52 protein-coding genes and 1 tRNA gene (1 of these 53 cut by a window edge) are annotated in these 55,140 nt (G+C 70.6%); 30 read left to right on the top strand and 23 right to left on the bottom strand.

What is annotated here, in order from left to right; genetic code table 11:
* From DFR41_RS11785 to DFR41_RS11770, 4 genes are all read right to left on the bottom strand, one after another.
* Positions 1-355, bottom strand: partial view of a hypothetical protein gene (locus DFR41_RS11785; protein WP_017761760.1) — the 5' portion only. It extends 32 nt beyond the left edge of the window; the window shows 355 of its 387 coding nt (coding positions 1-355); the start codon lies at positions 353-355; its stop codon lies off the left edge, out of view.
* 29 nt (positions 356-384) lie between these two features.
* On the bottom strand, positions 385-762 hold the full coding sequence (locus tag DFR41_RS11780) for a hypothetical protein (protein ID WP_017761761.1): 378 nt from the start codon (positions 760-762) through the stop codon (positions 385-387).
* 75 nt (positions 763-837) lie between these two features.
* Entirely contained in the window at positions 838-1,002 is a 165-nt protein-coding gene (locus tag DFR41_RS11775) for a DUF1328 domain-containing protein (RefSeq protein ID WP_017761762.1), read from the bottom strand.
* Positions 1,003-1,199: 197 nt separating this feature from the next.
* On the bottom strand, positions 1,200-2,552 hold the full coding sequence (locus tag DFR41_RS11770) for a CHASE3 domain-containing protein (RefSeq protein ID WP_017761763.1): 1,353 nt from the start codon (positions 2,550-2,552) through the stop codon (positions 1,200-1,202).
* 101 nt (positions 2,553-2,653) lie between these two features.
* Here DFR41_RS11770 and DFR41_RS11765 point away from each other — a divergent pair, with 101 nt between their 5' ends.
* Positions 2,654-3,286, top strand: a complete 633-nt coding sequence (locus DFR41_RS11765; RefSeq protein ID WP_017761764.1) for a response regulator — start codon at positions 2,654-2,656, stop codon at positions 3,284-3,286.
* 86 nt (positions 3,287-3,372) lie between these two features.
* Here the strand turns inward: DFR41_RS11765 and DFR41_RS11760 are convergent, their stop codons facing one another.
* On the bottom strand, positions 3,373-3,765 hold the full coding sequence (locus DFR41_RS11760) for a response regulator (RefSeq protein WP_017761765.1): 393 nt from the start codon (positions 3,763-3,765) through the stop codon (positions 3,373-3,375).
* Positions 3,766-4,096: 331 nt separating this feature from the next.
* On the opposite strand from DFR41_RS11760, the gene DFR41_RS27680 reads away from it, so the two are divergent.
* Positions 4,097-4,267, top strand: a complete 171-nt coding sequence (locus DFR41_RS27680; RefSeq protein WP_155946965.1) for a hypothetical protein — start codon at positions 4,097-4,099, stop codon at positions 4,265-4,267.
* An 18-nt stretch (positions 4,268-4,285) separates the two neighbouring features.
* Positions 4,286-6,334: an AsmA family protein gene (locus tag DFR41_RS11755; protein WP_114802826.1), complete on the top strand. Its 2,049-nt coding sequence runs from the start codon at positions 4,286-4,288 to the stop codon at positions 6,332-6,334.
* A 4-nt stretch (positions 6,335-6,338) separates the two neighbouring features.
* Here DFR41_RS11755 and DFR41_RS11750 read toward each other — a convergent pair whose 3' ends face one another.
* From DFR41_RS11750 to gpmA, 3 genes are all read right to left on the bottom strand, one after another.
* Positions 6,339-7,100, bottom strand: a complete 762-nt coding sequence (locus tag DFR41_RS11750) for a HesA/MoeB/ThiF family protein (RefSeq protein WP_114802825.1) — start codon at positions 7,098-7,100, stop codon at positions 6,339-6,341.
* Between the two features lie 94 nt (positions 7,101-7,194).
* A complete protein-coding gene (locus DFR41_RS11745; RefSeq protein ID WP_114802824.1) occupies positions 7,195-8,637 on the bottom strand; it encodes a S41 family peptidase in 1,443 nt (480 codons plus the stop codon).
* A gap of 109 nt (positions 8,638-8,746) precedes the next feature.
* Positions 8,747-9,490, bottom strand: coding sequence for a 2,3-diphosphoglycerate-dependent phosphoglycerate mutase (gpmA, locus tag DFR41_RS11740; protein ID WP_017761770.1), 744 nt, complete (start codon positions 9,488-9,490; stop codon positions 8,747-8,749).
* 72 nt (positions 9,491-9,562) lie between these two features.
* Here gpmA and DFR41_RS11735 point away from each other — a divergent pair, with 72 nt between their 5' ends.
* The 4 genes from DFR41_RS11735 (at position 9,563) to DFR41_RS11720 (ending at position 11,885) form a co-directional block, all read left to right on the top strand.
* Positions 9,563-9,982, top strand: a complete 420-nt coding sequence (locus DFR41_RS11735) for a rhodanese-like domain-containing protein (RefSeq protein ID WP_017761771.1) — start codon at positions 9,563-9,565, stop codon at positions 9,980-9,982.
* A gap of 45 nt (positions 9,983-10,027) precedes the next feature.
* On the top strand, positions 10,028-10,288 hold the full coding sequence (gene grxC / locus DFR41_RS11730; RefSeq protein ID WP_017761772.1) for a glutaredoxin 3: 261 nt from the start codon (positions 10,028-10,030) through the stop codon (positions 10,286-10,288).
* Between the two features lie 103 nt (positions 10,289-10,391).
* Positions 10,392-10,856, top strand: a complete 465-nt coding sequence (gene secB, locus DFR41_RS11725) for a protein-export chaperone SecB (RefSeq protein ID WP_017761773.1) — start codon at positions 10,392-10,394, stop codon at positions 10,854-10,856.
* A gap of 33 nt (positions 10,857-10,889) precedes the next feature.
* Positions 10,890-11,885, top strand: a complete 996-nt coding sequence (locus tag DFR41_RS11720) for an NAD(P)H-dependent glycerol-3-phosphate dehydrogenase (RefSeq protein ID WP_114802823.1) — start codon at positions 10,890-10,892, stop codon at positions 11,883-11,885.
* 59 nt (positions 11,886-11,944) lie between these two features.
* On the opposite strand, the gene DFR41_RS11715 is transcribed toward DFR41_RS11720, so the two are convergent.
* Entirely contained in the window at positions 11,945-12,742 is a 798-nt protein-coding gene (locus tag DFR41_RS11715) for a segregation and condensation protein A (protein ID WP_052383546.1), read from the bottom strand.
* A gap of 62 nt (positions 12,743-12,804) precedes the next feature.
* A complete protein-coding gene (locus tag DFR41_RS11710; RefSeq protein ID WP_017762266.1) occupies positions 12,805-13,011 on the bottom strand; it encodes a DUF3460 family protein in 207 nt (68 codons plus the stop codon).
* Positions 13,012-13,077: 66 nt separating this feature from the next.
* On the opposite strand from DFR41_RS11710, the gene DFR41_RS11705 reads away from it, so the two are divergent.
* A complete protein-coding gene (locus DFR41_RS11705; RefSeq protein WP_114802822.1) occupies positions 13,078-13,575 on the top strand; it encodes an outer membrane protein assembly factor BamE in 498 nt (165 codons plus the stop codon).
* Between the two features lie 263 nt (positions 13,576-13,838).
* Here DFR41_RS11705 and DFR41_RS11700 read toward each other — a convergent pair whose 3' ends face one another.
* Genes DFR41_RS11700 through metG form a run of 3 tightly spaced genes read right to left on the bottom strand, consistent with a single transcriptional unit; the run spans position 13,839 to position 17,405 of the window.
* Positions 13,839-14,072: a hypothetical protein gene (locus DFR41_RS11700; RefSeq protein WP_114802821.1), complete on the bottom strand. Its 234-nt coding sequence runs from the start codon at positions 14,070-14,072 to the stop codon at positions 13,839-13,841.
* 30 nt (positions 14,073-14,102) lie between these two features.
* The gene (locus DFR41_RS11695) at positions 14,103-15,284 is read right to left on the bottom strand and encodes a hypothetical protein (protein WP_244917720.1); all 1,182 of its coding nucleotides are present in this window, start codon (positions 15,282-15,284) and stop codon (positions 14,103-14,105) included.
* Between the two features lie 48 nt (positions 15,285-15,332).
* Positions 15,333-17,405, bottom strand: a complete 2,073-nt coding sequence (gene metG, locus DFR41_RS11690; protein WP_114802820.1) for a methionine--tRNA ligase — start codon at positions 17,403-17,405, stop codon at positions 15,333-15,335.
* A 198-nt stretch (positions 17,406-17,603) separates the two neighbouring features.
* On the opposite strand from metG, the gene DFR41_RS11685 reads away from it, so the two are divergent.
* From DFR41_RS11685 to DFR41_RS11650, 8 genes are all read left to right on the top strand, one after another.
* Positions 17,604-18,581 carry an isocitrate/isopropylmalate dehydrogenase family protein gene (locus DFR41_RS11685; RefSeq protein ID WP_425326697.1) on the top strand — a complete coding sequence of 326 codons (978 nt, stop codon included), beginning with the start codon at positions 17,604-17,606 and terminating at the stop codon, positions 18,579-18,581.
* The gene (locus DFR41_RS11680; protein WP_114802818.1) at positions 18,578-19,261 is read left to right on the top strand and encodes a YceH family protein; all 684 of its coding nucleotides are present in this window, start codon (positions 18,578-18,580) and stop codon (positions 19,259-19,261) included. Before DFR41_RS11685 ends, DFR41_RS11680 begins: the two co-directional genes overlap by 4 nt.
* A gap of 127 nt (positions 19,262-19,388) precedes the next feature.
* Positions 19,389-19,787 carry a nuclear transport factor 2 family protein gene (locus DFR41_RS11675; protein WP_017758488.1) on the top strand — a complete coding sequence of 133 codons (399 nt, stop codon included), beginning with the start codon at positions 19,389-19,391 and terminating at the stop codon, positions 19,785-19,787.
* Positions 19,788-19,854: 67 nt separating this feature from the next.
* Positions 19,855-20,781, top strand: a complete 927-nt coding sequence (locus DFR41_RS11670) for a helix-turn-helix transcriptional regulator (RefSeq protein WP_017758487.1) — start codon at positions 19,855-19,857, stop codon at positions 20,779-20,781.
* Positions 20,782-20,933: 152 nt separating this feature from the next.
* Positions 20,934-21,923 carry a Bug family tripartite tricarboxylate transporter substrate binding protein gene (locus DFR41_RS11665; protein WP_114802817.1) on the top strand — a complete coding sequence of 330 codons (990 nt, stop codon included), beginning with the start codon at positions 20,934-20,936 and terminating at the stop codon, positions 21,921-21,923.
* 46 nt (positions 21,924-21,969) lie between these two features.
* Positions 21,970-24,006, top strand: a complete 2,037-nt coding sequence (locus tag DFR41_RS11660) for an acetoacetate--CoA ligase (RefSeq protein ID WP_114802816.1) — start codon at positions 21,970-21,972, stop codon at positions 24,004-24,006.
* A 161-nt stretch (positions 24,007-24,167) separates the two neighbouring features.
* A complete protein-coding gene (locus DFR41_RS11655) occupies positions 24,168-24,410 on the top strand; it encodes a hypothetical protein (RefSeq protein ID WP_017760988.1) in 243 nt (80 codons plus the stop codon).
* A 52-nt stretch (positions 24,411-24,462) separates the two neighbouring features.
* Positions 24,463-24,897: a CopD family protein gene (locus tag DFR41_RS11650; protein WP_114802815.1), complete on the top strand. Its 435-nt coding sequence runs from the start codon at positions 24,463-24,465 to the stop codon at positions 24,895-24,897.
* 74 nt (positions 24,898-24,971) lie between these two features.
* On the opposite strand, the gene DFR41_RS11645 is transcribed toward DFR41_RS11650, so the two are convergent.
* Positions 24,972-25,454, bottom strand: a complete 483-nt coding sequence (locus tag DFR41_RS11645; protein WP_043115451.1) for a DUF2231 domain-containing protein — start codon at positions 25,452-25,454, stop codon at positions 24,972-24,974.
* 9 nt (positions 25,455-25,463) lie between these two features.
* Between DFR41_RS11645 and coxB the strand changes: the two genes are divergently transcribed.
* The 13 genes from coxB (at position 25,464) to fdhD (ending at position 43,808) form a co-directional block, all read left to right on the top strand.
* Positions 25,464-26,270, top strand: coding sequence for a cytochrome c oxidase subunit II (gene coxB, locus DFR41_RS11640; RefSeq protein WP_211322576.1), 807 nt, complete (start codon positions 25,464-25,466; stop codon positions 26,268-26,270).
* Positions 26,267-28,819, top strand: a complete 2,553-nt coding sequence (gene ctaD / locus DFR41_RS11635; RefSeq protein WP_114802814.1) for a cytochrome c oxidase subunit I — start codon at positions 26,267-26,269, stop codon at positions 28,817-28,819. The genes coxB and ctaD overlap by 4 nt, the downstream gene beginning before the upstream one ends.
* 158 nt (positions 28,820-28,977) lie before the next feature.
* A complete protein-coding gene (locus DFR41_RS11630) occupies positions 28,978-29,442 on the top strand; it encodes a hypothetical protein (RefSeq protein WP_114802813.1) in 465 nt (154 codons plus the stop codon).
* A gap of 22 nt (positions 29,443-29,464) precedes the next feature.
* On the top strand, positions 29,465-30,277 hold the full coding sequence (locus DFR41_RS11625; protein WP_170159356.1) for a cytochrome c oxidase assembly protein: 813 nt from the start codon (positions 29,465-29,467) through the stop codon (positions 30,275-30,277).
* A 75-nt stretch (positions 30,278-30,352) separates the two neighbouring features.
* Entirely contained in the window at positions 30,353-31,444 is a 1,092-nt protein-coding gene (apbC, locus tag DFR41_RS11620) for an iron-sulfur cluster carrier protein ApbC (RefSeq protein ID WP_017758786.1), read from the top strand.
* Between the two features lie 126 nt (positions 31,445-31,570).
* A complete protein-coding gene (locus DFR41_RS11615) occupies positions 31,571-32,521 on the top strand; it encodes a LysR family transcriptional regulator (RefSeq protein WP_114802811.1) in 951 nt (316 codons plus the stop codon).
* 1,339 nt (positions 32,522-33,860) lie between these two features.
* Entirely contained in the window at positions 33,861-34,460 is a 600-nt protein-coding gene (locus tag DFR41_RS11610; protein ID WP_114802810.1) for a formate dehydrogenase subunit gamma, read from the top strand.
* A complete protein-coding gene (locus DFR41_RS11605) occupies positions 34,457-36,040 on the top strand; it encodes a formate dehydrogenase beta subunit (RefSeq protein ID WP_114802809.1) in 1,584 nt (527 codons plus the stop codon). The genes DFR41_RS11610 and DFR41_RS11605 overlap by 4 nt, the downstream gene beginning before the upstream one ends.
* Before the next feature lie 48 nt (positions 36,041-36,088).
* Positions 36,089-38,980 carry a formate dehydrogenase subunit alpha gene (fdhF, locus tag DFR41_RS11600; RefSeq protein ID WP_114802808.1) on the top strand — a complete coding sequence of 964 codons (2,892 nt, stop codon included), beginning with the start codon at positions 36,089-36,091 and terminating at the stop codon, positions 38,978-38,980.
* A complete protein-coding gene (locus tag DFR41_RS11595) occupies positions 38,970-39,212 on the top strand; it encodes a formate dehydrogenase subunit delta (protein WP_017757972.1) in 243 nt (80 codons plus the stop codon). Before fdhF ends, DFR41_RS11595 begins: the two co-directional genes overlap by 11 nt.
* A gap of 155 nt (positions 39,213-39,367) precedes the next feature.
* A complete protein-coding gene (locus DFR41_RS11590) occupies positions 39,368-41,272 on the top strand; it encodes a bifunctional sugar phosphate isomerase/epimerase/4-hydroxyphenylpyruvate dioxygenase family protein (protein ID WP_114802807.1) in 1,905 nt (634 codons plus the stop codon).
* A gap of 69 nt (positions 41,273-41,341) precedes the next feature.
* Positions 41,342-42,736 carry an MFS transporter gene (locus DFR41_RS11585; RefSeq protein WP_114802806.1) on the top strand — a complete coding sequence of 465 codons (1,395 nt, stop codon included), beginning with the start codon at positions 41,342-41,344 and terminating at the stop codon, positions 42,734-42,736.
* Between the two features lie 217 nt (positions 42,737-42,953).
* Positions 42,954-43,808 (top strand): formate dehydrogenase accessory sulfurtransferase FdhD, encoded by an 855-nt coding sequence (gene fdhD / locus DFR41_RS11580; RefSeq protein WP_114802805.1) that lies wholly within the window; start codon positions 42,954-42,956, stop codon positions 43,806-43,808.
* A gap of 87 nt (positions 43,809-43,895) precedes the next feature.
* On the opposite strand, the gene mnmH is transcribed toward fdhD, so the two are convergent.
* The 5 genes from mnmH to DFR41_RS11555 form a co-directional block, all read right to left on the bottom strand.
* On the bottom strand, positions 43,896-44,948 hold the full coding sequence (gene mnmH / locus DFR41_RS11575; protein WP_114802804.1) for a tRNA 2-selenouridine(34) synthase MnmH: 1,053 nt from the start codon (positions 44,946-44,948) through the stop codon (positions 43,896-43,898).
* Between the two features lie 92 nt (positions 44,949-45,040).
* Entirely contained in the window at positions 45,041-45,844 is an 804-nt protein-coding gene (gene phnE, locus DFR41_RS11570; RefSeq protein ID WP_114802803.1) for a phosphonate ABC transporter, permease protein PhnE, read from the bottom strand.
* A complete protein-coding gene (locus DFR41_RS11565; protein ID WP_114802802.1) occupies positions 45,841-46,713 on the bottom strand; it encodes a PhnE/PtxC family ABC transporter permease in 873 nt (290 codons plus the stop codon). The genes phnE and DFR41_RS11565 overlap by 4 nt, the downstream gene beginning before the upstream one ends.
* 106 nt (positions 46,714-46,819) lie before the next feature.
* Complete coding sequence (locus DFR41_RS11560; RefSeq protein ID WP_114802801.1) at positions 46,820-47,635, bottom strand: phosphonate ABC transporter ATP-binding protein; 816 nt, start codon at positions 47,633-47,635, stop codon at positions 46,820-46,822.
* Between the two features lie 20 nt (positions 47,636-47,655).
* The gene (locus tag DFR41_RS11555) at positions 47,656-48,522 is read right to left on the bottom strand and encodes a putative selenate ABC transporter substrate-binding protein (protein WP_114802800.1); all 867 of its coding nucleotides are present in this window, start codon (positions 48,520-48,522) and stop codon (positions 47,656-47,658) included.
* Positions 48,523-48,621: 99 nt separating this feature from the next.
* On the opposite strand from DFR41_RS11555, the gene selD reads away from it, so the two are divergent.
* A complete protein-coding gene (gene selD, locus DFR41_RS11550) occupies positions 48,622-49,692 on the top strand; it encodes a selenide, water dikinase SelD (protein WP_017759427.1) in 1,071 nt (356 codons plus the stop codon).
* A gap of 740 nt (positions 49,693-50,432) precedes the next feature.
* Here the strand turns inward: selD and DFR41_RS11545 are convergent.
* The 4 genes from DFR41_RS11545 to fdhE all read right to left on the bottom strand — a co-directional run bounded on the left by DFR41_RS11545 (position 50,433) and on the right by fdhE (position 55,050).
* Positions 50,433-50,525, bottom strand: a tRNA-Sec gene (locus DFR41_RS11545).
* 114 nt (positions 50,526-50,639) lie between these two features.
* The gene (gene selB, locus DFR41_RS11540; RefSeq protein WP_114802799.1) at positions 50,640-52,550 is read right to left on the bottom strand and encodes a selenocysteine-specific translation elongation factor; all 1,911 of its coding nucleotides are present in this window, start codon (positions 52,548-52,550) and stop codon (positions 50,640-50,642) included.
* A complete protein-coding gene (gene selA / locus DFR41_RS11535) occupies positions 52,547-53,995 on the bottom strand; it encodes an L-seryl-tRNA(Sec) selenium transferase (RefSeq protein ID WP_114802798.1) in 1,449 nt (482 codons plus the stop codon). Before selA ends, selB begins: the two co-directional genes overlap by 4 nt.
* The gene (gene fdhE, locus DFR41_RS11530) at positions 53,995-55,050 is read right to left on the bottom strand and encodes a formate dehydrogenase accessory protein FdhE (protein ID WP_114802797.1); all 1,056 of its coding nucleotides are present in this window, start codon (positions 55,048-55,050) and stop codon (positions 53,995-53,997) included. Before fdhE ends, selA begins: the two co-directional genes overlap by 1 nt.
* Positions 55,051-55,140: the final 90 nt, after the last annotated feature.

Below are 55,140 nucleotides of genomic sequence, written 5' to 3'. Positions count from 1 at the left end.
CGTGGAGTACCTGAATGTCTTCGGCCGCCTGGTTCTTCAGTCCGGCGAAGAGGGGCAGTTGAGGCGGCCTCAACGCGAGTGCGATGCCCACGAGCATCAGCACCAGCGCCACGCCGGGCACGATCAGCAGCACCCACTCGAAGCGCCCGTGGAGCACGCCCAGCATCACAGCCACGCCACCCCACCCCAGCGTGAACAAGGCGCCGAGCAGGGCGATCGCGCCGCCAATGGCACGCGTCACCACCGACCGGCCGGCCTCCGCCACCTCGACCTTGGCCAAGGCGACGTAATTCAGGAGATGGCGCCCGACCAGCGCAGGATGTCGCAGGGCTGCGGAAATGACAGGATGGAGCATGTGCGGTGGTCGGTACGCCCGGGCGTCGATCAGTAGTCGTCGCCGCTGCGGCGGCTGGCAAGCACGATGAGTGCGGTGATTGCGGCACCCGCCGCCGCCGCAATCAGCACGGAGCGGACGGGCTGGTCGGCGATATAGCGGGTCGTCACCGTGGCGGCCTCGCCGAAGCGTTCCTGGGCGCGGCTGGTGGTCTTCGATGCGGCTTCCAGGCCGCGCTGGACCGCCTGCTGAACGCGCGACGCGATCTGTTCCACCGTCGGCTCCACCTCGCCGCGCAGCTGCCGCACCTTCTGGCCGGTCGCATCGACGGCGTTCTTGGCGTAGGTGCGCGTGCTCTCGGCCGCATCCTGGGCGGCGCCGCGCAGTTCGTCGGCAAGTTGGGAGGGGGTCTTGGCGGTCGAGTTCATGGAGAAGTCCTTGTGGATGGGATGGGAAAGAAGTCAGCCCGCCGGCCGTGGCCGGCGTGCAAAGATGCTAGCGCCTCAACGCCGGCGCAACAGACCCGCGATGAAGCTGGCAATCGTCAGGATGGCGAAGATCACGAACAGGAGCTTCGCAATGCCCACGGCGCCGGCAGCGATGCCGCCGAAGCCGAACAGCGCGGCCACCAGCGCGATGACGAGGAAGACGACGGTGTAGTGCAGCATGGCAGGCTCCTTTCATGCTTGTGCCCACCGGTACCCTGGAGCGGGACCGCAGGTGAAGGCACCTTGTGTTTGCCGATGGCAAGAGCTTAAGGAGCAGGCCCGCCCCGGACCTGTCAGCAGCAGGGTCCGGGGGGCGTAGGAAAGCGGCGAATCGGGCTGCCCGTAGGGCTGGATGCGCCCTTGCGGCGGGCGCCGCCCTACTGCTTGGGCATCACGGCATGCAGACGCGTGCCATGCCCCGGACTGCTGTCCACCGACAGCTTGCCGCCTGCGGCCTGCACGCGATGGCGCATGCCGGCCAGGCCGTGGCTCGCACGTGCGGCCTGCTGCTGCAGGTCGAAGCCCCGGCCGTTGTCGCTGACTTCCACCTCGACATGGTTCTCATAGTCCTTGAGGACGATGGTGGCCTCCTGGGCCTGGGCGTACTTGCCGATGTTGGTGAGGCCTTCCTGCACCATGCGGTAGATGGTGAGCTGGCGCGACTCGTCCAGTTCGACCGGCTCCAGCGCCATGTCGACCTGGATGCCCGAGCGCTCGGCGAATTCGCGGCCGAGGATCTCGAGCGAGGCCACCAGGCCGAGGTTCGACAGCGACGAGGGCCGCAGGTCCTCGATGATGCGCCGCTTGAGGGCGATGCCCGAATTCAGCAACTCGGTCAGGTGGGCCAGGCGCTGGGCGGCATCCGGCGAATCGCCCAGGCGCGACTTGAGCCGCGCCACATCGAGCTTGGCGGCCGTGAGCAGGGCGCCCAGTTCGTCGTGCAGTTCACGGGCCAGGTAGCCGCGCTCGGACTCCCGCACCTCCTGCAGGTGCGTCGCCAGTTCGGCCAGCGACGCCGTGCGGTCGCGCACCTCCAGTTCCAGCGAGTTGCGTTCCCGTTGCAGCGCCTGCTGCTGGCGGTCGTTGGCCTGTTGCAGTGCCGAGGTCTGGCGAAGATAGAGCACGAAGGCCAGCAGGGCCGCCAGGACGATCAGGCCGATGCCCACACGGGCCAGGCCCAGGGCCTGCGAGATCTGCAGTCGCCCTTCCTCGACCGACCGGGTGCTGAACGCCATGAGCGCATCGGCCTCCTGGCGGATGCCCTGCATTTCCTCCCGACCCACGTCCGTGCTGAGCACGAAGCGCGAGGCGTCGGCATTGCCGGTGCTGAGCATGCGCACGGTCAATTCCATTTCGGCCAGCTTGCGCGACAGGTGGTTGCCAAGTGCGGCCAGATGGCTGCGCTCCATGGGCTTGTCGGCATAGAGCATGCGCAGGCGGTCCATCTGCTTGGGCAGTTCGGCGACCGCGAGGTCATAGGGCTCCCGATAGCGGGGGTCGCCCGTGAGCATGAACCCGCGGGTGCCGGTCTCGGCGTCCAGCGTGTAGCGCAGCAGCAGGTGGATGGACAGCCGCGCCTCCTGCGCGCGGCCGATTTCCTCCAGCGCACGGGTCGACCGGTGATAACCCGATTCATTGAAGGCCACGAGCGCGAACGCCGCCAGGATGGCAAGGCTCAGACTCAAGGCTTTCTTCTTGTAAGCCAACAGCGACAGCTTGTGTTTCAGCATGCGTGAGGGGGAATCGGGCCGTCTATTTATTGAATAATGTTTGTCAACGAAAGCTGTGTTGGCGGTGGCAATAAGCCACTGCGACTCGACAAAGGCAACAAATGATCAAGATTGGCATTGTGGACGACCACGCGATCGTCCGGTCCGGACTGAAGCAGTTTTTCTCGGAGCACGTGGACCTGCGTGTGGTGGGGGAAGCCGCGACGGGCCGTGAGGCGATCGAGCTGGTGCGCACCACCGAGCTGGACGTACTGGTGATGGACCTGTCGATGCCAGGGCAGAGCGGCATCGATGCGCTGGCCATGATTCGGGCCAAGGCACCTGACGTGGGCATCCTGATCCTCAGCGGCTATCCGGAGGAGCACTATGCGATGAACCTCATCCGTCAGGGCGCGAGTGGCTACCTCAACAAGGACTGCGACCCGATGGAAATCGTCAACGCGATCCGCACCATCTCGCTGGGCCGTCGCTACATCACGCCCGCGGTGGCCGAACTGCTGGCCCGCCAACTCGACCGCAAGGACGACGCTGCGCCGCATGAGCAACTCTCCGAGCGCGAATTCCAGGTGTTCCTCAAGCTCGCCAAGGGCGAAACGGCCGGCGAAATCGCGAAGACGCTCTCGCTGTCGGTGAAGACGGTCAGCACCTACCGCACGCGCCTGATGGAGAAGATGAATCTTTCGTCCAACAGCGACCTCACCTATTACGCGCTCAAGAACAAGCTGATCGACTGATCGGCAGGGGCCGCGCCTGCAAGGCGCAGCCCTTGTTGCAGACCGCGCCGGGCTTGGCCTCGCGCGGTCTTTTCTTTTTGCGCGGCTCAGTGCGCGGTCGGTTGCTGGGATTGCCACAGGCAATAGTCGACCAGGGCATCGATCTCGTTGGATTTGTCGAAGACTGCGTCGACGCCCAACTGTGCACACCGGCGGCGGATGTCTGGCGTGGCGTAGTTGCTCAGCACCACCACCTTCTGCTGCGGCTTGCGTTCCCGGCAGGCGCTGAGCACACCCAGTCCGCTGCCTTCCTTGAGAAACAGGTCCACGATGGCCAGTTGCCAATCACCGCGATGGTCGCGCAGCCACTGGCGCGCGTCGGTCTCGGTCTCCGCGTAGCCCACTGCGCTCACCGGCGTGAGCTCTTCAAGCGTTCCCACCAGGTTCTCGCGGATGGTGACGTTGTCTTCGACGATGTAGGTGTGCAGTCTGCCGCTCATGATGGGTGAGACGCCGGCCGGGCCCGGGCCGCGCTTGCGGCAACAGGCAGGCAGTGGCGACCCGATGCTGGTACTGGATAGATCGTAGAAGCGCGTCCTGCCGACCCTGCAATCCCGGATGGCCTGTTGCTGTAGGAGCGTGCCGACGATGGCGCCGTAGGTGTCTGCGCACAGGGGGTGCGGCGACCGGCCGACCTGCGGTCGTGGCGCTGCGAATTAAGGTGTTGCCATTCGTTCAATCTGGTCGTGGGCGGTTGGCAAGGCCGTTGGGGCTCGCCGTCAACGCCCGCGCCTTGCAATCAACATGATGACGGCATCCGAGAGGTGGACCATGAAAGGCATTCTGGGTTTCCTGCTGGCGGGCGGTCTGGCCCTGCTTGCTGCATGGGTGGTCGTGCAGGGCGAACCGGGCTCGGCCGAGTTGCACCTGGTGAACGCCGTCACCGCCGATGCCCCGGGCGGGGTGGGCAAGGGCTGGTTGTCGTTCTTCGTCGGCCCTTGAGGCGGACGGCCGCATTCCATGCATCCATCCCCTGCCACAGCCCCCGCTGCCGCTGTACCACCTCGCGGCGGGCGATGGCTGCGGCGCATCCTGATCGCGCTCGCCATCCTGATCGTCGCGGTGGTGTTGATCGTCCTGTTCTTCCCATGGGATGTCCTGCGCGGTCCCATCAATCGCTACGTGAGCGAGAAGACTGGGCGGCGTTTCGAGATCACGCGGCACCTCGATGTGAAGCCGGGCCTGCGCACGGCGCGCATCACGCTCGATGGCATCGAGTTCGACAACCCCAAGTGGGCAAGGGACCCGCTCCTGGTCGGCGCCGACAAGGCCGAGATCGACATCCGCATCTGGCCGCTGCTGCGCAAGCAGGTGGACATTCCCCGGCTGATGTTGAGCGCCCCCCGGATCGGCCTGCAGATGGAAGAGGATGGGCGCAAGACCTGGGCCCTCGAGAAAGGCGACGATGGCGAAGCAGGCCGCGGCACCACGCCGCGGATCGGCGTGCTGCAGGTCGATGGCGGCCATCTCGATTTCCTGGCCAAGCATCTGGGCGTGGACATGCGCGTCGACTTCGCCTTCGATACCCAGAAGGGCGACATGCCCCTTTCCTACCAGATGAAGGGGCGCTACCAGTCCCAACCGCTGAGTGCCCAGGGTCGCACAGGCAATGTGCTGTTGCTCACGCAGGCCGGAGTGCCGCCCTTTCCTTTCGAGATCCACGCCACGGCCGGCGGAACGCGCCTGGACGCAACAGGCAGCATGGCCGCGCTCACCGAACTGGATGGCGTGGATGCCAAGGTTCGGCTGAAGGGCCGCAACCTGGGCGATCTCTACCGCCTGATCGGCGTGGCGCTGCCGGACACCTCGCCCTACCAGGTCGAAGGCCGCCTGCTCAAGACCGGCAAGACCTGGCAGGCGCAGCAGCTGGCGGGCAAGCTTGGGCTGTCGGACATCGGCGGCGAGCTGCAGTTCGAAAAAGGCGCTGCCCGTCCTAAGCTGAGCGGCAAGCTGGCCTCGAAGGTGATGGACATGGATGACCTCGGCCCGCTCATCGGTCTGCCGCCGACTGAGCGCTCGGCCAAGGCCGTCGAGGGCGTGGAGGCGCCCGCCACGCTGGAGAAGACCCGCCGCCGCGGCGCGGACGTGCGGGTGCTGCCGACCGCGCCCCTGGACTTCGAACGGCTTCGCGCCATGGACGCCGATGTGCGCTACACCGCGGAGCGCATCCGCAATGTGCGCGAGGTGCCGCTGCAGCGCGGCAGCGTGCAGGTGGCGCTCAAGGACGGCGTGCTGGAGCTCAAGCCGCTCGACTTGGGCGTGGCAGGCGGCAGCATCCAGGGTGCCGTGCGCATCGACGGTTCGCGCAACCCGGCCGACATCCGCATGGCGTTGGACGTGAAGGCGCTGCAGCTCAATCAGCTGATTCCCAAGGTCGAATCCACCAAGAGCAGCCTGGGTCGGCTGGATGGCCGCATCAACCTGGCGGGGCAGGGGACGTCCGTCGCCAACTGGCTCGGGGCGGCCTCCGGCGATGTGGCAGCCATGACGGGGCGCGGACAGTTCAGCAACCTCTTGCTGGAAATCGCCGGCCTCGACGGGGGCGAGGTGCTGGAATTCCTGCTTCGCGGCGACAAGAACGTGCGCATGCGCTGCGCGGCGCTGGCCTTCGATGTGAACAAGGGTGTCATGAACGGCCGTACGCTCATCTTCGACACCGACGACACGCTGTTCACCGCGACCGGACAGGCGAGCCTGAAGGACGAGACGCTGGACTTCGTCATCCGGCCGCAACCCAAGGACAAAAGCATCCTGAGCCTGCGCACCCCCCTGACGGTACGTGGGCATTTCGGTGACCCCCGCCCGGGCGTGGAAGCTGCACCGCTGGTCGCGCGCGGCGCTGCGGCCCTGGCACTCGGCGCCATCAACCCGCTGCTGGCGCTGGCGGCCACGGTGGAGACCGGGCCGGGCGAGGACGCCGATTGCGCCGGTGCGTTGGCGGAAGCACGCCGGCCCGAATCGAGCGAGGCGGCCCAGGCGGCGGAACGGGCCAAGGCCGTGCGCCGCTGAGCGTTCACCCCTGGCGGTGCATGCCTCCGCAGACGGGGCATTCAGGGTCGCGTCGCACCTGAAGCGTATCGAAGCGGCTCGCCCGGCCGTCGAACATCAGCAGCCGGCCCGTCAGCGTGCCGCCGATGCCGGCAACGAGCTTGAGGGCCTCGTGCGCCTGCAATGTGCCCAAGGTACCCACCACGGGGGAGAACACGCCCATCACCGCGCAGCGTGTCTCCTCGAACTCGGCGTCGGGCGGAAACAGGCAGGCATAGCAGGGACTGTCCGGCTGGCGCGCGTCATACACCGACAGCTGGCCGTCGAAGCGGATGGCCGCACCTGCCACCAGCGGCTTGCGATGGGCGACGCAGGCGGCATTGACGCGGTGACGGGTTTCGAAGTTGTCGCTGCAGTCCAGCACCACGTCGGCCTGTGGCACGAGTTGTTCGAGCAGCGGGCGATCCGCGCGGGCGCGGACCGTGCGGATGTCGATCCCGCGATTGAGCGCCCGCATGGCCTCGGCCGCCGACTCCACCTTCGGCATCCCGACGCGCGCGCTGCTGTGGGCAATCTGGCGCTGCAGGTTGGTCACATCGACGACGTCGTCATCCACCAGGGTGATCCGTCCCACGCCCGCCCCTGCCAGGTACAGCGCCACGGGCGAACCCAGCCCGCCAGCACCGATGACGAGGGTACGGGCGGCCGACACGCGCTCCTGCCCGTCGATGCCGAACTCCTCCAGCAGGATGTGGCGCGAATAGCGCAGAAGGTCTTGGTCGTCCATGGCTCGGCGGGGCGCAGGCGCTTCGACGGTCCCGACAAAGACATCGGCCTCCACGCGGGAGGCCGATGCGTTGCGGAAGCCGGGGCGCCGGGCCTCAGTTTTCCTTTTTCTCTTCCTTGTTTTCCACGATCACCTGCGTCTTGCTGGCGATCACAGGCTGGCCCTTGAGCTGGTTGATCGCCTGCATCAGCGGGAAGTCCTTGTCCGTGCCGAACTCGGGCGTGATCCGTGCCTGCGGCGACTTCTTGGTTTCCTCTTCAAGACGCTTGCGGGCTTCGTCGCGCTGCTTCTCCAGCTCGGGGTCCTTCTTCTCGGGGCCCTGGCCGCTGGAAAGGTGCTTCTCGAGGTCGGCCTCGCGCATGCGCAGCACGGCGAAGGGGCTGCCTTCGGCCGTGTCGTCCACCAGCACGTTGGGCACGATGCCGCGGGCCTGGATCGAGGTGCCGCTGGGCGTGTAGTAGCGCGCGGTGGTGATCTTGAGGCCGGTGTCCGGACCCAGCGGACGCACCGTCTGCACCGAGCCCTTGCCGAAGGTCTGGCTGCCCATCACCGTGGCACGCTTGTGGTCCTGCAGGGCGCCGGCCACGATCTCGCTGGCCGAGGCCGAGCCTTCGTTGACCAGCACCACCAGCGGCACGGTCTTGAGGCCGGCCGGCAGGTTGCGCAGCGGGTCGCTGCCCGAGCGGCGCTGGTAGTCGGCCGGAATCGCCTTGTAGACCTGCTTGCTCTCGGCCAGCTGGCCGTCGGTGGTCACCACCGTCGAGCCCTGCGGCAGGAAGGCGGCCGACACGGCCACCGCCGCGTCGAGCAAGCCGCCGGGGTCGTTGCGCAGGTCAAGTACCAGGCCCTTGAGGTTCGGGTCCTGCTTGTAGATCTCTTCGATCTTCTTGGCGAAGTCGTCGACGGTACGTTCCTGGAACTGCGACAGGCGGATCCAGGCGTAGCCGGGCTCCATCACCTTGCCGCGCACCGACTGCGTGCGGATCTCTTCGCGGGTGATCGTCACGGGGAAGGTGCGGCTTTCGTCCTTGCGGAAGATGGTCAGCAGCACCTTGGTGCCCGCCTCGCCGCGCATGCGCTTCACGGCCTCGCTCAGCGTCAGGCCCTTGACGGCGGTGTCGTCGATCTTGGTGATCAGGTCGCCCGGCTTGAGCCCGGCGCGGAAGGCCGGCGAGCCCTCGATGGGCGAGACGACCTTGACCAGGCCGTCTTCCTGCGAGATCTCGATGCCCACGCCCACGAAGCGGCCCGAGGTGCCCTCGCGGAATTCCTTGAAGGACTTCTTGTCGAAATACTGGGAGTGCGGATCAAGCCCGGCCACCATGCCGGAAATGGCGTCGGAGATGAGCTTCTTCTCGTCCACCGGCTCCACATAGTCGCTCTTGACCATGCCGAACACGGCGGCGAGTTGTTGCAGCTCTTCGAGTGGCAGGGGTGCCAGGGCCCCGCGCGCCATCGTCTGCAGCGAGACGGTGGTGAGCGCGCCGGCGACCGCGCCTGCGGCGACCCAGCCGGTGATCTTCAATTTCTGGCCCATGGGCAGCGTCCTTTCGGGAGACCCGATCCGTCGTTCACAAAATCGGCAATCAATATACGCGGACTTTGGAAGCGCAAATGGCCCCGCGGGTTCCGTCCGTATCCGTGAATCAGGCTTTGCCCTGGGAGGCGACCGCGGCGGCCGCCTTTTCGGCCGCTGCCGCGTCGCCCAGGTAGTAGTGGCGCAGGGGCTTGAGGTCGTCGTCCAGCTCGTACACCAGGGGAATGCCGTTGGGGATGTTCAGGCCCACGATGTCGCTGTCGGAGATGCCGTCCAGGTACTTCACCAGTGCGCGGATCGAGTTGCCGTGGGCCGCCACCACCAGCCGGCGGCCGGCGCGGATGGCCGGGGCCATCGACTCGTTCCAGAAGGGCAGCACGCGCGCGACGGTGTCCTTCAGGCATTCGGTCAGCGGCACCTGCTCGGGGTCGAGCCGGGCGTAGCGCAGGTCACCGCGCTCGCTGCGCGGGTCGGTCGGCTCCAGCGCCGGCGGGGGCGTGTCGTAGCTGCGGCGCCAGACCAGCACCTGCTCGTCGCCGTACTGCTTGGCCATGTCGGCCTTGTTCAGGCCCTGGAGCGCGCCATAGTGGCGCTCGTTCAGGCGCCAGGAATGCACCACCGGCAGCCAGGTGCGGTCGAGTTCGTCGAGCACATGCCACAGCGTACGGGTGGCCCGCTTGAGCACGCTGGTGTAGGCGACGTCGAAGTCGTAGCCCTGTTCCTTGAGCAGGCGGCCGGCCTGCTTGGCCTGCTCGATGCCGGTGTCGGTCAGGTCGACGTCGGTCCAGCCGGTGAAGCGGTTCTCGAGGTTCCAGGTCGATTCGCCATGGCGGATCAGCACCAGTTTATGCATGGGGTCCCTTACGTGTCGCCGGAGTAAAACCGCCATTCTAAAATTGCCGGTTTGCCATCTCGGAAGCTTCCCGTGAAATTCATCCTCGACAACTGGGCCCTGATCCTCCTCGCACTCGGCTCGGGCGGCATGCTGGCCTGGCCGGTGCTGCGCGGTGCGGGCCAGGGCTCGCTCAGCGCCCAGGGCGCGGTGCAGATCATCAACCGTCAGAAGGGCGTGCTGATCGACGTGCGCGAGCCCGAGGAATTCGCCGCCGGCCATGCCGTGGGCGCGCGCAACGTGCCGCTGGCCGAGCTCGAGCAGAAGCTGCCGGGCCTCGTCAAGAACAAGGCGCTGCCGGTGCTGCTGATGTGCGCCACCGGCGCCCGGGCCCAGCGCGCCGTGGCCGCGGCCAAGAAACTGGGCTACGAACAGGCCCAAGCCGTGGCCGGCGGGATGAAATCCTGGAACGAGGCTAACCTGCCCGTCGAGAAGGTGGCCGCCAAGGCCTGAACGCCTTCCGTCCCATCCTGTATTCACCTGCCCACGAGGAAATCCATGCAAGCCGTGAAGATGTACACCACTGCCGTCTGCCCCTACTGCATCCGTGCCAAGCAGGTGCTCAAGGCCAAGGGCGTGGACAGCATCCAGGAGATCCGGGTCGACGCCGACCCCGCGGCCCGCGACGAGATGATGCGCCTGACCCAGCGGCGCACGGTGCCCCAGATCTTCATCGGCGACACCCATGTCGGCGGCTGCGACGACTTGATCGCGCTCGATGGCCGGGGCGGCCTGGTGCCGCTGCTGCAGGGCGCCTGAGGCGCCGCCGGCCGGCCGGGCCGGTCATTGGCACAGGCCATAATCGAAGGCTTTCGCGCCCGCTGACCGCGGGCCTTTTTGTCCCGACACACCTCCAAGCACCATGGCCGACCAACAAGCCGCAGAACCCGTCTTCCAGATCCAGCGCGTCTACCTCAAGGACCTGTCGCTGGAGCAGCCCAATTCGCCGGCCATCCTGCTGGAGCAGACCCAGCCCACCGTCGACATCCAGCTGGGCGTCGAGGCGCAGAACGTCGCCGAAGGCATCTTCGAGGTGAGCGTCTCGGCCACCGTGCAGACCAAGATCGACGACCGCACCGTGTTCCTGGTCGAGGCCAAGCAGGCCGGCATCTTCGAGATCCGCAACCTGCCGGAAGACCAGATGGGTCCCATCCTGGGCATCGCCTGCCCGCAGATCGTCTACCCCTACCTGCGCGGCAACGTGGCCGACACCATCCAGCGCGGCGGCTTCCCGCCCGTGCACCTGGCCGAGATCAACTTCCAGGCCATGTACGAGCAGCAGCAGGCTCAGGCCGCCGGCCAGGGCCTGCCGGCCAACGCCCAGTAATTGCCGGCGACGGCAAACCGGGCAGGCGCCGCCATGCGCATCTGCGTGCTCGGCGCCGGCGCCTGGGGCACGGCGCTGGCCATCAGCGCCGCGGCCCACCCGGCCGGGCACCACGTGGTGCTCTGGGGCCGGGATGCCGCCCAGGTGGACGCAATGGCGCGCAGCCGCGCCAATCCCCGCTACCTGGCGGGCGTGACCTTCCCGACTTCCCTCCTCCTCCAGTCCGGCGACGCCCGGGAGGCCTGGCGCGATGCCGACCTCGTGGTGCTCGGCACGCCCATGGCTGCCCTGCGCGCGCAGCTTGCGGCGTTGGCTGAGGCCGGCTGCACCGCGCCGGTCGCCTGGCTGTGCAAGGGCGTGGAGCCGGCCAGCGGACTCTTTCCTCACGAGGTGCAGGCCGAGGTGGGGCCGCGCTTGCGCGCAGGCCTGCTGAGCGGCCCCAGCTTCGCGCTGGAGGTCGCCCAGGCGCAACCCACCGCCCTGGTGGCGGCGAGCGCCGATGCGGAGGTGCGGGAGCGCCTGGTCGCGGCCTTCCACGGGCCGGCATTGCGGGTTTATGGCAACGACGATGTCACGGGCGTGGAGGTCGGCGGGGCGGTCAAGAACGTGCTGGCCATCGCCACTGGCCTGGCCGACGGTCTGGCGCTGGGCCTCAACGCACGCGCGGCTCTCATCACCCGCGGCCTGACCGAAATGACCCGGCTGGGCATCGCGCTGGGCGGTCGTGCCGAGACGTTCATGGGCCTGTCGGGCCTGGGCGATCTGGTACTGACCGCCACGGGCCACCTCTCGCGCAACCGGCGCGTCGGCCTCCTGCTGGCCGAGGGGCAGACACTGGACGAGGCCGTGCGCTCGCTCGGCCATGTGGCCGAGGGCGTCAACTGCGCCCGGGCGGTGGTGCAGCGGGCACGGCAGCTAGAGGTGGAAATGCCCATCGCAGAGGCGGTTGTGGGCTTGCTGGACGGCCGGCTCAGGCCGGCGGACGCCGTCGCCGCCTTGATGGCGCGCGAACCGGCTCAGGAAATCTGACGGCACCCAGGCGCTGACGGCACCAAGGGGCGCCCCGCCCGTCGACAAGGCCGCCAGGCTCAACTCGGCGCGTACGCCAGCCGCACGTAGATCGGCGCGAAGGCCTCGGCCTGCGTGATCTCCACCAGCGTTTCCTTGCCCAGCTCCAGCAGCGCGATGAAAGTGACGACCAGCACCGGCACGCCGCGCGTGGCGTCGAACAGCGACTCGAATTCGACGAAACGCCTCCCCTGCAGCTGACGCAGCACGATGCTCATGTGCTCGCGCACCGACAGCTCCTCGCGGGAGATCTTGTGGTGCTGCACCAGCTTGGCCCGCTTCAGGATGTCGGCCCAGGCCTGGCGCAGATCGTCCAGGCTCACGTCCGGGAAGCGCGGCTTGAGCGACTGCTCGATGTAGACCTGCGCCTTCCAGAAATCCCGTCCGTAGGTGGGCAGCGCATTGATGGCGGCGGCCTGCATCTTGGCCTGCTCGTACTCCAGCAGGCGCCGCACCAGCTCGGCCCGCGGGTCCTCCGCCTCTTCGCCATCGGCCGTCTTCTTGGGCGGCAGCAGCATGCGCGACTTGATCTCGATGAGCATCGCCGCCATCAGCAGGTACTCGGCCGCCAGCTCCAGGTTGCGGCTGCGGATCTCGTCGACGTAGGCGAGGTACTGGCGGGTGACGCCCGCCATCGGTATGTCGAGGATGTTGAAGTTCTGCTTGCGGATCAGGTAGAGCAGCAGATCCAGCGGCCCCTCGAAGGCCTCCAGGAAGACCTCCAGCGCATCCGGCGGGATGTAGAGGTCGTTCGGCAGCGCGAACAGCGGCTCGCCGTAGAGGCGGGCCAGCGCCACCTGGTCCACCACCTCGGGCATGGCGGCGACCGCGGGGCGGTCGTCGTCGTCCGCGCCGGCGGCAGGCAGCGCGGGGGTGGTGCTCAATGCGACTTCGTCTGGTAGACGTAGGGCTGCTGCGCCACGGCAGCGGCCTCGAACTCGGCCTGGGTCTGGCGGTCGATCTGCTTGTCCCACAGCAGGGCGCGGCCGGCGCGCTGTTCGGCTTCGAGCGTGGGCTTCTGCTCGCGCAGCTTCTCGATGAACTGGGTGGCGTCGGAGGTGTAGTGGGGGCGGCCGAAGATCGACATAGACTGGTGCAGCTTCTTGTGACGGGACGAGGGGCGCGATTTTAACGACGGGGCGATGGGGAACCGATGACCACAGGCAGGACCGCGGCGCGCATCGCCGCCGCATTCACCGCGCTGGCCGCCCTGGCGGGCTGCGACCCGCAGCGCATCGACAAACTGGAAGAGGGCGTGGCCACCGAGGCCGATGTGCGCGCCCAGTTCGGCGAGCCCGAGAACATCTGGGATTCGCCCGCCGGCCGGGTGCTCGAATACAACCGCCAGCCCGCCGGCCGGAAGAACTACATGATCACGATCGGCCCCGACGGCCGCATGAGCGCCCTGCGCCAGGTGCTCACCCCCGAGAACTTCGCCCGCGTGAAGCCGGGCATGCCGATGGAAGAGTTGCGCAAGCTGCTGGGCAAGCCCGCCAAGGTGACGCGCTACGCGCTCAAGCAGGAGACGGAATGGGACTGGCACTGGAACCAGCCGCCCAACACGCCGATGGTGTTCACCGCGGTGCTGAACGACCAGCAGTACGTGCTGCGCAGTGGTTCATCGCAGGACCGCAGCGTCGAGGCGCCGTGACATGAAACCACCCCGTTTGGACTTCCTCACTGCGTGTGGAAGTCCAATCCCCCTCAAGGGGCGCACCCGGCGGCCGGGCCAAGCCCGTTCCGCGGGTGCCCTGGCATGGCCTGCTCCGCGGCCTTTCGACCGGGAGTAGGGCGCCGGTTTCATGCCGTGCGGGTGGCGCGTCGGCGCCGTGGATAACTGATGTTCCGCTGACGGATCTGCGGCGCCTTGGGGTGGGCGCCACCCTTCGCTGTCAACCCGCCGTCGCGGACGCTTCAGTCGTTGCCGCCCGGCAGAACCGCGTCTGCTGCCGCCCCCACAGCCCGGCCGCCCAGCCGCGCGGTGCCGATGGCCGCATCGGCGGCCAGGCCGACGGCGCCGGCCCCGACGCTCACGGCCGTGGCGCCCACCGACACGGCAGCGCTGGCCACGCTGACGACGGCGCAGCCGCCGAGGCCACCCAGGGCGAGGACGGCCAGCAGCAGGCGGGAAATGAGGACGCGGTCCATGGGCGGCTCCGGTAGGGGATGAAGGATGGATCAGCGAGCGCTGCCGAACAGCGCCGCACGGCCGGCGGCCGAGGGCAGTACGCAGGCCACGTCGTGGGCGCAGCCGGGTACGACGGCGAAGCTGCGCGCGCCGGTCGGCCGCAGCACCTGCTGTTCGTAGGCCGCGTAGGCCAGCCCGCGCTGCAGGCGGTAGGGGCCCTGCAGCCGGGCGGCGCAGGACTGGTCGAGCACCCGCGCGGCCGTGCCGCGGCCGGTGCCGCTGTCGAGGGCGCCTTCGAGTCGATGGATGTCGGCCGCGGCATAGCGCGCTCGTGCGTCGGCGGCGCTGCGGCCGAGCGCGGCAGGCAGCTTCCGAGTGCCGTACTTCCAGTCGTCGTAGCCGGGACAGGCGGCCAGCTCGCCCTCGGGGATGGCTTGCCAGCGGCAGTCGGCGTTCAGGTCCGCGCTGTCCGGCGCCAGGCAGCCGTCCCAGTCGGACGTGGCCCCGCCGCCGGCAACGGGCGCCAGTCGCGCCGGGTCGAAATACAGCCAGGTGCCCGGGTCGGCGATCACGTAGCGCACCCGCCAGCCGGACGGCGCGTCGGCCGCGAAGCCGATGCGGTGCTGCAGCATCTGGGCGCCTGCGGAAAAGCCGGCCAGGGTGGCCTCGCGCAGGCGGGGCCAGCGCTGGGCCAAGGCGTCGAGCAGGGTGTCGAGCGCCGCGAAGGAAGAGATCGGCTGGGCGCCGGCCGAATCGCCGCCGGCCAGCCAGCTGCTGCAGGTCCACAGCGCGTCGCCGGGCCGGGCGGCGGGCGTACCCGGCGCCTTGCAGCGGCGAGCCCTCTCCGTCGGCACCTGGAAGAGTGGCGCCACCACCAGTGTGGCCATCTCATGGCCGCTGCCCCGCAGGGCCTGCAGCGCCGCGTCGAAGCTGCGGTTCGCATCGCGCGGATGGCCGTGCATGACCAGCAGCAGCCGCGTGGGCGGCGGCCCGCCGTCACTCACGCCACGGGAGGCGTAATAGGACAGCCGGCCCGCCCCGCCGGGCAGGTCGATGGCCTGAAGGCAGGCGTCGGAAGCCGCCTGGCTGCAGTCCTGTGAGTCCGATGACTGGCCGGCCGCAAGGGCAGGTGCGGTTGCACCCAAGGCGGCAATGAGCATCAGACCGGTTGCGGCTGCGGCGGCGCGACGCAGCAGCCAAGGCATCCGCTGGTGCAGGGCCAGGGTGGGCATGGAGGGTCTTCGTGCGGCGCTGGTGCCAAGCGGGCGTTGTGCGCCCGCTCAGCGCACCCGCATGCCCGGCTGGGCACCCGGCCAGGGCTCCAGCACGTGGATGCCGGGCTGGGCCTTTTCGTCCGCATGGCTGGCGGCCAGCACCATGCCTTCGCTGACGCCGAACTTCATCTTGCGCGGTGCCAGGTTGGCCACCATCACGGTGAGCTTGCCCACCAGCTGCTCCGGCTGGTAGGCCGAGGCGATGCCGCTGAACACGTTGCGGGTCTTGCCTTCGCCCACGTCCAGCGTCAGCCGCAGCAGCTTGGTGGAGCCTTCGACCTTCTCGCAGGCCACGATCTTCGCGATGCGCAGGTCGATCTTGGCGAAGTCGTCGATGGTGATCGTCGGCGCCAGCGCCTCGCCGCCGGGCAGTGCCGGCGCCGCTTCGGCCGCGGGTGCCGCAGCAGGGGCGGGCGGCGTGAAGAGCTGCTCCAGCACCTTCGGGTCCACGCGCGTCATCAGGTGCTTGTAGTCGCCGATGGCATGGCCGGCACCCAGCGCGCGCGCGGCGTCGGCCCACTGCAGCGGGCCGACGTTCAGAAAGGCCTCGACCTGCGCGGCCAGCGCCGGCAGCACCGGCTTGAGGTAGAGCGTGAGCAGGCGGAAGGCCTCGATGCAGGTGGTGCACACGTCGTGCAGCCGCGTCTCCTGGCCGGCCTGCTTGGCCAGTTCCCAGGGCTTGTTGGCGTCCACATAGGCATTCACCTGGTCGGCCAGGGCCATCACCTCGCGCAGGGCGCGGGCGTAGTCGCGGCTGTCGTAGAGCTGTCGCAGATCCTCGGCGCCGGCGCGCAGCATCACCAGCAGTTCCTCGCCGTCGGCGGAAACGGTGCCGAGCTGGCCGCCGAAGCGCTTGGCGATGAAGCCGGCCGAGCGGCTGGCGATGTTGATGAACTTGCCCACCAGATCGCTGTTGACGCGGGCGACGAAGTCCTCGGGGTTGAAGTCGATGTCCTCGTTGCGGCCGTTGAGCTTGGCGGCGATGTAGTAGCGCAGCCATTCGGGGTTCAGGCCCAGGCTGAGGTACTTGAGCGGGTCGATGCCGGTGCCGCGGCTCTTGCTCATCTTCTCGTTGTTGACGGTCAGGTGGCCGTGCACGAAGACGCCGTCCGGCGCCTTGCGGCCGCTGAAATGCAGCATCGCCGGCCAGAACAGCGTGTGGAAGGTGATGATGTCCTTGCCGATGAAGTGCACCTGTTCCAGGTCGGGCTGGGCCATGTAGGCGTCGTAGTCCTCGCCCTTCTTGCCCAGCCAGTTCTTGAGCGAGGCCAGGTAGCCGACCGGCGCGTCGAGCCAGACGTAGAAGTACTTGCCCGGCGCGTCGGGGATCTCGATGCCGAAGTAGGGCGCGTCGCGGCTGATGTCCCAGTCGCCCAGGCCGCCGGTGCCGTCCTCCTTCTTGACCAGCCATTCGCGGATCTTGTTCTGCACCTCGGGCTGCACGTGGCCGGGGGCCGTCGTCCATTCCTTCAGGAAGGCCTCGCAGCGCGGGTCGGACAGCTTGAAGAAGAAGTGGTCGGAGCTGCGCAGTTCCGGCTTGGCGCCCGACAGCGCCGAATACGGGTTGATCAGCTCGGTGGGCGCATACACGGCGCCGCAGACCTCGCAGTTGTCGCCGTACTGGTCCTTGGCGTGGCAGTTCGGGCATTCGCCCTTGATGAAGCGGTCGGCCAGGAACATGCCCTTCTCGGGGTCGTAGAACTGCTCGACCGGGCGCGTCTCGATCAGGCCGGCGGCCTTGAGGTCGCGGTAGATCTGCTGCGCCAGTTCGTGGTTCTCGGGCGCGTCGGTGGAATGCCAGTTGTCGAAGGCGATGTGGAAGCCGTCGAGGTAGGGCTTGCGGCCGGCCGCGATCTCGGCCACGAAGGCCTGCGGCGTGATGCCCGCCTTGTCGGCCGCGATGGTGATGGCGGCGCCGTGGGCGTCGTCCGCGCAGACGAAGTTGACCTCGGCACCGTTCATCCGCTGGAAGCGCACCCAGATGTCGGCCTGGATGTATTCCATGATGTGGCCGATGTGGAACTTGCCGTTGGCGTAGGGAAGGGCGGTGGTGACGAAGAGCTTGCGCGCTGCGGGCATGGATGTCGGTCTCGCGGATGGGCCGGTCGTGTCGCGGCAGGGCGCCGCGCTCTGGCAGGGTCGGGCATTTTAGGTTTGGGGCCGCGTCGCAGCCGTATGCTTGCGGCTTTGCCCGCAGACCCCGAAGGAGGAAGCCCCGTGACCACCCCCCGCATCCCCGCCACCCTGATCTCCGGCGACGGCATCGGCCCCGAGATCATGGAAGCCACCCTGGCCGCGCTCGACGCGCTGGGCTCGCCCTTCGAGTGGGACCCGCAGATCGCCGGCCTGGGCGGCGTCAAGACCTCGGGCGACCCGCTGCCCGAGGCGACGCTCGAGAGCATCCGTCGCACGCGCCTGGCGCTCAAGGGCCCGCTGGAGACGCCCTCCGGCGGCGGCTACCGCAGCTCCAACGTGCGCCTGCGCGAGGCCTTCCAGCTCTTCGCCAACGTGCGGCCGGCGCGCACCATCATCCCCGGCGGGCGCTTCGACAACATCGACCTGCTGGTGGTGCGCGAGAACCTCGAAGGCCTGTACATCGGGCACGAGCACTACATCCGCATCGAGGACGACCCGCATGCCGTGGCCATGGCCACCGGCATCAACACCCGCCAGGGCTGCAAGCACATCCTGCGCTATGCCTTCGACGCCGCGGTGGCCCAGGGCCGCAAGAAGGTGACGGTGGTGCACAAGGCCAACATCATGAAGGCGCTCACCGGCATCTTCCTGGAGACGGCCGAACAGCTCTACGCGGCCGAATACCAGGGCCAATTCCAGTTCGAGACCATGATCGTGGACGCCTGCGCCATGAAGCTGGTGCTCAACCCGTGGCAGTTCGACATGATCGTCACCACCAATCTGTTCGGCGACATCCTGTCCGACCTGGTGGCCGGGCTGGTGGGCGGGTTGGGCATGGCGCCGGGTGCCAACATCGGCGCCGATGCGGCCATCTTCGAGGCGGTGCACGGCTCGGCGCCGGACATCGCCGGCAAGGGCATCGCCAACCCCATCGCGCTGATGCTGGCCGCGGCGCAGATGCTGGACCACGTCAAGCGTGTCGACCTCGCCGACCGTCTGCGCACCGCCATCGACCAGACGCTCAACGTCGATAACGTGCGCACCGGCGACCTGGGCGGCGGTGCCAACACCATCGCCTTCACCAAGGCGTTGGTGGCCCGCATCAAGGGGGGTGCATGACGACCGATCAGAACCTGCCCATCCTTTCGCCTTCCGAGGCGCGGGTGCTCGGCGTGCTGATCGAGAAGCAGCGCACCGTGCCCGACAGCTACCCGCTCACGCTCAACAGCCTGCTGGCCGGCTGCAACCAGAAGACCAGCCGGCACCCGGTGATGGAACTCGCCGAGGCCGAGGTGCAGGACGCGCTGGAAAGCCTGCGCCGCCGCAGCCTGGTGGACGAGAGCAGCGGCGGCCGCGCCATGCGCTACGGCCACAGCACCGACCGGCTGCTGCGGCTGCCCTCGCAGTCGGTGATCCTGCTGGCGGTGCTCATGCTGCGCGGCCCGCAGACCGCGGGCGAGTTGCGCATCGCCAGCGACCGCATGCACAACTTCGCCGACATCTCGTCGGTGGAGGGCTTCCTGGACGAGATGGCCGAGCGGCCGGCCGGCGCGCTGGTGGTCAAGCTGCCGCGCTTGCCCGGCGCGCGCGAGAGCCGCTGGGCGCATCTGCTGTCCGGGCCGGTGGCGGCCGAGCTGATGGCGGTGCCGGCCGCCGGTGCGGCCGCGTCGGTGGCCGGAGGCGATGCCGGCGAGACGGCCGCCCTGCGCCTGCGGGTGGACCGGCTGGAGGCCGAAGTCGCCACGCTCAAGGCCACGCTGGCCAAGGTCTGCGCGGACCTGGGCATCGAGGTGGCCTGAGCGCCGGCCGGCCTCCGGGCCGGTTGCACAACCGCCTGTCGCCGAGCGGACGGCCGCCGCCGGGCTGGCTGCGCTACCTTCCGGTTCCTCCAAGAAAAAGGGCGATGAGCGCCCACCGAGACACCCCATGACGCACCCCGCCGCCCTGGCCCAATGGCACCACCTGGTGCAGACCCACGACAGCGCCGGCCTCTGGGCCCTGCTGGCCGAGGACGCCGTCTTCCACTCGCCCGTGGTGCACACGCCGCAGGTGGGTCGGCCCATCGTCAGTGCCTACCTCACGGCGGCCTTCCAGGTCTTCTTCAACGACAGCTTCCGCTATGTGCGCGAGACGATTGCGGACGACCATGCCGTGCTCGAATTCGCCGTCACGCTCGATGGCATCGAGGTCAACGGCGTGGACATCATCAGCTGGAACGCCGATGGCCGCATCACCCAGTTCAAGGTCATGCTGCGGCCGCTCAAGGCGGTGAACCTGATCCACCAGCGCATGGGCGAGATGCTGGCGGCCCGCAAGGGCGGCTGACGACGGCACGGCGCGGGGCGGGCCGCGGCAGTAGCATGGCGCGCACCGCCATGCCCGGACCGCCGCCATGAACCTCGAATCCGATCCGACCGAGAACACACCGGGCGGCTTCGACCTTCGCCGCTGGCGCGCGCTGGAAGGCGCCTCGCCCGCCCGTGAGCCCTGGCAGGCGCTGCCAGGCCACGAAGTGCGCCGCTCCAGCCAGGGCCTGCCCTGGCCGGGCCTGATGCTGTGGCACCAGGTCGGCCCCGAGGGCGACCTCTACGTGCCGCCCACGGCCGAGCACACCATCCTCGTGCGCCGCGCCATTCCCACCGACCTGCTCCAGCGCCACGGCGCAAGCGTGGGCCGCACCCGTTGGCAGCCGGGGCAGGCCGTGGTCGTGCCCGCGGGCCTGCCCAGCTTCTGGCGCAGCGCCCGGCCGCGCGACAACCTGCACATCGATGTCGCCCCCAGCTGGCTGCACCGCAGCGCACAGGCCGAGGTCAGCCTGCACAGCTGCTTCGGCCGCGACGACCCGGTGCTCGACGGCTTCGCCCGCATGCTGCTCGGGGCGCTGGACAGCCAGGCGGCGCTGCACAGCGGCTTCGGCGAGCATGTGGCGCAGGCCCTGGCGCTGCACCTGCTCAGCCACTATGCCGGCCCGCACCGGGCGTTGCGCGGTGGCGCCTGGCTGCTGCGACGGCAGATGCAACAGCTGGAGGAGGCGGTGCGCGAAGCGCTCGATGCCCACTGGACGGTCGAGCGCATGGCGCGGCTGGTGGGCCTGAGCAGCTTCCACTTCGCGCGCGCCTTCAAGGCCTCGTACGGCATGACGCCGCACGCCTGGCTGAACGCGCAGCGCATGGCGCACGCCGCCCAGCTGGTGCGCGAGACCTCGCTCGACATCGCCGAGATCGCGGCCCGCACCGGCCATCGCTCGGCGCCGCATTTCTCGCAGGTCTTTCGGCGCCACTGGGGCCAGTCGCCCACCGACTTCCGGCGCGGAAGCTGAGCGCTCGCGTCCCTGCCCCCCTCCGGGCTTTCCCGCAGTCCCGCAAGGCGCCGACAGCCGGCGCAGCAAACCGACAGGCCTCCATCGCCGCCCACGGCACAGTGCGCACCGAGCTCGGCAGCGACCAGACCGGGCCTGAAGGAGACCTTGCCATGACCGACCGCCGCCAGTTCACCGCCCGCCTGCTGGGCACCGTGGGTGCCGCCGCCGCCCTGCCACTGTGGCCGCGCCTGGCCTCGGCGCAGACGCCCGAGGTGGTGCGCATCGTCGTCGGCTTTCCGCCGGGCGGCAGCACCGACAACGTGGCCCGACGCCTGGCCGAGAAGCTGCGCGGCGCCTACGCGCCGACCATGCTGGTGGACAACCGGCCGGGCGCCGGCACGCAGATCGCGGTCGGCGCCGTCAAGGAGGCCGCGCCCGACGGCGGCACCGTTCTGCTGTCGCCGCCAGCGCCCTTCAGCGTCTATCCCTTCACCTACCGCAAGCTGCCCTATGCACCGCAGGACGTGGTGCCGGTGGCGATGGTGTGCACCTTCCCGTTTGCCTTCGCCGTCGGGCCCGCGGTGCCGGCCAGCGTCAGGACGCTGCCCGACTTCATCGCCTGGGCCAGGGCGCATCCGGCACAGGCGGCTTTCGGCTCCCCAGCCGCGGGCTCCACGCCGCACCTGCTGGGCAGCCTGCTGGGCAAGATGGCCGGCGTGGACCTGACCCATGTGCCCTACCGCGGCGACGGCCCCGGCCTGCAGGACCTGATGGGCGGCCAGGTGGCGGGCTATTCCACCGTGCTGGGCAGCTACCTGCCCCAACTGCGCTCGGGCCGGCTGCGCCTGCTGGCGGTCAGCGGCAGCGCGCGCAGTCCCTTCGCGCCGGAGCTGCCCACCTATGCGGAGCAGGGCTATGCGCTCGACAACACCGAATGGTTCGGGCTCTTCGTGCCGGCCCGCACGCCGCAGTCCATCATCGACCGGCTGGCGACGGCCGCCCGCGCCGCCGTCGTGCAGCCGGACTATGCGCAGGGCCTGGCCGAATTCGGCATGAGCGCGCAGTTCCTCGGTCCGCAGGAACTGGCGGCGAAACTCAAGGCCGACACCGACTTCTGGCGCGTGCAGGTGCCGCGCATCGGCTTCACCGCCGACTCCTGAAACCCCCGCCGGCAGGCTGTCCGGCGGCATGTCCTCCCCGCCATCCATGACCACTTCCGAGAATCTGCCCACCCCCCTCTGGACACCCGACGCCGCACGCCGTGACCGGGCCCTGATCACCGCCTTCCAGCAATGGTTGCAGCGCGAGAGAGGCCTGCACTTCGAGGGCTACGAGGCCCTGTGGCAGTGGTCGGTTCAGGACACCGAGGGCTTCTGGCGCGCGGTGCTCGACTTCTTCGTGTTGCCCTTCGACCCGCCGCCCGCGCGCATGCTGGAGGACGCGCCCATGCCCGGTGCGCGCTGGTTCCCGGGCGCGCGGGTGAACTTCGTACAGCAGGTGCTGCGCCACGAGGGGCTGGCGACGCCCGCCATCGTCTACGAGAGCGAGGCGGGTGGCTCCGGCGAGATGGCCTGGGCCGAGTTGAAGCGGCAGGTCGGTGCCGTGGCCGCCACGTTGCGCGACCTGGGTGTGCAACCCGGCGACCGCGTGGCGGGCTACCTGCCCAACATCCCGCAGACTGTCGTGGCCTTCCTGGCCGCCGCCAGCCTGGGCGCCATCTGGACGCTGTGCGCGCCCGACATGGGGCCGGTAAGCGTCGGCGACCGCTTCCGCCAGGTCGCGCCCAAGGTGCTGATCGCGGTCGACGGCTACCGCTTCGCCGGCAAGCCCTTCGACCGCCGCGCGCCGCTGGATGAGATCCTGGCCGGGCTGCCCAGCGTGCAGGCCGTGCTCTGGGTGCCCCACCTCGCGACCGATGCCGCGCCGCCGCCGCAGGTGCGGGCCCGGCGCTGGCTGCCGTGGGCCGACGCCCTGGCCACGCCGTCGGCCGTGGCGCCGCAGCCGATGGCGGCGGACCACCCGCTGTGGATCCTCTATTCCTCCGGCACCACCGGCCTACCCAAGCCCATCGTGCACGGCCATGGCGGCCTGCTGGCCAACGGCATGGTCAACATGGTGCTGCACAACGACCTGCATCCCGGCGACCGGGTGCTGTGGGCCGTCAACACCTCGTGGATGGTGTGGAACGCGCACATCATGAGCCTGCTGGGCGGTGCCACCGTGGTGCTCTACGACGGCAGCGTGACGGGCGACGCGCCCGAGCACGACTGGGGCCACCTGTGGAAGCTCGCCGGCCGCACGCGCGCCACCTTCTTCGGTGCGGGGGCGGCCATCCATCAGGCCTGCATGAAGGCCGGCATCGTGCCGCGCGACATCGCCGACCTGGACGCCCTGCACACGCTCGGCTCCACCGGCTCGCCGCTGTCGCCCGAGGCCTGTGCCTGGATGTACGCGTCGATCCGGCCCGACCTGTGGCTCAACGTCGTCTCCGGCGGCACCGACCTGGCCGGCGGCTTCCTGGTGGGCCTGCCCACGCTGCCGGTGTACCTGGGCGAGATGCAGTGCCGCACCCTGGGCGCCCGCGTCGAGGCCTGGAGCGACGACGGCCGCCCGGTGATGGACGAAGTCGGCGAGCTGGTCTGCGTCAACCCGCTGCCCTCGATGCCGCTGTTCTTCTGGGGCGATGAGGACGGCAGCCGCTACCGCGAGAGCTATTTCGATACCTTCCAGGATGGGGCCGGGCGCCCCGTCTGGCGGCATGGCGACTGGCTGCGGCTGGTGCCCCGGCCGGGGGCGGTGGGCGGCGTCATCTACGGCCGCTCCGACGCCACCATCAACCGCCAGGGCGTGCGCATGGGCACGGCCGAGTTCTACCGCGTGGTGGAGCAGTTGGAGGCGGTGGCCGACAGCCTGGTGGTGGACCTCGAATACCTGGGCCGACCGTCGTGGATGGCCTTGTTCGTCCAGCTGCGGCCCGGCATCGAGCTCGACGAGCCGCTGCGCCAGCGCATCCGTCAGGCGCTGCGCACCGGGCTCTCGGCCCGCCATGTGCCGGACGAGATCGTGCCCGTGGCGCTGGTGCCGCGCACCATCACCGGCAAGAAGCTGGAGCTGCCCGTCAAGAAGCTGCTGCTGGGGCAGCCGCTGGAGAAGGTGGTCAAGCGCGATGCGCTCGCGCAGCCCGCGGCCATCGACTGGTTCGTGGACTTTGCGCAGCAGTACCTGGCGCGCTCGTCCTCATAGCTCCCTTGTCCGACACCGGGCGCGTGGTCGGCTCCCTACGATGCATGTTGGGGAGAGAGTCCGGGGTGCCGTCGCCATGATCCACAACAACGCCAGAGCGACCTGACCCGAATCCGCCGGTGGCCAGATGCTGCCGGTCATTCGTCAGGAAGGGTCTGGCCATGTCGGACAGCGCACGCAAGCAGGGCCCCACCACGGGCGGGCGGGAGCAGACCCGCAAGCTGGAAGAGGAAGGGCGCCTGGCGCCCGGTGGCCGTCGGCGTCAGCCGGCGCAGTCTCAGGATGCGAACCTGCCGCGGCCGCACGACCCTGGTTGCCACGATGGCGAGAAGGTGCCGCACGACCGCGAGCCCGGCGCCCACCCGGCCGCGCGTGGCCGCGATGCACCGGTGGATGTGCGTTGAACGTTGTCGAATTTCTTCCAGCCCGGCATCGCACGTCGAAGCGGAGATCCAAATGCCGTGGCTGAAGGTGTTGCACATCAGTGCGGTGATCCTTTGGTGCGGCGCCTTGCTGTACCTGCCGCTGGCCACCGCGGCCGCCTCGCGCGCGGCAGGCCGGCGCCCCGCCGCCCTGGGCGAGCGGCAGGACGAGATCCTGCGCGCCCTGTTCATCTGGGTGGCCACCCCGGCCGCGCTGCTGGCCATCGGCTCGGGCACGCTCATCTTCGTCGTGCAAGGCACGCTGGGGCTGTGGCTGTTGGCCAAGCTGGTGCTGGTCGGCCTGCTGGCGCTGGGGCATGCCAGCTTCGGCCTGCTGATCCTGCGCGTGGAGCGCGGCCAGTCCGCCCGGCGTGCGGCGCTGCTGGTAGGGGCACTGCTGCTGCCGCTGCTGCTGGCGATTGCGTGGCTGGTGCTGCGCAAGCCCGGGCTGAGCGGGGCGCTGCCGTGAAGGTGGGGCCCATTCGCCAAGCCCCTGCGCCTGCTGGGCAACTGCCGCCGCACGCGGGCGCCGGAGGGTCCCCCTCAGGTCATGTCCACCGCAACGCCCTTCTCGTACACCAGCCGCCCGCCCAGGTAGGCCGCCAGGGCGATGAAGCCGGCCGTGAACAGCGTGATGCCGGCGCCCCAGGGCCACAGCCACTGGGCCGGATCTTCCGCGCGCCAGCGCAGCGCCCAGTTGAGCGTGGCCAGCGACAACATCATCACCGCGACGATGGCGTGACCCCAGGCCGTCACCAGCCGGCGGATGCGCCTGACCGTCAGCAGGTCGATCAGCCCCGCCACGCTAGCGATCCAGCCGCCGGCCGCGCCCACGCCGGCCAGCCACAGGCCGGCGCGGGCCCAGAACGGGTCCTGCGTCCACCACCAGGCGCCGTCCGTGCCCACCAGGCCGATCAGCGCGGCCACTGGAAAGTGGATCAGCATGGGATGCAGCGGATGGCCGGCGATGGCCGCGCGGCTGCGGATGGGCTCGGGCAAGGTCGGGCTCGGAGGGGTGGCACTCATGCGCCCATTGTGGGCATCGGCCTGCTGCCGCTCCTCGGCGGATGCCGGGGGCCGCTGTCGGTACTCGACCCGGCCGGGCCTTCGGCCGACGCCATCGCGCAGGTGTGGTGGTGGATGTTTGGCGTCGCGGCGGCGGTCTGGTTGCTGATGATCGTGTTGGGTGCGCTGGCCATGCGCGCCGGCCGTGACCGCAGCGGTGGCAAGGGCGAATGGCCGGGCGTCGAAGAGGGCGAACATCGCTCCGGCCGGGAGGCACGTCGGGCCGAGGACGGCGCCCGCCAGCGCCGCATCGCCCGCCGCTGCCTCGTCGGCGGCGGCCTGCTGCTGCCGGGCGTGGCGATCACGGCCCTGCTGCTCTTCGGCTCGCCCGCCGGCTTCCACCAACTGCCCTGGCCCGGTGCGGCCGCCGCCCCATTGCGGGTGGAGGTGACCGGCCACCAGTGGTGGTGGGAGGTGCACTATCCCGACACCGGCCAGCGCCTGCGCAACGAGCTGCGCCTGCCCGCCGGCCGCGCGGTCGATGTGCACACCCGCAGCGCCGACGTGATCCACGGCTTCTGGGTGCCACGGCTGGGCGGCAAGCTCGACGCCGTGCCGGGCCGCACGCTGGTCGTGCGGCTGCAGGCGGACCGGCCCGGCACCTACCGCGGCGTCTGCGCGGAGTTCTGTGGCGCCGGGCATGCGCACATGCCGATGGTGGTGCAGGCAATGCCGGCCGAGGACTTCGATGTCTGGCTGAACGCGCCGCCCGCTGCCGCCCGGACGCCAGGGCCACCCGCCGTGGCCGCCGCCGTCGCGCCGGAGGCCCGCCCATGACCGAGCGCGAACAACCCACCAGCGAGGCCACCAACCAGCAGGCCGACGATGCCCTGCACCGCGCCCTGCACGAGACCTGGCGCAACCCGACCGGCTGGCGCGTGCTGGCGGCGGTCAACCACAGCACCATCGCGCAGCGCTTCATGCTCACCGGCGGCGCCTTCTTCCTGATCGCGGGGGTGCTGGCCATGCTCATCCGCGCGCAGCTGGCGCTGCCGCAGCACGACTTCATGGGGGCCGAGGCCTATGCCCAGGCCTTCACGATGCACGGCACGCTGATGATGTTCCTCTTCGCCGTGCCCATGCTGCAGGGCATCGCAGCCTACCTGCTGCCCAAGATGATCGGCGCGCGCGACCTGGTCTTTCCGCGGCTGTCGTCTTTCGGCTACTGGTGCTACCTGTTCGGCGGCGTGATCTTCACCAGCAGCCTCGCCTTCGAGCTGGCGCCCGACGCGGGCTGGTTCATGTACACGCCGCTGTCCAGCAACGCCTATTCGCCGGGCATCAACTCGGACTTCTGGCTCATCGGCATCACCTTCGTGGAGATCTCCACCATGGCGGCGGCCATCGAGCTGGCGGTGTCGGTGCTGCGCACCCGCTCGGCCGGCATGGCGCTGCAGCGCATGCCGGTGTTTGCCTGGGCCATGCTGGTCACCTCGCTGATGATCGTGATCGGCTTTCCGCCGCTGATCCTCGGCTCGCTGCTGCTGGAGCTGGAGCGCGCCGCCGGCTGGGCCTTCTTCGACCCCACGCGCGGCGGCGATCCGCTGCTGTGGGCGCACCTGTTCTGGCTCTTCGGCCATCCCGAGGTCTACATCATCTTCCTGCCGGCCACGGGGCTCATCTCCACCATGGTGCCGGTCTTCGCAGGCCGGCCGCTGGTGGGCTACCGCTGGGTGGTGGCCTCGCTGATCGGCATCGGCTTCCTGAGCTTCGGCCTCTGGGTGCACCACATGTTCACGCTGGGCATTCCGGCGCTGGCGCAGGCCTTCTTCTCGGCGGCCAGCATGCTGGTGGGCATTCCGACGGCGGTGCAGATCTTTGCCTGGCTGGCCACGCTGTGGACCGGCCGGCCGCGCTGGGAGGTGCCCATGCTGTGGATCGCCGCCTTCCTGGTGGTCTTCGTGGCCGGCGGCCTGACGGGCGTGATGCTGGCGCTGGTGCCCTTCAACTGGCAGGTGCACGACACGCATTTCGTGGTGGCGCACTTCCACTATGTGCTGGTGGGCGGCATGCTGTTCCCACTGCTGGCGGGGCTCTATTACTGGCTGCCGCACATGAGCGGGCGCATGCCCTCGAAGCGGCTGTCGCGGGCGGGCTTCTGGCTCACCGTCATCGGCTTCAACGGCACCTTCCTGGTGATGCACTGGACGGGCCTGCTGGGCATGCCGCGGCGCGTCTACACCTACGAGCCGGGCCTGGGCTGGGAATGGCCCAACCTCATCTCCTCGGTCTTCGGTTTCGTCATGGCCTTCGGCGTGGTCACGGTGCTGCTGGACCTGGTGCTGCACTGGCGCCTGGGCCGGCGGGCCGAGGTCAACCCCTGGAAGGCCGACACGCTGGAATGGGCCACGGCCACGCCTGCCGAGGCCTACAACTTCGCCAGCCAGCCGGCGGTGCACACGCGGCATCCGCTGTGGACGCGGCCGGGCCTGCCCGCCGAGATCGCCGCCGGCCGCCACGCGCTGGCCCGCGGCGTGGCGGCGCGCGAGACGCTGGGCAGCAGCCCCGTGGCCGCACGGCCCACCGAACTGATCGTGCTGCCGGGCAACAGCTGGCTGCCCTTCCAGGCGGCGCTGCTGATCGCGCTGCTGTGCATCTGCCTGCTGCTCAAGGCCTACGGGCTGGCCGCGGTGTTCGGCGCGGCGGCGGCGCTGGTGCTGCTGCGCTGGTCCTGGGTCAATGGCGACCATCCCGGCTATGGCGCGCCGCATGAGGAAGAAGACGCCGTCACCGAAGCCCACGGCGTGGTGCTGCGCCCGCACACCCATGGCTTCGACGGGCCGGGCCTGTGGGGCATGAAGTTCACGCTGCTGGCCGATGGGGCGTTCTTCAGTTCGTTGCTCTTCGGCTGGTTCTACCTGTGGACGGTGGCGCCGGGCTGGCAGGCGCCGGCACGGCCGCTGCTGGGCCTGTGGCCGCTGCTGGCCGTGACCGGACTGGCGGTGGCGGCGAGCGGGTCGATGGGTGATGCGGTCGCGCGGCTGCGGCGGGGCGAGGGCGGAGGGCTCGCCCTGCGCCTTGTTGCGGCGGGCGGGCTGGCGCTGGGCGCGGCGGCCGGCCTGGTTTTGCTGGGCACCACGCTCGACCTGCGCCCGCGCCTGCAGGCGCACGACGCCATCGTCGCCGTCATGCTGCTCTACCTGGGCTTCCACACGCTGCTCGCGGGGGTGCTGGCGCTGATGCAGGCGGCGCGGGTGCGGGCGGGCCATGTGGGTCTGCAGCGGCCCTACGAGCCTGGCGTGGTGGCAGCCTTCTGCGACTACACGGCAGGGGCGTGCGCGATGGCCTGGCTGGCGTTCGCGCTGGTGCCGCGGGGTTGGGCATGAGGGGCGGGCGGAGCGATGCGCCGGCGCGGGATGGGTATGCCGCGAAGGCCCGACCACCTCCGGACAGTGGCACTGTGCACGCGTCGTCGCTCCCTCTCCCCCAGCCCCTCTCCCGCCAGGGGAGAGGGGAGGAGAGCGGCCCTACTGGGGCGGCGTGGATGCCCCGCTGGCTGTCGCCCGACAGCCCCTGGCAGCTGGCGCTGGGCTTCACGCTGTGGTCGCTCTGGTTCGTGGGGGTCTACGGCGGCGTGTCGGTCGCTTGCGCGGCCCGCTGGGCGGCCGATGCACGCGGGCCGTGGAACGGGGTCAACGGCGCACTGATTGCGGGCACGCTGGCCACCCTCGTCCTGCTGCTGCTGGCCGCGCGCCGCTGCCTGCGCCATGCCCGCGTCCTGCGGGGGCTGGACCCGGCCGGCCCGCGTCGCCCGGCGCGTCCCGCAGACGCCGTGGGCCAGGCCGAGGCCGACGATCCGCCCCCCGGCGAGGTGCCCGAGAGCGCCTTCGCCCAGCGCCGGGAGCGGCGGCGCTTCATCGCCCTGATGGCGGCGCTGCTGCATGGTCTGGCGGCTGCATCCACCGTCTTCGTGGCCTTGCCGCTGCTGCGGCTGCCGCCCTGCCTTTGACCGAACCCGAGGAGTCCCCGTCATGTCGCTCGACCTGATCCGCCTGTGCACCCTCGGCGCCATGCCCGCGCTGCCGCAGGGCTGGTGGTCCGCCTGGAGCCTGGCGCCTGCCATGCTGCTGCCGCTCCTGGCGCTGGCCTTCCATGCCTGCCGGCCGTCGGTGAAGTCGGGCCTGCCGGAGGGTTCCGCCCGTGGCTGGCGGCTCGCGGGGCTGGCCCTGCTGGCGCTGGCGCTGGTCTCGCCCCTGTGCCGCCTCGCCGCCACCCTGGCCGGTGCGCACATGGTGCAGCTGATGGTGCTGGTGGCAGGCTGCGCGCTGCTGGCCGTCGGCTGGGCGCCGCCTCGCCGCAGTTCGCGCATCGCATTGCCGTTGACCGCCGGCCTGCACGGCGGGCTGCTGTGGCTGTGGCATCTGCCGGCCGTCTACGCCGCCACGCTGACCGGCGCCGCGGTGCACTGGGTGGCGACGGCGGCGCTGGCGGTCGCCTCCTTCGCCTTCTTCCACCGCGCCGTGCATGCGCCGGCCCACCGTCGTGGCGCCGTGGTGCTGGCCGTGCTGGCCACGCTGGCGCACACCGGGCTGCTGGGCGCGCTGCTCACCTTCGCCGGCCAGCCGCTCTACGCCCTGCAGGCGCCCGGCGCGCGCGCCTGGGGCCTGGATCCGCTGACGGACCAGCAGATCGCCGGCCTGGTGATGTGGGTGCCCGGGGGCCTGGGCTACATGGCCCTGGCGCTAGGCCTGGCGTTGCACTGGGCTTCTCAGGGCCATCGGGGCCGGCGTCGCGGCGCCCCGGCGGCCCGCGTGTCGGGCAAGCCGGCCGCCCGCCACGGCTGAGGCGGCTTGTCCCTTCCGTAGCAGCGGCCGGCCGCTGCCCCGTAGACTCGCCGCCCAATTGAGGAGCCAAATCCAATGACCGTGACCCCCGAGGGCCTGCTTGACGCGCTCAAGAGCGTCCAGGACCCGAACACCGGCCAGTCCTTCGTGGCGGCCAAGGCCGTGCGCAACCTGCAGATCGACGGCGGCGACGTCGCCTTCGACCTCGTACTGGGCTACCCGGCCCGCAGCCAGCATCCGGCGCTGCGCAAGGCGCTGGTCGCCGCGGCCCGCACCGTGCCCGGCGTCGAGAACGTGTCGGTCAACGTGCTGACCGAGATCACCGCCCATGCCGTGCAGCGCGGTGTGCAGCTGCTGCCGGGCGTGAAGAACATCGTGGCCGTGGCCTCGGGCAAGGGCGGCGTGGGCAAGAGCACCACCGCCGCCAACCTGGCGCTGGCGCTGGCGGCCGAAGGCGCGCGCGTGGGCCTGCTCGACGCCGACATCTACGGCCCCAGTCAGCCCATGATGATGGGCGTGAGCGGCCGGCCCACCAGCCCCGACGACAAGACCATGGACCCGCTGGAAGGCCATGGGGTGCAGCTGATGTCCATCGGCTTCCTGGTCGACCCCGACCAGGCCATGATCTGGCGCGGCCCCATGGCCACCCAGGCGCTGGACCAGCTGCTGCGCCAGACCAACTGGAAGGACATCGACTACCTCGTGGTCGACATGCCGCCGGGCACCGGCGACATCCAGCTCAGCCTGAGCCAGCGCGTGCCGATCACGGGCGCGGTGATCGTCACCACGCCGCAGGACATCGCCTTGCTCGATGCCCGCAAGGGCATCACCATGTTCGAGAAGGTGGGCGTGCCTATCCTCGGCATCGTGGAGAACATGGCGGTGCACGTGTGCACGAACTGCGGCCATGTGGAGCACATCTTCGGCCACGAGGGCGGCAAGAAGATGGCGGCCGAGCGCAACATGGCCTACCTGGGCGCGCTGCCCCTGGCCATGACCATCCGCGAGCAGGCCGACGGCGGCAAGCCCACCGTGGTGGCCGATCCCGAGGGCGAGATCGCCGGCCTGTACAAGGCCGTGGCCCGCCAGGTGGCCATGGGCATCGCGGGCAAGGCCAAGGACTTCTCGTCCAAGTTCCCGACCATCACGGTGAGCAAGAACACCTGATCGTCTGCGGGGCGACGGGCTTCGCGCCGCCCCTCGTCCTTGCAAATCGATCGGCTGCCGATCGATTTGCAAGGAAGCCCGGCGATCATCGGCAGTGGCCGACTTGCCCTGCCGCCTTGCCGACGCATGAACATCCTCGCCTCCCTGCGCTACCTGGCCGCCCTGGCCGAGCACCGGCATTTCGGCCGGGCTGCGGCGGCCTGCCACATCACGCAGCCGGCGCTGTCCAATGCCATGCGGGCGCTGGAGGCCGAGTTCGGCGTGGCCATCGTGCGCCGCGGCCGGGCCTATGCGGGCCTGACGCCCGAGGGCGAGCAGGTGCTGGCCAGCGCCCACCGCATGCTGCACGAGCACGAGCGGCTGCAGCAGCAGTTGCGCAGCGAAGCCGGCCAGCCGCGCGGGCGCCTGCGCATGGCGGCCGTGCCCACGGCCATTCCGCTGCTCAGCCGTTTTGCGGCGCGGCTGCGGGCGCGGCACCCGGGCATCGTGCCGACGGTGCTGTCGATGAGTTCGCTGGAGCTGGAGACGGGACTCGACCACCTCGCCATCGACCTGGCCCTGGGCTACACCGGCCGGCAGGGCCCGGCGGCCAAGGCGCTGCAGACCTGGCCGCAAATCGAGGAGCATTACTTCCTGCTGCGCCGGCCGACCGAAGCGCCAGCGGCCACGATGCTGGCGCGTGGCCAGCCCATCGGCTGGGCCGAGGCGGCGGCGCTGCCGCTGTGCCTGCTGACGCCCGAGATGCACAACCGCGCGATCGTCGACGCCGCCTTCGCCGAGGCCGGTGCGACGGGCGTGGCGCCGGCGGTGGAGACCAACTCCGTGCTCACGCTGGTGCTGGCCGTGCAGGCGGGCGACGTGTGTGCGGTGCTGCCCGGCGCGATGGTCGACACGGTGCGCGGCCAGCCGGGCCTGGTGGCGCAGCCGCTGGTGGGGCCGACCGTGCGCACGCCCTTGGGTTTCATGGCGCCGGCGGCGGTGCGCCCTTCGCGGGCGCTGGAGGCGGCGCTGGGGCTGCTGCAGTCGCAGGAGTGGTTGTCCGAACTGCGGGCGCATGGCGGGGCGCTGGAGGCGTGATGTCCGTGCGTCGTCTCTAAGGAAGTCGCCGTGTTGCCGCCTGACGCCGGACTGCTGGATGCGCTGCGGGCGCTGTGGGAACTGCTGGTGATGGTGGGGCGGTTCTTTCTCTGGCTGTTCAACATCGGGCGCTGAGGGCGGGTTTTGCGATCTGGTCACCCTTCAGGGCCTAGGCTGGATTGCGGTTGCGGGTTGCGGGTTGCGGGTTGCGGGTTGCGGGTTGCGGGTTGCGGGTTGCGGGTTGCCGGTTGCCGGTTGGTGGTTGGTGGTTGGTGGTTGGTGGTTGGTGGTTGGTGGTTGGTGGTGGGACGTTGCCGGGGCGCGCGAGTGGCAGGGGCGCTAACCCGGCAGAGGGCGCCGGCATGCGTGCTCCCGGTGCACGCTCGCGCTGACCGGCTTGGTGCACAGGGCGGGTGCTCGCTCTCCACCGACGTGCTTGGGGTACTGCACGGCGCCGCGAATGGCACCTCCGCACGCACACCGGCACCCTCCGCCTCGACGCTGCGCCCGAACGGCCGGGTTCGGCCGCCCGGATCCTCACTCCGTTCGCCCTGAGCTTGTCGAAGGGCAGAGCGGCGCGCGGCGCAAATGCCCGGCGGTGCTTGAGCCGCTTGCTTGCTGCCCATAGGGGCGAGGCTTGGACAGGCTCAGCCCGAACGGCCTGTGGGTTGATTGGTCCGCCTCGTCCCAAAACGCCAAGACCCCGGGACCAGGACCAGGACCCCGGGACTCCTGGACTCAAGGACTCAAGGACTCAAGGACTCAAGGACTCAAGGACTCAAGGACTCAAGGATCCCACGGCCCTGATGGCCTCAAGCCCCGACGACTTGAAAAGGGGAGGGCTCGCGCGCAGCGTCGAGGCGGAGGATGACGGTGTGCGTGCGGAGGTGCCATTCGCGGCGCCGTGCAGTGCGCAAGGCGCGTCGGTGGAGAGCGGGCACCCGTCTGGTGAGGCAAGCCGGTCAGCGCGAGCGTGCACCGGGAGCGCGCATGCCGGCGTCCTCTGCCGGGTTAGTGCCCCTGCTTCTCGCGCACCCCAACCCCAACTCCGACCCCGGACCCGGACCCGGACCCGGACCCGAATAGGAGGTCCAGAAGCGCACCGACCCCGAACCCGAACCCGACCCCGAACAGGAGACCCAGAAGAGACCCCAACCCCGAGTGCCATTCACGCTGCCAGCCTAGCCCATTCAATCCCTGAATCGCCCCATGTCGCGAAGCAATTTGCGACCGGCACCCCCCGCGCGCACACTCCCGCCGAGACAACTCCAGCGTCACCGGCCGGCCGCCGTCCACGCGCATGCGGCGCGGCATCCGAGCGCCCGGTGCCCGCCCCACGATGGCCCAGATTCCGACCCCACCCGCCGGCCCCGCGCGCGTCCGCAGCGAACGCGTGCTCGCCACTCCCGACGAACTGCGCGACCGACTGCGCCAACTGGGCCGCGCCCCCGCCGAAGTCGCCGATCCGCGCCTTGCCACGGTGCGCGAGATCGTCGCCCGCCACGCCCTGCAGCGCGGCGGCCTGCTGCCCGCGCTGCACGACGTGCAGGACGCGCTGGGCTGCGTGCCGGCCGAGGTCGTGGGCGAGATCGCCCTGGGCTTCAACCTGTCGCGCGCGGAGGTGCATGGCGTCATCAGCTACTACCACCACTTCCGCAGCGAACCCGCCGGCCGCCATGTGCTGGAGGTCTGTCGCGCCGAAGCTTGCCAGTCCATGGGCGCCGACGCGCTCTGGCAGCATGCCTGCGAAGGCCTGGGCCTGCCCGAAGCGGGCGGCACGCGGCCCGACGGCGGCATGACGCTGCAACCCGTCTACTGCCTGGGCCTGTGCGCCCAGTCGCCAGCCGCCATGCTCGATGGCCGGCCGCATGCGCGGCTCTCGCCCGAGCGGCTGGACCGCGTGATGGGCGCCTGCATGGCGACGGAGGTGACGGCATGAACCCCACCACCCTCTACGTGCCGCGCGACAGCGCGGCCCTCGCCGTCGGCGCCGACGAGGTGGCCGCCGCCATCGAACGCGAGACCGCGGCCCGCGGCCTGTCGGTGCGCCTCGTGCGCAACGGCTCGCGCGGCATGCTGTGGCTCGAAACCCTGGTCGAGGTGCAGACGTCGCGAGGCCGCGTGGGCTACGGCCCGGTCGCGCCCGAGGATGTGCCGGCGCTGTTCGAAGCCGGCTGGCTCCAGGGCGGCGCGCATGCGCTGGCGCTGGGCGTGGTCGATGAACTGCCGTGGCTCCAGCGCCAGCAGCGCCTGACCTTCGCGCGCGTCGGCCTCACCGATCCGCTGTCGCTGGCCGATTACGAGGCCCATGGCGGCCTCCTGGGCCTGCGCCGCGCGCTCGCCATGCCGGCCACCGAGGTGGTGCAGCAGGTGACCGACTCGGGCCTGCGCGGACGCGGCGGCGCGGCCTTTCCGGCCGGCATCAAGTGGAAGACGGTGGCCGCGGCCGCGGCCAGTCACAAGTACGTGGTCTGCAATGCCGACGAGGGCGATTCCGGCACCTTCTCCGACCGCATGGTCATGGAGGGCGACCCCTTCGTGCTGGTCGAGGGCATGACCATCGCCGGCATCAGCACCGGCGCCACGCGCGGCTACATCTACGTGCGCTCCGAATACCCCTTCGCCGTGCGCACGCTGCGCGAGGCGGTGGACATCGCCCGCACGGCCGGCATCCTCGGGCCCGACGTGCTGGGCAGCGGCCGGGCCTTCGACATCGAGGTGCGCATGGCTGCGGGCGCCTATGTCTGCGGCGAAGAGACGGCCCTGCTCGAGAGCCTGGAAGGCAAGCGCGGCATCGTGCGCGCCAAGCCGCCGATCCCGGCGCTGTCGGGCCTGTTCGGCCAGCCGACGGTGATCAACAACGTCATCACCTTCGCCTCGGTGCCCATCATCCTGGCGCGCGGTGCGGCCTTCTACCGCGACTACGGCGTGGGCCGCTCGCACGGCACGCTGCCGATCCAGATCGCGGGCAACGTGCGCCGCGGCGGACTGGTGGAGCTGGCCTTCGGCGTCACGCTGCGCGAGCTGCTCGTCGACTGGGCTGGCGGCACCGTCTCGGGCCGGCCGGTGAAGGCGGTGCAGGTCGGTGGTCCGCTGGGTGCCTACGTGCCCGAGTCGAAGTGGGACGTGCCGCTCGATTACGAGGCCTACGCCGCCATGGGCGCGGTGGTGGGCCACGGCGGCATCGTGGTGCATGACGACACGGCCGACCTCTCGCGGCTGGCGCGCTACGCCATGGAATTCTGTGCAATCGAATCCTGCGGCAAGTGCACGCCCTGCCGCATCGGCTCGACGCGCGGCGTCGAGGTCATCGACCGCATCACCGCGCGCGCCGGCACGGCCAAGGCCGAGCAGGTCGAGCTGCTGCGCGACCTGTGCGACACGATGCTGGCCGGTTCGCTCTGCGCCATGGGCGGCATGACGCCGTACCCGGTGCTGTCCGCGCTCGACCATTACCCCGAGGACTTCGGGCTGCAGCCGGCCGACGCCGCGCAGGCCACTGCCGGCGCCGTCGCCTGACGCGCCACCTCCGCACGAAGAAAGAACGAGACCCGCAAGGAGCCCCCGATGCTCGACCACCTCAAGACCACCGACCACGGCACGCCGCTGCGCGAGTCCACGCAGGCAGTCACGCTGGAGATCGACGGCCAGTCCGTCACCGTGCCGCAGGGCACCTCGCTGATGCGCGCCGCCGTCGATGCCGGCGTGCAGGTGCCCAAGCTGTGCGCCACCGACAGCCTGGAGCCCTTCGGCTCCTGCCGGCTGTGCCTGGTCGAGATCGAGGGCCGCAAGGGCTTTCCGGCCTCGTGCACCACGCCGGCCGAGGCGGGCATGAAGGTCCGCACCCAGAGCCCGAAGCTGCAGAAGCTGCGCAAGGGCGTGATGGAGCTCTACATCTCCGACCATCCGCTCGACTGCCTCACCTGCTCGGCCAACGGCAACTGCGAGCTGCAGGACATGGCGGGCGTCACCGGCTTGCGCAACGTGCGCTACGGCTTCGACGGCGCCAACCACCTGAAGGCGGCCAAGGACGAGTCCAACCCCTACTTCAGCTACGACCCGTCCAAGTGCATCGTCTGCAATCGCTGCGTGCGCGCCTGCGAGGAGACGCAGGGCACCTTCGCGCTCACCATCAGCGGCCGCGGCTTCGAGTCGCGCGTGTCGCCAGGCCAGGACCAGCTCTTCATGGAGAGCGAATGCGTGAGCTGCGGCGCCTGCGTCGAGGCCTGCCCCACGGCCACGCTGCAGGAGAAGTCGGTCATCGAGCTGGGCCAGCCCGAGCACAGCGTGATCACTACCTGCGCCTACTGCGGCGTCGGCTGCGCGTTCAAGGCAGAAATGAAGGGCACGCAGGTCGTGCGCATGGTGCCGTGGAAGGACGGCAAGGCCAACGAGGGCCACAGCTGCGTCAAGGGCCGCTTTGCCTGGGGCTATGCCACGCACCAGGACCGCATCACGACGCCCATGATCCGCGCGAAGATCACCGACCCGTGGCGTGAGGTGAGCTGGGAGGAAGCCATCGCCCATGCGGCCTCGGAGTTCCGCCGCATCCAGGCCAAGCATGGGCAGGACGCCATCGGCGGCATCACCTCCAGCCGCTGCACCAACGAAGAGACCTACCTGGTGCAGAAGCTCATCCGCGCGGCCTTCGGCAACAACAACGTCGACACCTGCGCGCGGGTGTGCCATTCGCCCACCGGCTACGGCCTGGGCCAGACCTTTGGCACCTCGGCCGGGACGCAGACCTTCAAGTCGGTCGAGAAGAGCGACGTCATTTTGGTGATCGGCGCCAACCCGGCGGCGGCCCATCCGGTGTTCGCCTCGCGCATGAAGAAGCGCATCCGCCAGGGCGCGCGCCTGATCGTCATCGACCCGCGCGAGACCGAGATGGTCCGTGGCCCGCACCTGCAGGCCGACTTCCACCTGGCGCTCAGGCCCGGCACCAACGTCGCTGTGATCAGCGCGCTGGCGCATGTGATCGTCACCGAGGGCCTGCTGGCCGACGACTACATCGCCGAGCGCTGCGACGAGAAGTCCTTCAAGGCCTGGAAGGACTTCGTCGCCCGCCCGGACAACGCGCCCGAGGCCATGGAGGCCATCACTGGCGTGCCCGCGGCCGTGGTTCGCGGCGCCGCGCGGCTCTACGCCACCGGCAATGCCGAGGGCGTGAAGACCGGCAGGACCGTCAACAGCGCCATCTACTACGGCCTGGGCGTGACCGAGCATGCGCAGGGCTCGACCATGGTGATGGGCATCGCCAACCTGGCCATGGCCTGCGGCATGGTCGGCCGCGAGGGCGTGGGCGTGAACCCGCTGCGCGGTCAGAACAACGTGCAGGGCAGCTGCGACATGGGCAGCTTTCCGCACGAGCTGCCGGGCTACCGCCACATCAGCGACACCACCACCCGCAGCCAGTTCGAGGCCGCCTGGGGCGTGGAGCTCAGCCCCGAGCCGGGCCTGCGCATTCCCAACATGTTCGACGCCGCGCTGGGCGGCAGCTTCAAGGGCCTGTACTGCGAGGGCGAGGACATCGTGCAGTCCGACCCCAACACGCAGCATGTGGCGGCGGCGCTCTCGGCCATGGAATGCATCGTGGTGCAGGACATCTTCCTGAACGAGACGGCCAAGTACGCCCATGTGTTCCTGCCCGGCTCCTCCTTCCTGGAGAAGGACGGCACCTTCACCAATGCCGAGCGCCGCATCTCGCGCGTGCGCAAGGTCATGCCGCCGTTGGCGACGTATGCGGACTGGGAGGTGACGCAGCTGCTGGCCAACGCGCTGGGCTACCCGATGCACTACACGCATCCGCGCGAGATCATGGCCGAGATCGCGGCGCTCACGCCGTCCTTCGCCGGCGTCAGCTACGACAAGCTCGACCAGCACGGCAGCCTGCAGTGGCCCTGCAACGACAGCACGCCCGAGATCGGCACACCGATCATGCACATCGACAAGTTCGTGCGCGGCAAGGGCCGCTTCATCGTCACGCAGTACGTGGCCACCGACGAGAAGGTCACGCCGCGCTTCCCGCTGCTGCTGACCACCGGGCGCATCCTGTCGCAGTACAACGTGGGCGCGCAGACACGGCGCACGCCCAACAACCAGTGGCACAGCGAGGACCGGCTGGAGATCCATCCGCACGACGCCGAGGAACGCGGCATCCACGACGGCGACTGGGTGGGCATCACCAGCCGCGCCGGCGAGACCGTGCTGCGCGCCACCGTCACCGAGCGCATCCAGCCCGGTGTGGTCTACACCACCTTCCACTTCCCGGAGTCGGGCGCCAACGTCATCACCACCGATAGCTCCGACTGGGCCACCAACTGCCCCGAGTACAAGGTCACGGCGGTGCAGGTGGCGCCGGTCACCCAGCCGCAGCAACGCTCGGCCTGGCAGCGCGACTACGCCCGCTTCAATGCCGAGCAGATCGCCCACCTGGAGGCCGCCACCGATGGACGCTGACAACTTGGTGCGCATGGCCAACCGCATCGGCGACTTCTTCGCCGCCCAGCCCGACCGCGAGGAGGCGCTGGTGGGCATCGCCGAGCACCTGAAGAAGTTCTGGGCGCCGCGCATGCGGGCCGACTTCCTGGCAGTGGTGGATGCGGGCGCGCCCGCCCTGCATCCCCTGGTGCGCGAGGCGGTGCAAGGGCATCGCGCGCAACTTGCACCGGTCGCCCGGGTTCAGGGTTAACCCCGGACGCGTGCGATCATCGAACGCACGGGTGCGTTCAGCGAACAGCCACGCACGGGCGACGTTGTAGGCGCAGGCCGCGTCTTCTTAAAGTCGCGGCCGTTTCGGCCACTTTGGGCCGACCCTCGACCTCTTCGTCCCAAGCTCTGCCGCCCATGCGCCGTTCCATCGCCACCGTCTCCCTCAGCGGCACGCTGCGCCAGAAGCTGGAGGCTGTGGCCGCGGCGGGCTTCGACGGCGTGGAGCTGTTCGAGCCCGACTTCACGCACTTCCCCGGCTCGGCCGCCGACCTGGGCCGCATGGCCGCCGATCTGGGCCTGACGATCGACCTGTTCCAGCCCTTCCGCGACTTCGAGGCGATGCCGCCCGAGGCCTTCACCCGCAGCCTGGACCGGGCCGAGCGCAAGTTCGACCTCATGCAGGCCATGGGCGTGCCGCTGATGCTGTGCTGCTCCAACACCTCGCCGCTGTGCGTGGACGCACCGGCGCTGGCCGCCGAACAGCTGCATGCGCTGGCCGACCGCGCCGCGCGCCGCGGCCTGCGCGTGGGTTTCGAGGCCCTTGCCTGGGGCCGCCACACCTCGCTCTACGGCCAGGCCTGGGACATCGTGCGCCGCGCCGACCATCCGGCGCTGGGCCTGATCCTGGACAGCTTCCACACGCTCTCGCTGCGCGACGACCCGGCCGGCATCGCCGACATCCCGGGCGACAAGATCTTCTTCCTGCAGATGGCCGATGCGCCGCTGATGAGCCTGGACGTGCTGCAGTGGGCGCGCCACCACCGCTCCTTCCCCGGCCAGGGCGATTTCGATGTCGTGGGCTTCTACGAGCAGGTGCTGCTGGCCGGCTACAGCGGCCCGCTGTCGCTGGAGATCTTCAACGACGTCTTCCGCGAGACGCCCAACCGCCGCACCGCGGTGGACGCGATGCGCTCGCTGCTGTATCTGGAAAGCCAGGTGCGCGAGCGCCTGACAGCCCGCGCCGCGGCGCCCGAGCCCGACGCCCGCGCTGCCTCGGCCCTGGCGCTGCGCGGCCTGGCCGAGCCGCCGGCCGCGCCGGCCTTCGCGGGCTTTGCCTTCATCGAATTCGCAGCCGACGAGGCCACGGCGCCGCAGCTCGACGTGCAACTGCGCCAGTTGGGCTTCCGCCGCGTGGGCCGTCACCGGTCCAAGGCGGCCACGCTGTACCGGCAAGGCGACATCGCCATGATCGTCAATGCCGAGCCGGCCTCCTTCGCGCGCAGCCGCTTCGAGCTGCACGGCCCCTCGGTCTGCGCCCTCGGCCTGCGCGCCGCGCAGCCGCAGGCCGCGCAGGACCGCGCCGTCGCCCTCTGCTCGCAGCGCCATCGCAGCCCGCTCGGGCCGGGCGAGGTGGAGGTGCCGGCCATCGTCTCGCCCGGTGGCAACCTGATGCACTTCGTCGACGCGGCGCTCGGCCCCGACGGGCTGTTCGCGGCCGACTTCGTGCTGGACGAGGGGCAGGCGCCCGACGCCGGCCTGCAGCGTGTGGACCATGTGGCCCTGGGCCTGAACCTGGACCAGTACGACACCTGGACACTGTTCACCCGCGCCGTGCTGGGCCTGTCGCTGGCCGAGAGCCAGGAGCTGGCCGATCCCTTCGGCCTGGTGCGCAGCCGCGCCGCTGCCGACGCAAGCCGCAGCCTGCGGCTGGTGCTCAATGCCTCGCTCAGCCGGCGCACGCTCACCGCCCGCGCGGTGAACCGACGCGGCGACGGCGGCGTGCACCACATCGCCTTCGCCTGCGAGGACATCTTCGACGCGGTGGCCCGGCTGCGCGCGCGCGGCGTCGCCTTCCTGCCGATCTCGCCCAACTACTACGACGACCTGCCCACGCGCTTCGACATCGAGCCGGCGCTGCTGGCCCGCATGCGCGAGGCCGGCGTGCTCTTCGACCGCTCGGCCGACGGCGACTTCCTGCACATCTACACCCGCGCCGCGGACGAAGGCCTGTTCTTCGAAGTCGTGCAGCGCATCGGCGCCTACGACGGCTATGGCGCCGCCAACAGCGCCGCCCGCATGGCGGCCCAGGCCCAGGCCTGAGTCAGCCGTCGCCTCTTACCCTCATCCGTTCCACAACCACACGCCACACCACAGCGGAGACCTCGCACCATGTCCACCTCTTCCCACGCGCACGAGCCCGAAGGCCGGCGCCAGTCCAAGAAGGCCGCTGCCAGCGGCTGGATCGGCTCGGCACTGGAGTACTACGACTTCTTCATCTACGCCACGGCTGCCTCGCTGATCTTTCCCCAGATCTTCTTTCCCAAGGGCGACCCGGCCATCGCCATCATTGCCTCGCTGGCCACCTACGGCGTGGGCTACGTGGCGCGCCCCATCGGCGCCTTCGTGCTGGGCCACATGGGCGACACGCGCGGGCGCAAGCAGGTGCTGGTGCTGTGCATGTTCCTGATGGGCTTCTCGACCATCGCCGTGGGCCTGCTGCCCACCTACGACCAGATCGGCCTGTGGGCGCCCGCGCTGCTGGTGCTGTGCCGCCTGGTGCAGGGCTTCGCCGTCGCAGGTGAAATCTCGGGGGCCAGCTCGATGATCCTGGAGCACGCGCCCTTCGGCCGCCGCGGCTTCTTCGCCAGCTTCACGCTGCAGGGCGTGCAGGCCGGCCAGATCCTGGCCGCCGCCGTCTTCCTGCCGCTGGCGCACTACATGCCCACCGACCAGTTCAACAGCTGGGGCTGGCGCGTGCCCTTCATCCTGAGCTTCATCGTCATCATCATCGGCTGGATCATCCGCCGCGAAGTGGACGAGACGCCGGCCTTCACCCAGGAAGGCGCCGCCAAGCCGCGCTCGCCCGTGACCGAGGCCTTCAAGAATCACGCCCCCGACATGCTGCGCGTGGTGCTGATGTCGCTGATGAACGTGATCCCGGTCGTGGCCACCATCTTCGGTGCCGCCTATGCGGTGCAGCCGGCCTACGGCATCGGCTTCCACAAGGACGTGTACCTGTGGATCCCCGTGCTGGGCAACATCCTGGCCGTGCTGGTGATCCCGCTGGTGGGCAACCTGTCGGACAAGATCGGCCGCCGCCCGCCCATGATCGTGGGCTCGGTGCTGGCCGGCCTGCTGGCCTTCGGCTACCTGTACGCCATCAGCATCGGCAGCGTGCCGCTGGCCATCTGCATGTCGCTGCTGATGTGGGGCATCGTGTACCAGGGCTACAACGCCGTGTTCCCCAGCTTCTATCCGGAGCTGTTCCCCACCCGCACCCGCGTGTCGGCCATGGCCATCTCGCAGAACGTGGGCACCGCCATCACCGCCATGCTGCCGGCCGTCTTCGCCGCCGTGGCGCCTCCCGGCTCCACCAACATCTGGCTCACCGTGGGCGCGCTGGCCTTCGGCATCACCGTGATCTCGGCCGTGGCCTGCTACACGGCCCGCGAGACGTATCGCCTGGCGATGAACGACCTGGGCAAGCCCGAAGCGGCCCCGGTGCCCGAGGGCGAGTACATGCGCCTGCGCGACGAGGCGCTGGCCCAGGCGGCGCGCGCCTGATCGGCCGCAAGCCCCCGCACGGCGTGCGGCGGGCGGATGGCTCCACCCCGCCGGCCGTGCAGGCTGGGCACAATCCCGAGGCCGTGGTGCTGCCAGCGCCGCGGCCTTTTTTCATGGGTGCGACGCGTGCCGACAGGGCGGCGGCGCCCGCCCGCCGCGGCGGCATCCGTCCGCCCCGGCCATCGCGCCAACGATCGCCCGCCTGCTTCATCCCGCCATGTCCGACACCGCCACCGAACCGCTGCTGCCCTCCCTCGTGCGCCTGCCCGTGCGCGTGCAGGGCGAGGCCGGGCTGCCGCCCGAAGGCGTGGCGCGCGAGGACGTGCTGGCGGCCGAGGTGCCGGTGGCGCTGGTCTTCAACGGCATCTCGCATGCGGTGATGATGGCCACGCCGCAGGACATCGAGGACTTCGCCCTGGGCTTCGCACTGAGCGAGGGCATCCTCGACGCGCCCGGGGACTGCCGCGGCATCGAGGCCGAGGCCATCGACGCGGCGGCTGCAGGTCTGCCCGACGGCATGCCCGGCATCGAGGTGCGCCTGGAGATCGCAACGCGTGCCTTCGAGCGCCTCAAGGGCCGCCGCCGCAGCTTGGCCGGCCGTACCGGCTGCGGCGTGTGCGGCGTCGAGAGCTTCGCCGCGCTGGACCTCACGCCCGTGCCCTTGGCCACACCGGATTGGCTGGCGCAGCTGGACTTGCCCACCGTGCTGCGCGGCTTCGCGCAGATGCCGCCGCGCCAGCGCCTCAATGCCGAGGCCGGTGCCATCCATGCCGCCGCCTGGGCCACGCCGGACGGCACGGTGAGCGATGTGCTGGAGGACGTCGGCCGGCACAACGCGCTCGACAAGCTCATCGGCCGCCTGGCCCGCGAAGGGCGGCTGGGCACGCCGGGCTTCGTGCTGCTGTCCAGCCGCGGCAGCCACGAACTGGTGCGCAAGTGCGCGCGGGTGGGCATCGCGGCGATGGCCACCATCTCCGCGCCGACGGCCATGGGTGTGCAGATGGCCAAGGCCAGCGGCGTGCGGCTGTGGGGGCTGTGCCGGGCGCCGCGCGGGGTGCTCTACACGCCCTGAACGGCCTGCGCCGTCACCCCTCTCCCCAAGCCCTGTCCCGCAAAGGGAGCGGGAACAAAAGCCTATGCGCCGCGCCAGCGCCAGGATTCAGCCCAGCGCCAGCACCGCCTCGGCCGCCGCATCGATATCGGCCGCCCCAAGCGCCCCTACCTCCACCGACCGCCGCGTGGCCCAGGCATGGAAGTGCTTCGCCTGCGAGCGCTCGTAGTGCGGGTCATAGTGCAAGGCCATCAGCTCGGCGAAGAGCAGCGGCAGCGCGCCCTCGCGCGCCCACTGCTGCCATCGCTGCACCGTCTCCTTGCCCTGCATCTCCTTGAGCGCGCCCAGGCGCTCGGCCAGCGCCTCGCGGTCGTCGCCCAGATAGGCATAGTCGGTGAGCAGGTAGGCCAGGCGTGCCTCGGGCGTGGCGCGGATCTCGATGCAGTCGGCCGCACGCATGCGCTCCACCAGCGGTTGCGGCACCGACAGGCGGCCGATGCGCGGGCTTTCGCCTTCCACGTACAGCGGGCGTGTCGGATCGCAGGCTTCGAGCGCGGCGGCGATGCGGGTCTCGAACTGCTTCTGCGACGGCTGCGGCACGCCGGGCCAGGCGCCCAGCAGCGATCCCTTGTGGCAGGCGGCGGCTTCCAGGTCCAGCACCTGGGCGCCGCGTCTGGTCAGGGCCTCCAGCACGCGGGTCTTGGCGCTGCCGGTGGCGCCGACGATCACGCGCAACTGGATTGCGGGCACCAGCTGGTCGATCTGCGTGACCACGTGCTTGCGGAAGGACTTGTAGCCGCCGGCCAGCTGCTGCGCGTCCCAGCCCACCAGGCGCATCCACTGCACCATGGAGCCGCTGCGCAGGCCGCCGCGCCAGCAGTAGACCAGCGGCTTCCACTTGATCGGCCGCTCGGCCATCACCGGGCTCTGCAGGTGCCGCGCCAGGTTGGCGGCAACCATCGCGCCGCCCACGCGGCGGGCCTCGAAGGCGCCCTGCTGGTGGTAGAGCGTGCCGACGATGCGGCGCTCCTCGTCGTCGAGCACCGGGCAGTTGATGGCGCCGGGAATGTGGTCCAGCGCGAATTCGGAAGGCGAGCGCGCATCGATGACGGTGTCGAAGGCGTGGCGGTCTTCCGGGCGGACGGGGCGGGGCTGGCTCATGGGGCGCGATTGTCGGTGGGCGCTCCGGCGCAGGGGCGTGCGGGGTGATGCTGCGCGGCGCCAGGCGGTTCAGGGCGGCCGGAGGGGGCCGCTCAGGCGCCCCAGCGCCGCCGCACCCAGCCGCTGGCGCCGTCCACTCCCGCCACCAGCGCGAACATGCCCAGCAGCACCGTCATCGACTGCGCCTGCTGGAAGATCGACAGGTGGAAGTACAGCATCTGCCCCAGACCGCCGCCGCCCACGAAGCCGAGCACGGCGGCCATGCGGATGTTCATCTCCCAGCGGTAGAGGCTGTAGGCCAGCCATTGCGGCGCCACCAGTGGCAGGCTGGCATAGCCGAAGGCGGCGATGCGGCCGGCGCCGGCCTCGCGCAGGGCGCGTTCGGGCGCGGGCGGCGCGTTCTCCAGCGCCTCGGCGAAGAGCCGGCCCAGCACGCCGGTGGTGTGCAGCGACAGCGCCAGCGCGCCGGCGAAGGGACCGATGCCGGCGGCCAGCACCATCAGTGCGGCCCACACCAGCTCGGGCACGCTGCGCAGCAGGTTGAGCACGAAGCGCGCGGCCTTCTGCAGTGGCCAGCCTGCGCGGCCCGAGCCCGGCAGCGCCAGCATCGCGCCCGCGGCCATGGCCAGCACGGTGCCCAGCGCCGACACGGCCAGGGTCTGGAGCGCGCCATGGGCCGTGCGCGTCAGGAAGTCGGGCGACAGTTCGGGCGGGAAGAACTCGGCGATGAAGCGGCCCATGTGGCCCATCGACTCGGCCGACACCAGCGCCGACAGGTCCAGCCCCAGCCACACGAAGCTGGCGACGATGGCGGCCAGCACGGCCAAAAGCACGGCGCGGCAGCGCCAGCAGGGTGCGGGCTGCGGGGGCAGGGCCTTGGCGACATTGCCGTTCATGCCAGCAGCCTCCGCAGCCCATTCGACAGCGCATCCGCGAGCAGCACCAGCGCCAGGAAGACCAGCAGGATGCTGCAGGCCTCGCCGCCGTTGAGCATCTTCATCGACTGGTCCATCAGCTGGCCCAGGCCGCCGGCACCGACGAAGCCCATGACCACCGAGGCGCGCACCGCACATTCCCAGCGGTAGACGGTGTACGAGGCCAGCTCCTGCGCCGCGTTGGGCAGCAGGCCGTAGGCCAGGGCGGCGGCGCGGCTGCTGCCGGATTCGAGCAGTGCCTGGGCCGGCCGGTTGTCCACCGACTCCAGGATCTCGGCATACACCTTGCCCAGCATGCCGCCGTAGGTGACGGCCAGGGCCAGCACGCCGGCCGCCGGGCCCAGGCCCAGCGCACGAACGAAGAGCAGCGCCCACACGATCTCGGGAATGGCGCGCAGGCCCATCAGCAGCAACCGCGCCGTGCGGCGAACGATGCCGCCGCGCAGCCGGCCCGGACCGGGACCGAGGCGCGACACCGACAGCGCCCGCGTGGCGACGAAGGCCAGCGGCACCGCGATCACGAAGGCCAGCGTGGTGCCGGCCGTGGCCATGGCCAGCGTCTCCAGCGTGGCGCGACCGAGCAGGGCCAGGAAGTCGGGGGCCAGCGACGGCGGCCAGAAGGCGGCGAGGAAGCCGCCGATGACGGCCAGGTTGCCGCTGGTCAGCAGCTGCCAGGGCTGGAACTCGGACAGCTGCAGCGTCGGCCAGGCGATGGCCAGCGCCGCCAGCGCGCCGACCACGCGGCGGCGTGCGGCCGGGTCGCGCAGTGGTGGGGCGGCGACGACGGGCGCCGAGGCCGGCGAGGCGGCAGTGATCGTGCGGCTCGTCATCGGCAGCCTGACACAGACAGAGTAGGCCGCGACGTCATCGACCGGCCGGCGGCAGAAAAACGGAGGTCGGCGTCATTGCAGAGTGAGCGCCATGCGGCTCTTGTCCTCATCGGCAGCCCGAGGGAACGAATGCTGTGGCCGGCGGCATCACCGATGCAGTCTCGTCGGCGGCGGGCAGGCCACCTTCCGCGGCATACAGCGCGGAAAGCCGCTCCGGCGTGACCTCGCCCGCCGGCAGATCGAACAGCACGCGCCCGGCCTGCAGGCCCACCACGCGCGGGAACCAGCGCAGCGCCAAGTCCACCGCATGCAGCGAGGCGCACAGCGTCGCGCCGGTGGCCTCGCTCTGCGCGGCCAGCGCGCGCAGGGTGGTGTCGGCCAGCGTGGGGTCGAGGGCGGAGACGGGCTCGTCGGCCAGCAGCAGGTCGGGCCGCTGATAGAGCACCCGCGCCACGGCCACGCGCTGGAACTGCCCGCCGGAGAGCCGGTCGCAGCGCTCGAAGAGTCGGTCCTCGATGCCGACCTGCGCCAGTGCGGCATGGGCGCCCTGCAGGTCGCCGGGCCGCAGCAGCGAGCCCAGCGCGTGCAGCGTGGACCACTGTCCCAGCCGACCCGACAGCACCGCTGTCACGGCGCGAAGGCGTGGCGCGATGGGTGGCTGCTGGTGCACGGTGCCGATGCGCGCGCGCAAGGCGCGCAGGCGGCGGGCATCGGCCTGCCAGGGCGATTCGTCCAGCAGCGTGACATGGCCGGCGCTGGGCCGCAGCGCCGCGCCCAGGATGCGCAGCAGCGTGGTCTTGCCCGCACCCGAGGGGCCGATGAAGGCGATGCGCTCGCCCGGCCGCGCGGCCAGCGTCACGCCTTCGAGCGCCCGCTGTCCGTTGGGATGGACCAGGCCCACGCCTTCCAGTGCAAAGCTCACGCTGCGCCTTTCAGGGGGACTTACTTGATCAGGCCGGCCGACTTGCCGGCGGCCTCGATGCCGTCGTAGTTGGACGACTGTGTGGGCACGAACTTGCTGGCGCGCTGCAGCTGCATGATTTCCTTGTGCTCGGGCTTGGCCGGGTCGAGCTGCAGGAAGGCGTCGGTCAGCTTCTTGGTCAGCGCCGGGTCCAGGCCGGGGCGCACCGTCCAGTTGTAGTCGAAGTAGGGCGGCGTGGTGGCCAGCACGCGCACCTTGGCGGCGTTGGGGTTCTTGGCCTCGACCAGCTTGTCCCACACCGAGGCGTTGAGCACGCCGGCCTCGGCCCGGCCCGCGGCCACGAAGGCCACGGTGGCGTCGTGCGCGCCGGAGTAGGCGACGGTCTTGAAGTCCTTCTCGGGGTTGATGCCGTCCTTCAGCAGGAAGAAGCGCGGCATCAGGCTGCCCGAAGTCGAAGAGGGTGCGCCAAAGGCGAAGGTCTTGCCCTTGAGGTCGGCGAGGGTCTTGGCGCTGCTGTCGGCCGGCACGATGAACTTGCTGGTGAAGGCCTCGTCCTCGGCGCGCTGCACGATCGGCTTGGCGCCGCCGTTGGTGCGGATCTTGGCCTGCACGTAGGTGAAGCCGCCCAGCCAGGCCAGGTCGATCTTGTTGGTGGCCAGGCCCTCGACCACGGCCGCGTAGTCGGTGACGGGCGTGAACTGCACGTTCATGCCGGTCTGCTGCTTGAGGTATTCGCCCAGCGGGGCGAACTTGCGCTGCAGCTCGGTAGGCGCTTCGTCGGGAATGGCGGAGACGCGCAGCGTGCCGGTCTGGGCATGGGCCGGGAGCGTGCCGAAGGCGGCGGTGGCGAGCAGGGCGGCCAGGGTGGCGCGGCGAGAGAAGGTCATGGTGTTGGCCTCGTTGAAAAGACAGGATGGCAAGGAGAGGAATGGGGGCGCTTCGATAATCCGACGCTCACCCTACAACGCCCTCAGGAGAACACTGCAATGCAGCAGCAGCGACCGATGAACCCGCTGGCGCCGATGCGCCTGACCAGCTTCTCGCACGGGGGCGGCTGCGGCTGCAAGATCGCACCGGGCGTGCTCAGCGAGATCCTGCGCAGCAGCGGCGCGGGCCTGATTCCGCCGGCGCTGATGGTGGGCATCGAGACGGCCGACGATGCGGCGGTCTATCGCTTGAACGACGAGCAGGCGCTGGTGGCGACCACCGATTTTTTCATGCCGATCGTGGACGACCCCTACGAGTTCGGCCGTATCGCCGCAACCAATGCGATCAGCGACGTGTACGCGATGGGCGGCCGGCCGATCCTGGCGCTGGCGCTGGTGGCGATGCCGGTCAACCAGCTGCCCGTCGAGGTGATCGGCGACATCGTGCGCGGCGGGCAGGACGTGTGCCGTGCGGCGGGCATTCCGATCGCGGGCGGCCACACCATCGATTCGGTGGAGCCGATCTATGGCCTGGTGGCGCTGGGGCTGGTGCACCCGGACCGCGTGCGGCGCAACGCCGATGCGCGGCCCGGCGATGTGCTGGTGCTGGGCAAGCCGCTGGGCGTGGGCGTGCTGTCGGCGGCGCTCAAGAAGGAGAAGCTGCCCGAGTCGGGCTACCGGCAGCTGATCGCCAACACGACGAAGCTCAACACGCCGGGGCCGAAGCTGGCTGCTCTGGAGGGCGTGCATGCGATCACCGATGTGACGGGCTTTGGCCTGGCCGGCCACGGGCTGGAGCTGGCGCGGGGCGCGGGGCTGCGGGTGGTGATCGAGTGGCCGCGCGTGCCGCTGCTGGAGGGCGTGGCGGCGATGGCGGCCGATGGCTTCGTGACGGGGGCGTCGGGGCGCAACTGGGCGGGCTATGGGGCCTCGGTGTCCTTGTCTGCCGGCCTGCCTGACGTGACGCAGGCCTTGATGACCGATCCGCAGACGGCGGGTGGGTTGCTGGTGAGCTGCGCGCCGGAGGCGGTCGATGCGGTGCTGGGCGTGTTCCGCGAGGAGGGCTTCGAGTCGGCGGCTGTGATCGGTCGTTGCGAGGCGGGACCCGCGGGGTTGGTGGTCGAAGGCTGACGGCCTGGCTTGTGGACGCGCGTGTGTGGCTTCAGTCGGGCCTGCGCGTTCGACAAGGTCCGCCTGGTGCGGGGCACCCGCGGGCGTCGCCCACAGGCTGCGCCGCTCGCTGAACGCTCGCGGAACCTGCGGTGCTCGCCGGCTGAGCGCGCGGCATAACTCGCTGCGCTGCCGCAGGCAGCTCCGCTCAGACAAATGCCGCGAGTCAGAAGGAACGGCCCGCGGAGACCGCGGGCCTCGCTCATCCGGCTGCGCGCCTCGGCGCATCCTGAGGGCGCCACCCGCGGGCACCCCGCACAAGGCTCCGCGGTGTGCGTGGGACGGGCTCCCCTTCGGGATTGCCCGCCGGGCGCGGCCTGGGGTCGGCGCGTTGGTGTTGCTCCTCTCCCCTCTGGGGAAAGGCTGGGTGAGGGGCCAGCGGCGGTGGATGCGCTGCATGTGAGCCACCGCCCGGGCCCTCACCCCAACCCTCTCCCAGAGGGAGAGGGAGAAAGAGCGGCCCTCATCCTCAACTTGGACTTGCAGCAAACCTGATTCCGCTACGCCTTTCGGGGGACAGCCGCCGTCGCGAGCGGGCCGAGGTCGCTCTTGCCCTGCCTGGAATTCCTCGAGTCTTTTGGGGTGCAGTGGCCGTAGCGAGCGGCCTGAGGTCGTGCCGAGAAGCGCAGCCGTACTCCGGTACGGCGAGCATCGCAGGTGCGAGATCAGGACGCGCAGTAGGGCAATGCGCCCCAAAAGGGCGGAGGGGAGAGGGAGTCGAACCCTCCCAGCGACGCGTGGCGCCACCCACCGGGTTTGAAGCCCGGCCGCCCCACCAGGGACGTTTCCCCTCCGAATGGGCGACCGCTGCGCGGCGCCCACGGAATGCTGTTCTGCGCGGTCCCGCCGCTGCCTCGTCGCCTTGGCCGCCGACCCTGCCGCTTTCGCGGCCGGCACTGCACGCCGCTTCATGCGCCCCGCCCCCCGAACATCGCCGTGTCCGGCCGCAGCAGATGCGTGTCCTTGACGCGCCGCGTGTAGCCCACGCGGTCGAAGAACTCCAGGATCTGGATCGCGCGCTTGCGGCCGAGGCCGGTGGCGTCGCGGAAGCTGGCGGCCTGCAGGCCGTCCGGGCCGTGGATGCAGTCGCGGGCCAGTGCGGCCAGCCGCTCGACGGTGGGCAGCGGATAGTACAGGTCTTTGACCACCTGGAAGGCCGCGCCACGCCGGGCCAGGCTGGCCAGCGTCTGGCGCACCATGGCCTCGCTGGCGGCCAGGTCCTTGGCCAGGTCGCGCACCCAGGGCGGGTCGAAGCCGCCATCCGCCAGCTTCGGCAGCAGTTGCTGCGCGAGCTTCTCTTCGGCGGCGTTGAGGCGGGCCGCATGGTCGGGCAGGTGCAGCCAGTGGGCGCTGCGCACCAGGCGGCCATCGGCCACCAGCGACTCGACGAGCGCGCGCCACAGGCCATCGTCGGTGCGCGGGCCGGCCAGCCGGCGCAGGCGGCGCGCGTCGGGGCCGATCTCGGCGGGCTGGGCCTCGTGGAAGGCGCGCAGGCGCTCGATGACCTGGGCCTGCAGGGCTTCCAGGTGGCGGCGGGCGATCAGCATGCCGTCGATGCGCAGCGCATCGGCGGGCAAGGGCATCAGCGCGTCCGGGCCCGGCAGGGCCAGGGCGCGGGCCAGGCGGGTGGCATCGAGGCCCAGCGGGGCGGCCTGCAGCAGGCCGTCGATCAACGCAGCGCGGTCCGGCAGGGCCCAGGCCGCCAGTTCGGCCAGGCGCTGCGGCGTGCGGCGGTAGCGCACGGGCGCATCAGGGTCGAGCACGCGCACGCCGGCCACGGTGCGCGTGGCGCTGGCATCGCGCAGCACGCCGCGGTCGCCATGCCAGGCGGCGACGGGCTCGCGCAGCACCAGCTGGGCCAGGGCGGTGTCGCCAGGCGTCAGGGTGTCGCGGTCGAGGAGGGCGATGGAGGCCATCACGTCGCTGGCGCCCAGGTGCACATGCACGGGCGTGCCCGAGCGCAGTGCGTGGGCCTCGCCGGGCCACAGCGTCAGTTGAACGTCCAGCCGCGTCGTGGCGAGGGCGATGGCCGGGTCGCACAGCCAGTCGCCGCGGCGCACCTCTTCCTTCGCCAGGCCCGCCAGGGCCAGGGCGCAGCGCTGGCCGGCGCGGGCCTCTTCGGCCGGCAGGTTCTGCGCATGGATGCCGCGCAGCCGGGCGCTGCGTTCGCCGGGCACCAGCCGCAGCTCGTCGCCGATGCGGGCGGTACCGGCATGCACGGTGCCGGTGGCCACGGTGCCGACGCCCGACAAGGTGAAGGCCCGGTCGGCCGCCAGGCGGAAGGCCAGCGCGTCGTCGTGGGCGCGCACCTCGCCAGCGGCCTGAAGCAGGTGCTGGCGCAGCGGCTCCAGCCCTTCGCCGGTCTGGGCCGAGACCGGGAACAGCGGTGACCCAGCCAGCGGCGTGCCCGCCAGCAGTTCGGCGATCTCGGCGCGCAGCTGGGTGATGCGGGCTTCGCGCTCGGCGGGGTCGATGCGGTCGATCTTGGTCAGGGCCACGCTGCCGCGGTCCAGGCCCAGCAGCGCGACCACGGCCAGGTGCTCGCGCGTCTGCGGCATCACGCTGTCGTCGGCGGCCACCACCAGCAGCGCATGGTCGATGCCGGTGGCGCCGGCCAGCATGGTGTGCAGCAGGCGCTCGTGGCCGGGCACGTCGACGAAGCCCAGGGAGACGTCGCCGGCCTGCAGGTAGGCATAGCCCAGCTCGATGGAGATGCCGCGGCGCTTCTCCTCGGGCAGGCGGTCGGTGTCCACGCCGGTCAAGGCACGCACCAGCGTGGTCTTGCCGTGGTCGATGTGGCCGGCGGTGCCGATGATCATGCGAGGCGCTCGCGCAGGTGGGGCAGCTGTCCGAGCAGGTCGGTGGCTTCTTCCAGGCAGCGCAGGTCCAGCAGCAGGCGGTCATCGGCGATGCGGCCGATCACGGGCAGCGGCAGCTGGCGCAGCGCCTGGGCGAGCTGGTCGAGCGCGCGGCCGGTGCCTTTCTTCGCGACGCCCGCAGGCGCGAGGGCGAGGCCGGCAGAGGGCAGCCGTTCCACCGGCAGCGAGCCGCTGCCGATCTGGCCCTGCAGTGCCACGGCCTCCACCGTGAAGCGCGGTGCCAGGGCCTCGGCCAGCGGGCCGTGCACGGCGCGGGCGGTCGCCTGGATGGCCTCGAGCGGACGCGTGAGCAGGCGCAGCGTGGGCAGGTCCTGTGCCAGCCGCTCGGGGCGCAGGTAGAGCATCAGCGTGGCCTCCAGCGCGGCCAGCGGCAGCTTGCTCATGCGCAGGGCGCGCTTCATCGGGAACTTGCGGATGCGGCCCACGGCCTCCTTGCTGCCGACGATCAGGCCGGCCTGCGGCCCGCCCAGCAGCTTGTCGCCGGAGAAGGTGACCACGTCGCAGCCGGCGGCCAGCTTCTCCTGCGGCAGCGGCTCGCGCGGCAGGCCGTAAGCCGCCAGGTCCACCAGCGAGCCACTGCCCAGGTCGGTGGCCACCGGCAGGCCGCGCGCATGGGCGATGCCGGCCAGCACCGATTCGTCGACCGACGCGGTGAAGCCCTGCACGGCGTAGTTGCTGGTGTGCACCTTCAGCAGCAGCGCGGTGCGTTCGGTGATGGCCTGCTCGTAGTCGCGCGGATGGGTGCGGTTGGTGGTGCCCACCTCCACCATGTGCGCGCCGGCCGAGGCCATGACGTCGGGCATGCGGAAGGCGCCGCCGATCTCCACCAGCTCGCCGCGCGAGACGATCACCTCACGGTCGCGCGCCAGCGCGCCCAGCGTCAGCAGCACGGCGGCTGCGTTGTTGTTGACCACCGTGGCGGCCTCGGCGCCGGTCAGGGTGGTCAGCAGCTCTTCCACCACCGTGTCGCGGTCGCCGCGGCCGCCGGTGGCCAGGTCGTATTCCAGGTTGTTGGGGCCGGCCATCAGCCGCAGCAGATGGGCCAGGGCCTCGTCGGCCAGCAGCGCGCGGCCGAGGTTGGTGTGGATGACGGTGCCGGTGAGGTTGAGCACCCGCTGCATGCGCGGCGCCAGCCGGGCCTGCACGCGCTGGAGCAGTGCGGCCTGAAGCGCGGCGGGCTGTACTTCCGCGCTGGGCAACTGGCCCGCGATGGCACGCGGGCGCAGGGCATCGAGCAGGGCGCGCGCCTCGCCGGCCACCAGTGTGTGGCCGTGGGCGGCGATCAGGGATTGCGTGTCCGGGGCACGCAGCAGTCGGTCGACGGCGGGCAGATCCTGGGGACTTGCCTTGGAGCCGTGGACCACGGACTCGTCGGGCATGGCCATCAGCCGCCTCCGCCGTCGTCGGGTGGGTGATTGGCCGCGGCTTCGGGCTCGGGGTCGCCGAAGAGCAGCATCAGGTTGTGGCCGATGCGCTCGTGGCCGGCTTCGGTCACCAGCAGGTCCAGCGGCAGGCTGGCAAGGTCGTCGGCCGTGGGCTCGACCTCGGGGTCGCGGTCCATGGCCACGAGCTTGAGGTAGTGGCCGCACTCGTCGCAGCATTCGGCGCGCACCGCGCCGGGCTTGAGGCCCACCGGCCGCTCGGGCACGGCCTCGCCCTCGGGCTCCAGCGACTCGTAGTGGATGCCCTTGGTGCTCTCGCAGTGGGCGCACTTGATGCGCACGTAGTGCCACTGGGTGCTGCACAGCGCGCAGTGCAGGTAGCGCACGCCGGCATCGTCGGCGCCGATGCGGATCACGCCGGCGGTGGGTGCGCTGCCGCAGCAGGGGCAGCGGGTGAGCGGCTCGGTCACGCCGAAGGCACGCAGCGCGCCGTGCTGCTCGGCCGTGGCGATGGCGATGTGCGTGAAATAGACCTGAAGGCCGGCCGCCACCAGCGGCGCGGTGCCCAGGTCCAGGCCGAACATGATGCCCTGCGTGATCAGGCCGGCCTGGCGTTCCAGCCAGTCGCTGTCGGCATCGAGCACGCGCTGCACGGTCTCGCGCGCGGGGCCTTCCGGCAGGCGATCCCGCAGCGGCCCCAGCACCTGCCGGAGCACGGCGCGCCAGGCTGGGTCGCGCGGCCACAGGTCGGCCGGCAGGGGCGGGCGCAGCGCCTGCGAGGCGGCCTCGATGGCGGCCAGGTCGGGCAGCTTCACGTCCGGGTGGTGCTGCAGCGCCTCGTGCTGGGCCTGCGCGATGTCGGCCACGAAGAGCAGGTAGTCGCGCATCGGATGGCCGGCGGCCAGCTGGCGCAGTCGCAGGCCGCGGTCGGCGAAGACCGTGGCGCGCTGCGGCAGGCGCAGGAAGGGCACCCGCTGGCCGGCCTGCATCGCGATCTGCTCGGGTTCGAGCACCCGCGTGCTGGCGAAGAAGGCGGCGGGGTGGCTGGGTTCGGTCATCGGGGGCGAATGCTAGAGCATGGCCGTGTCAGGGCGCATGCCAGGGGTATCCCGGAGCGGGCGTTGCAGAAGAACGAACCCCACGGCCCG

The organism is Pseudacidovorax intermedius (assembly GCF_003350475.1).
Taxonomy (GTDB): domain Bacteria; phylum Pseudomonadota; class Gammaproteobacteria; order Burkholderiales; family Burkholderiaceae_C; genus Xenophilus; species Xenophilus intermedius.
This window is presented reverse-complemented; position numbering and strand designations above follow the sequence as displayed.

Bases quoted from the DNA above. Each gene is read 5' to 3' on its own strand.
- DFR41_RS11630 (WP_114802813.1), top strand. From the start codon at position 28,978: ATGCCCCGCTGGCTGTCGCCCGACAGCCCCTGGCAGCTGGCGCTGGGC.
- DFR41_RS11555 (WP_114802800.1), bottom strand. From the start codon at position 48,522: ATGACCTTCTCTCGCCGCGCCACCCTGGCCGCCCTGCTCGCCACCGCC.
- fdhE (WP_114802797.1), bottom strand. From the start codon at position 55,050: ATGACCGAACCCAGCCACCCCGCCGCCTTCTTCGCCAGCACGCGGGTG.
- DFR41_RS11700 (WP_114802821.1), bottom strand. From the start codon at position 14,072: ATGGACCGCGTCCTCATTTCCCGCCTGCTGCTGGCCGTCCTCGCCCTG.
- DFR41_RS11770 (WP_017761763.1), bottom strand. From the start codon at position 2,552: ATGCTGAAACACAAGCTGTCGCTGTTGGCTTACAAGAAGAAAGCCTTG.
- DFR41_RS11775 (WP_017761762.1), bottom strand. From the start codon at position 1,002: ATGCTGCACTACACCGTCGTCTTCCTCGTCATCGCGCTGGTGGCCGCG.
- DFR41_RS11710 (WP_017762266.1), bottom strand. From the start codon at position 13,011: ATGTCGATCTTCGGCCGCCCCCACTACACCTCCGACGCCACCCAGTTC.
- mnmH (WP_114802804.1), bottom strand. From the start codon at position 44,948: ATGAGCCAGCCCCGCCCCGTCCGCCCGGAAGACCGCCACGCCTTCGAC.
- DFR41_RS11610 (WP_114802810.1), top strand. From the start codon at position 33,861: ATGGCCCAGATTCCGACCCCACCCGCCGGCCCCGCGCGCGTCCGCAGC.
- ctaD (WP_114802814.1), top strand. From the start codon at position 26,267: ATGACCGAGCGCGAACAACCCACCAGCGAGGCCACCAACCAGCAGGCC.
- DFR41_RS11715 (WP_052383546.1), bottom strand. From the start codon at position 12,742: ATGCCCGAGGTGGTGGACCAGGTGGCGCTGGCCCGCCTCTACGGCGAG.
- DFR41_RS11565 (WP_114802802.1), bottom strand. From the start codon at position 46,713: ATGACGAGCCGCACGATCACTGCCGCCTCGCCGGCCTCGGCGCCCGTC.
- DFR41_RS11745 (WP_114802824.1), bottom strand. From the start codon at position 8,637: ATGGGCCAGAAATTGAAGATCACCGGCTGGGTCGCCGCAGGCGCGGTC.
- DFR41_RS11645 (WP_043115451.1), bottom strand. From the start codon at position 25,454: ATGAGTGCCACCCCTCCGAGCCCGACCTTGCCCGAGCCCATCCGCAGC.
- fdhD (WP_114802805.1), top strand. From the start codon at position 42,954: ATGTCCGACACCGCCACCGAACCGCTGCTGCCCTCCCTCGTGCGCCTG.
- DFR41_RS11765 (WP_017761764.1), top strand. From the start codon at position 2,654: ATGATCAAGATTGGCATTGTGGACGACCACGCGATCGTCCGGTCCGGA.
- grxC (WP_017761772.1), top strand. From the start codon at position 10,028: ATGCAAGCCGTGAAGATGTACACCACTGCCGTCTGCCCCTACTGCATC.
- selB (WP_114802799.1), bottom strand. From the start codon at position 52,550: ATGATCATCGGCACCGCCGGCCACATCGACCACGGCAAGACCACGCTG.
- DFR41_RS11755 (WP_114802826.1), top strand. From the start codon at position 4,286: ATGCATCCATCCCCTGCCACAGCCCCCGCTGCCGCTGTACCACCTCGC.
- gpmA (WP_017761770.1), bottom strand. From the start codon at position 9,490: ATGCATAAACTGGTGCTGATCCGCCATGGCGAATCGACCTGGAACCTC.
- DFR41_RS11750 (WP_114802825.1), bottom strand. From the start codon at position 7,100: ATGGACGACCAAGACCTTCTGCGCTATTCGCGCCACATCCTGCTGGAG.
- DFR41_RS11760 (WP_017761765.1), bottom strand. From the start codon at position 3,765: ATGAGCGGCAGACTGCACACCTACATCGTCGAAGACAACGTCACCATC.
- DFR41_RS11720 (WP_114802823.1), top strand. From the start codon at position 10,890: ATGCGCATCTGCGTGCTCGGCGCCGGCGCCTGGGGCACGGCGCTGGCC.
- DFR41_RS11680 (WP_114802818.1), top strand. From the start codon at position 18,578: ATGACGACCGATCAGAACCTGCCCATCCTTTCGCCTTCCGAGGCGCGG.
- selD (WP_017759427.1), top strand. From the start codon at position 48,622: ATGCAGCAGCAGCGACCGATGAACCCGCTGGCGCCGATGCGCCTGACC.
- DFR41_RS11685 (WP_425326697.1), top strand. From the start codon at position 17,604: ATGGAAGCCACCCTGGCCGCGCTCGACGCGCTGGGCTCGCCCTTCGAG.
- DFR41_RS11665 (WP_114802817.1), top strand. From the start codon at position 20,934: ATGACCGACCGCCGCCAGTTCACCGCCCGCCTGCTGGGCACCGTGGGT.
- DFR41_RS11695 (WP_244917720.1), bottom strand. From the start codon at position 15,284: ATGCCCACCCTGGCCCTGCACCAGCGGATGCCTTGGCTGCTGCGTCGC.
- phnE (WP_114802803.1), bottom strand. From the start codon at position 45,844: ATGAACGGCAATGTCGCCAAGGCCCTGCCCCCGCAGCCCGCACCCTGC.
- secB (WP_017761773.1), top strand. From the start codon at position 10,392: ATGGCCGACCAACAAGCCGCAGAACCCGTCTTCCAGATCCAGCGCGTC.
- DFR41_RS11615 (WP_114802811.1), top strand. From the start codon at position 31,571: ATGAACATCCTCGCCTCCCTGCGCTACCTGGCCGCCCTGGCCGAGCAC.
- DFR41_RS11590 (WP_114802807.1), top strand. From the start codon at position 39,368: ATGCGCCGTTCCATCGCCACCGTCTCCCTCAGCGGCACGCTGCGCCAG.
- DFR41_RS11585 (WP_114802806.1), top strand. From the start codon at position 41,342: ATGTCCACCTCTTCCCACGCGCACGAGCCCGAAGGCCGGCGCCAGTCC.
- selA (WP_114802798.1), bottom strand. From the start codon at position 53,995: ATGGCCATGCCCGACGAGTCCGTGGTCCACGGCTCCAAGGCAAGTCCC.
- DFR41_RS11595 (WP_017757972.1), top strand. From the start codon at position 38,970: ATGGACGCTGACAACTTGGTGCGCATGGCCAACCGCATCGGCGACTTC.
- DFR41_RS11675 (WP_017758488.1), top strand. From the start codon at position 19,389: ATGACGCACCCCGCCGCCCTGGCCCAATGGCACCACCTGGTGCAGACC.
- DFR41_RS11655 (WP_017760988.1), top strand. From the start codon at position 24,168: ATGTCGGACAGCGCACGCAAGCAGGGCCCCACCACGGGCGGGCGGGAG.
- DFR41_RS11780 (WP_017761761.1), bottom strand. From the start codon at position 762: ATGAACTCGACCGCCAAGACCCCCTCCCAACTTGCCGACGAACTGCGC.
- metG (WP_114802820.1), bottom strand. From the start codon at position 17,405: ATGCCCGCAGCGCGCAAGCTCTTCGTCACCACCGCCCTTCCCTACGCC.
- fdhF (WP_114802808.1), top strand. From the start codon at position 36,089: ATGCTCGACCACCTCAAGACCACCGACCACGGCACGCCGCTGCGCGAG.
- apbC (WP_017758786.1), top strand. From the start codon at position 30,353: ATGACCGTGACCCCCGAGGGCCTGCTTGACGCGCTCAAGAGCGTCCAG.
- DFR41_RS11660 (WP_114802816.1), top strand. From the start codon at position 21,970: ATGACCACTTCCGAGAATCTGCCCACCCCCCTCTGGACACCCGACGCC.
- DFR41_RS27680 (WP_155946965.1), top strand. From the start codon at position 4,097: ATGAAAGGCATTCTGGGTTTCCTGCTGGCGGGCGGTCTGGCCCTGCTT.
- DFR41_RS11670 (WP_017758487.1), top strand. From the start codon at position 19,855: ATGAACCTCGAATCCGATCCGACCGAGAACACACCGGGCGGCTTCGAC.
- DFR41_RS11650 (WP_114802815.1), top strand. From the start codon at position 24,463: ATGCCGTGGCTGAAGGTGTTGCACATCAGTGCGGTGATCCTTTGGTGC.
- DFR41_RS11705 (WP_114802822.1), top strand. From the start codon at position 13,078: ATGACCACAGGCAGGACCGCGGCGCGCATCGCCGCCGCATTCACCGCG.
- DFR41_RS11625 (WP_170159356.1), top strand. From the start codon at position 29,465: ATGTCGCTCGACCTGATCCGCCTGTGCACCCTCGGCGCCATGCCCGCG.
- DFR41_RS11605 (WP_114802809.1), top strand. From the start codon at position 34,457: ATGAACCCCACCACCCTCTACGTGCCGCGCGACAGCGCGGCCCTCGCC.